55 protein-coding genes, 1 tRNA gene and 1 pseudogene (2 of these 57 cut by a window edge) are annotated in these 57,671 nt (G+C 45.4%); 31 read left to right on the top strand and 26 right to left on the bottom strand.

The features are described 5' to 3' along the window. The 4 genes from SHAL_RS05285 to SHAL_RS05270 form a co-directional block, all read left to right on the top strand. A protein-coding gene (locus SHAL_RS05285) for an alpha/beta hydrolase family protein (RefSeq protein ID WP_012276156.1) crosses the window boundary here: on the top strand, positions 1 to 435 show its end. The gene continues 2,085 nt to the left of window position 1, outside the view; only the last 435 of its 2,520 coding nucleotides appear in the window; its start codon lies off the left edge, out of view; its stop codon occupies positions 433 to 435. A gap of 82 nt (positions 436 to 517) precedes the next feature. After that, the gene (locus tag SHAL_RS05280) at positions 518 to 1,930 is read left to right on the top strand and encodes an alkaline phosphatase (RefSeq protein ID WP_012276155.1); all 1,413 of its coding nucleotides are present in this window, start codon (positions 518 to 520) and stop codon (positions 1,928 to 1,930) included. Positions 1,931 to 2,146: 216 nt separating this feature from the next. Beyond that, positions 2,147 to 2,527: a DUF2750 domain-containing protein gene (locus SHAL_RS05275; RefSeq protein WP_041415856.1), complete on the top strand. Its 381-nt coding sequence runs from the start codon at positions 2,147 to 2,149 to the stop codon at positions 2,525 to 2,527. A gap of 89 nt (positions 2,528 to 2,616) precedes the next feature. Continuing rightward, the gene (locus SHAL_RS05270; protein WP_012276153.1) at positions 2,617 to 3,135 is read left to right on the top strand and encodes a hypothetical protein; all 519 of its coding nucleotides are present in this window, start codon (positions 2,617 to 2,619) and stop codon (positions 3,133 to 3,135) included. Positions 3,136 to 3,217: 82 nt separating this feature from the next. Here SHAL_RS05270 and erpA read toward each other — a convergent pair whose 3' ends face one another. Together erpA and SHAL_RS05260 are read right to left on the bottom strand one after the other, a co-directional pair. After that, the gene (gene erpA, locus SHAL_RS05265; RefSeq protein WP_012276152.1) at positions 3,218 to 3,568 is read right to left on the bottom strand and encodes an iron-sulfur cluster insertion protein ErpA; all 351 of its coding nucleotides are present in this window, start codon (positions 3,566 to 3,568) and stop codon (positions 3,218 to 3,220) included. Continuing rightward, on the bottom strand, positions 3,561 to 4,364 hold the full coding sequence (locus tag SHAL_RS05260) for a DUF6776 family protein (RefSeq protein WP_012276151.1): 804 nt from the start codon (positions 4,362 to 4,364) through the stop codon (positions 3,561 to 3,563). The genes erpA and SHAL_RS05260 overlap by 8 nt, the downstream gene beginning before the upstream one ends. Before the next feature lie 61 nt (positions 4,365 to 4,425). On the opposite strand from SHAL_RS05260, the gene SHAL_RS05255 reads away from it, so the two are divergent. From SHAL_RS05255 to SHAL_RS23400, 7 genes are all read left to right on the top strand, one after another. Then, the gene (locus tag SHAL_RS05255; RefSeq protein WP_012276150.1) at positions 4,426 to 6,147 is read left to right on the top strand and encodes a chloride channel protein; all 1,722 of its coding nucleotides are present in this window, start codon (positions 4,426 to 4,428) and stop codon (positions 6,145 to 6,147) included. A 770-nt stretch (positions 6,148 to 6,917) separates the two neighbouring features. Further along, entirely contained in the window at positions 6,918 to 7,238 is a 321-nt protein-coding gene (locus SHAL_RS05250) for a c-type cytochrome (protein ID WP_012276149.1), read from the top strand. Continuing rightward, a complete protein-coding gene (locus SHAL_RS05245) occupies positions 7,238 to 8,464 on the top strand; it encodes a molybdopterin-dependent oxidoreductase (protein WP_012276148.1) in 1,227 nt (408 codons plus the stop codon). Before SHAL_RS05250 ends, SHAL_RS05245 begins: the two co-directional genes overlap by 1 nt. Next, entirely contained in the window at positions 8,464 to 8,853 is a 390-nt protein-coding gene (locus tag SHAL_RS05240; protein WP_012154240.1) for a hypothetical protein, read from the top strand. Before SHAL_RS05245 ends, SHAL_RS05240 begins: the two co-directional genes overlap by 1 nt. 1 nt (position 8,854) lies before the next feature. Continuing rightward, entirely contained in the window at positions 8,855 to 9,265 is a 411-nt protein-coding gene (locus SHAL_RS05235; protein WP_012276147.1) for a c-type cytochrome, read from the top strand. 239 nt (positions 9,266 to 9,504) lie between these two features. Further along, positions 9,505 to 10,191 (top strand): glucosaminidase domain-containing protein, encoded by a 687-nt coding sequence (locus SHAL_RS05230; protein WP_223296243.1) that lies wholly within the window; start codon positions 9,505 to 9,507, stop codon positions 10,189 to 10,191. Then, positions 10,188 to 10,514, top strand: coding sequence for a glucosaminidase domain-containing protein (locus tag SHAL_RS23400; RefSeq protein ID WP_223296242.1), 327 nt, complete (start codon positions 10,188 to 10,190; stop codon positions 10,512 to 10,514). Before SHAL_RS05230 ends, SHAL_RS23400 begins: the two co-directional genes overlap by 4 nt. Before the next feature lie 66 nt (positions 10,515 to 10,580). Here the strand turns inward: SHAL_RS23400 and lgt are convergent, their stop codons facing one another. Next, positions 10,581 to 11,366, bottom strand: a complete 786-nt coding sequence (gene lgt, locus SHAL_RS05225; RefSeq protein WP_012276146.1) for a prolipoprotein diacylglyceryl transferase — start codon at positions 11,364 to 11,366, stop codon at positions 10,581 to 10,583. A gap of 370 nt (positions 11,367 to 11,736) precedes the next feature. On the opposite strand from lgt, the gene SHAL_RS05220 reads away from it, so the two are divergent. From SHAL_RS05220 to nhaD, 5 genes and pseudogenes are all read left to right on the top strand, one after another. After that, positions 11,737 to 12,756, top strand: a complete 1,020-nt coding sequence (locus SHAL_RS05220; protein WP_150102061.1) for an FAD:protein FMN transferase — start codon at positions 11,737 to 11,739, stop codon at positions 12,754 to 12,756. Positions 12,757 to 12,781: 25 nt separating this feature from the next. Continuing rightward, a complete protein-coding gene (locus tag SHAL_RS05215; RefSeq protein WP_150102060.1) occupies positions 12,782 to 13,951 on the top strand; it encodes a hypothetical protein in 1,170 nt (389 codons plus the stop codon). A 237-nt stretch (positions 13,952 to 14,188) separates the two neighbouring features. Beyond that, positions 14,189 to 14,810, top strand: a pseudogene (locus SHAL_RS05210) (aspartate carbamoyltransferase); the annotation flags it as partial. A gap of 9 nt (positions 14,811 to 14,819) precedes the next feature. Beyond that, positions 14,820 to 16,109 carry a glutamate-1-semialdehyde 2,1-aminomutase gene (gene hemL, locus SHAL_RS05205; RefSeq protein WP_012276143.1) on the top strand — a complete coding sequence of 430 codons (1,290 nt, stop codon included), beginning with the start codon at positions 14,820 to 14,822 and terminating at the stop codon, positions 16,107 to 16,109. 450 nt (positions 16,110 to 16,559) lie between these two features. Then, on the top strand, positions 16,560 to 17,807 hold the full coding sequence (gene nhaD / locus SHAL_RS05200; RefSeq protein WP_012276142.1) for a sodium:proton antiporter NhaD: 1,248 nt from the start codon (positions 16,560 to 16,562) through the stop codon (positions 17,805 to 17,807). 84 nt (positions 17,808 to 17,891) lie between these two features. On the opposite strand, the gene SHAL_RS05195 is transcribed toward nhaD, so the two are convergent. After that, positions 17,892 to 18,962, bottom strand: coding sequence for a general secretion pathway protein GspB (locus SHAL_RS05195; RefSeq protein ID WP_012276141.1), 1,071 nt, complete (start codon positions 18,960 to 18,962; stop codon positions 17,892 to 17,894). Then, on the bottom strand, positions 18,962 to 20,575 hold the full coding sequence (locus SHAL_RS05190; RefSeq protein ID WP_012276140.1) for an ExeA family protein: 1,614 nt from the start codon (positions 20,573 to 20,575) through the stop codon (positions 18,962 to 18,964). Before SHAL_RS05190 ends, SHAL_RS05195 begins: the two co-directional genes overlap by 1 nt. Before the next feature lie 384 nt (positions 20,576 to 20,959). Between SHAL_RS05190 and SHAL_RS05185 the strand changes: the two genes are divergently transcribed. Next, the gene (locus SHAL_RS05185) at positions 20,960 to 22,198 is read left to right on the top strand and encodes a multifunctional CCA addition/repair protein (protein WP_041416264.1); all 1,239 of its coding nucleotides are present in this window, start codon (positions 20,960 to 20,962) and stop codon (positions 22,196 to 22,198) included. A gap of 218 nt (positions 22,199 to 22,416) precedes the next feature. After that, positions 22,417 to 22,683: an Lpp/OprI family alanine-zipper lipoprotein gene (locus SHAL_RS05180; RefSeq protein ID WP_012276138.1), complete on the top strand. Its 267-nt coding sequence runs from the start codon at positions 22,417 to 22,419 to the stop codon at positions 22,681 to 22,683. Positions 22,684 to 22,915: 232 nt separating this feature from the next. Here the strand turns inward: SHAL_RS05180 and SHAL_RS05175 are convergent, their stop codons facing one another. The 5 genes from SHAL_RS05175 to folB are packed head-to-tail and all read right to left on the bottom strand — an operon-like array spanning position 22,916 to position 26,427. Then, on the bottom strand, positions 22,916 to 23,815 hold the full coding sequence (locus SHAL_RS05175) for a L,D-transpeptidase family protein (RefSeq protein ID WP_012276137.1): 900 nt from the start codon (positions 23,813 to 23,815) through the stop codon (positions 22,916 to 22,918). A gap of 53 nt (positions 23,816 to 23,868) precedes the next feature. After that, positions 23,869 to 24,702 carry a putative RNA methyltransferase gene (locus SHAL_RS05170; protein WP_012276136.1) on the bottom strand — a complete coding sequence of 278 codons (834 nt, stop codon included), beginning with the start codon at positions 24,700 to 24,702 and terminating at the stop codon, positions 23,869 to 23,871. A 54-nt stretch (positions 24,703 to 24,756) separates the two neighbouring features. Then, on the bottom strand, positions 24,757 to 25,557 hold the full coding sequence (locus SHAL_RS05165; protein ID WP_012276135.1) for an undecaprenyl-diphosphate phosphatase: 801 nt from the start codon (positions 25,555 to 25,557) through the stop codon (positions 24,757 to 24,759). Positions 25,558 to 25,581: 24 nt separating this feature from the next. After that, complete coding sequence (gene folK, locus SHAL_RS05160) at positions 25,582 to 26,073, bottom strand: 2-amino-4-hydroxy-6-hydroxymethyldihydropteridine diphosphokinase (protein ID WP_012276134.1); 492 nt, start codon at positions 26,071 to 26,073, stop codon at positions 25,582 to 25,584. Further along, the gene (gene folB, locus SHAL_RS05155) at positions 26,074 to 26,427 is read right to left on the bottom strand and encodes a dihydroneopterin aldolase (RefSeq protein WP_012276133.1); all 354 of its coding nucleotides are present in this window, start codon (positions 26,425 to 26,427) and stop codon (positions 26,074 to 26,076) included. A 310-nt stretch (positions 26,428 to 26,737) separates the two neighbouring features. Here folB and plsY point away from each other — a divergent pair, with 310 nt between their 5' ends. Together plsY and SHAL_RS05145 are read left to right on the top strand one after the other, a co-directional pair. Next, entirely contained in the window at positions 26,738 to 27,337 is a 600-nt protein-coding gene (gene plsY, locus SHAL_RS05150) for a glycerol-3-phosphate 1-O-acyltransferase PlsY (RefSeq protein WP_012276132.1), read from the top strand. Between the two features lie 303 nt (positions 27,338 to 27,640). Further along, positions 27,641 to 28,264 (top strand): 2OG-Fe(II) oxygenase, encoded by a 624-nt coding sequence (locus SHAL_RS05145; RefSeq protein ID WP_012276131.1) that lies wholly within the window; start codon positions 27,641 to 27,643, stop codon positions 28,262 to 28,264. A 65-nt stretch (positions 28,265 to 28,329) separates the two neighbouring features. On the opposite strand, the gene tsaD is transcribed toward SHAL_RS05145, so the two are convergent. After that, on the bottom strand, positions 28,330 to 29,346 hold the full coding sequence (tsaD, locus tag SHAL_RS05140) for a tRNA (adenosine(37)-N6)-threonylcarbamoyltransferase complex transferase subunit TsaD (protein ID WP_012276130.1): 1,017 nt from the start codon (positions 29,344 to 29,346) through the stop codon (positions 28,330 to 28,332). A 228-nt stretch (positions 29,347 to 29,574) separates the two neighbouring features. On the opposite strand from tsaD, the gene rpsU reads away from it, so the two are divergent. The 7 genes from rpsU to SHAL_RS05110 all read left to right on the top strand — a co-directional run bounded on the left by rpsU (position 29,575) and on the right by SHAL_RS05110 (position 35,467). After that, a complete protein-coding gene (rpsU, locus tag SHAL_RS05135; protein ID WP_006080725.1) occupies positions 29,575 to 29,790 on the top strand; it encodes a 30S ribosomal protein S21 in 216 nt (71 codons plus the stop codon). A 7-nt stretch (positions 29,791 to 29,797) separates the two neighbouring features. Further along, the gene (locus tag SHAL_RS05130; RefSeq protein WP_012276129.1) at positions 29,798 to 30,241 is read left to right on the top strand and encodes a GatB/YqeY domain-containing protein; all 444 of its coding nucleotides are present in this window, start codon (positions 29,798 to 29,800) and stop codon (positions 30,239 to 30,241) included. Positions 30,242 to 30,377: 136 nt separating this feature from the next. Beyond that, complete coding sequence (dnaG, locus tag SHAL_RS05125) at positions 30,378 to 32,108, top strand: DNA primase (RefSeq protein WP_012276128.1); 1,731 nt, start codon at positions 30,378 to 30,380, stop codon at positions 32,106 to 32,108. 126 nt (positions 32,109 to 32,234) lie between these two features. Continuing rightward, a complete protein-coding gene (gene rpoD / locus SHAL_RS05120; protein WP_190273623.1) occupies positions 32,235 to 34,073 on the top strand; it encodes an RNA polymerase sigma factor RpoD in 1,839 nt (612 codons plus the stop codon). Between the two features lie 220 nt (positions 34,074 to 34,293). Then, positions 34,294 to 34,370 (top strand) — tRNA-Ile (locus SHAL_RS05115). Between the two features lie 365 nt (positions 34,371 to 34,735). Further along, on the top strand, positions 34,736 to 34,861 hold the full coding sequence (locus tag SHAL_RS23560) for a hypothetical protein (RefSeq protein WP_263053412.1): 126 nt from the start codon (positions 34,736 to 34,738) through the stop codon (positions 34,859 to 34,861). A gap of 174 nt (positions 34,862 to 35,035) precedes the next feature. Beyond that, positions 35,036 to 35,467: a universal stress protein gene (locus SHAL_RS05110; RefSeq protein ID WP_012276126.1), complete on the top strand. Its 432-nt coding sequence runs from the start codon at positions 35,036 to 35,038 to the stop codon at positions 35,465 to 35,467. 97 nt (positions 35,468 to 35,564) lie between these two features. On the opposite strand, the gene gabT is transcribed toward SHAL_RS05110, so the two are convergent. From gabT to SHAL_RS05060, 10 genes are all read right to left on the bottom strand, one after another. Then, a complete protein-coding gene (gene gabT / locus SHAL_RS05105) occupies positions 35,565 to 36,842 on the bottom strand; it encodes a 4-aminobutyrate--2-oxoglutarate transaminase (RefSeq protein ID WP_012276125.1) in 1,278 nt (425 codons plus the stop codon). Between the two features lie 47 nt (positions 36,843 to 36,889). Further along, complete coding sequence (gabD, locus tag SHAL_RS05100; protein ID WP_012276124.1) at positions 36,890 to 38,338, bottom strand: NADP-dependent succinate-semialdehyde dehydrogenase; 1,449 nt, start codon at positions 38,336 to 38,338, stop codon at positions 36,890 to 36,892. 141 nt (positions 38,339 to 38,479) lie between these two features. Then, a complete protein-coding gene (locus SHAL_RS05095; RefSeq protein ID WP_041416263.1) occupies positions 38,480 to 39,766 on the bottom strand; it encodes an NAD(P)/FAD-dependent oxidoreductase in 1,287 nt (428 codons plus the stop codon). Between the two features lie 201 nt (positions 39,767 to 39,967). Next, positions 39,968 to 40,783, bottom strand: coding sequence for an ABC transporter permease subunit (locus SHAL_RS05090; RefSeq protein ID WP_012276122.1), 816 nt, complete (start codon positions 40,781 to 40,783; stop codon positions 39,968 to 39,970). Next, complete coding sequence (locus SHAL_RS05085) at positions 40,780 to 41,685, bottom strand: ABC transporter permease subunit (protein ID WP_012154209.1); 906 nt, start codon at positions 41,683 to 41,685, stop codon at positions 40,780 to 40,782. Before SHAL_RS05085 ends, SHAL_RS05090 begins: the two co-directional genes overlap by 4 nt. A gap of 10 nt (positions 41,686 to 41,695) precedes the next feature. Beyond that, positions 41,696 to 42,832: a polyamine ABC transporter ATP-binding protein gene (potA, locus tag SHAL_RS05080; RefSeq protein WP_012276121.1), complete on the bottom strand. Its 1,137-nt coding sequence runs from the start codon at positions 42,830 to 42,832 to the stop codon at positions 41,696 to 41,698. A gap of 118 nt (positions 42,833 to 42,950) precedes the next feature. Beyond that, on the bottom strand, positions 42,951 to 44,051 hold the full coding sequence (locus SHAL_RS05075) for a polyamine ABC transporter substrate-binding protein (RefSeq protein WP_012276120.1): 1,101 nt from the start codon (positions 44,049 to 44,051) through the stop codon (positions 42,951 to 42,953). 277 nt (positions 44,052 to 44,328) lie between these two features. Continuing rightward, positions 44,329 to 45,678 carry a glutamine synthetase family protein gene (locus tag SHAL_RS05070; protein ID WP_012276119.1) on the bottom strand — a complete coding sequence of 450 codons (1,350 nt, stop codon included), beginning with the start codon at positions 45,676 to 45,678 and terminating at the stop codon, positions 44,329 to 44,331. A 2-nt stretch (positions 45,679 to 45,680) separates the two neighbouring features. Beyond that, positions 45,681 to 46,442 carry a gamma-glutamyl-gamma-aminobutyrate hydrolase family protein gene (locus SHAL_RS05065; protein ID WP_012276118.1) on the bottom strand — a complete coding sequence of 254 codons (762 nt, stop codon included), beginning with the start codon at positions 46,440 to 46,442 and terminating at the stop codon, positions 45,681 to 45,683. Between the two features lie 497 nt (positions 46,443 to 46,939). Continuing rightward, complete coding sequence (locus SHAL_RS05060; protein WP_012276117.1) at positions 46,940 to 47,488, bottom strand: cupin domain-containing protein; 549 nt, start codon at positions 47,486 to 47,488, stop codon at positions 46,940 to 46,942. Positions 47,489 to 47,735: 247 nt separating this feature from the next. On the opposite strand from SHAL_RS05060, the gene SHAL_RS05055 reads away from it, so the two are divergent. Further along, on the top strand, positions 47,736 to 49,043 hold the full coding sequence (locus SHAL_RS05055; RefSeq protein ID WP_012276116.1) for an NAD(P)/FAD-dependent oxidoreductase: 1,308 nt from the start codon (positions 47,736 to 47,738) through the stop codon (positions 49,041 to 49,043). 108 nt (positions 49,044 to 49,151) lie between these two features. Here SHAL_RS05055 and SHAL_RS05050 read toward each other — a convergent pair whose 3' ends face one another. From SHAL_RS05050 to SHAL_RS05030, 5 genes are all read right to left on the bottom strand, one after another. Beyond that, positions 49,152 to 49,844, bottom strand: coding sequence for an aspartate/glutamate racemase family protein (locus tag SHAL_RS05050; RefSeq protein WP_012276115.1), 693 nt, complete (start codon positions 49,842 to 49,844; stop codon positions 49,152 to 49,154). Between the two features lie 43 nt (positions 49,845 to 49,887). Continuing rightward, positions 49,888 to 50,433 carry a class IV adenylate cyclase gene (gene cyaB, locus SHAL_RS05045; RefSeq protein ID WP_041415854.1) on the bottom strand — a complete coding sequence of 182 codons (546 nt, stop codon included), beginning with the start codon at positions 50,431 to 50,433 and terminating at the stop codon, positions 49,888 to 49,890. Between the two features lie 137 nt (positions 50,434 to 50,570). After that, positions 50,571 to 51,107 carry a GNAT family N-acetyltransferase gene (locus SHAL_RS05040; protein WP_012276113.1) on the bottom strand — a complete coding sequence of 179 codons (537 nt, stop codon included), beginning with the start codon at positions 51,105 to 51,107 and terminating at the stop codon, positions 50,571 to 50,573. Between the two features lie 113 nt (positions 51,108 to 51,220). Further along, positions 51,221 to 52,447 (bottom strand): MerR family transcriptional regulator, encoded by a 1,227-nt coding sequence (locus tag SHAL_RS05035; protein ID WP_012276112.1) that lies wholly within the window; start codon positions 52,445 to 52,447, stop codon positions 51,221 to 51,223. A 239-nt stretch (positions 52,448 to 52,686) separates the two neighbouring features. Then, positions 52,687 to 54,186 carry an aldehyde dehydrogenase gene (locus tag SHAL_RS05030; protein WP_012276111.1) on the bottom strand — a complete coding sequence of 500 codons (1,500 nt, stop codon included), beginning with the start codon at positions 54,184 to 54,186 and terminating at the stop codon, positions 52,687 to 52,689. Positions 54,187 to 54,472: 286 nt separating this feature from the next. On the opposite strand from SHAL_RS05030, the gene aptA reads away from it, so the two are divergent. The 3 genes from aptA to SHAL_RS05015 all read left to right on the top strand — a co-directional run. Then, complete coding sequence (gene aptA / locus SHAL_RS05025) at positions 54,473 to 55,813, top strand: omega-aminotransferase AptA (RefSeq protein WP_012276110.1); 1,341 nt, start codon at positions 54,473 to 54,475, stop codon at positions 55,811 to 55,813. A 109-nt stretch (positions 55,814 to 55,922) separates the two neighbouring features. Continuing rightward, positions 55,923 to 57,428: a CoA-acylating methylmalonate-semialdehyde dehydrogenase gene (locus SHAL_RS05020; RefSeq protein ID WP_012276109.1), complete on the top strand. Its 1,506-nt coding sequence runs from the start codon at positions 55,923 to 55,925 to the stop codon at positions 57,426 to 57,428. A gap of 80 nt (positions 57,429 to 57,508) precedes the next feature. Continuing rightward, positions 57,509 to 57,671, top strand: partial view of a cupin domain-containing protein gene (locus SHAL_RS05015; protein ID WP_012276108.1) — the 5' end (the start) only. 209 nt of this gene lie beyond the right edge of the window; 163 of the gene's 372 nt are visible here — the first part of the coding sequence; its start codon is at positions 57,509 to 57,511; its stop codon lies beyond the right edge, outside the window.

Raw genomic sequence — 57,671 nt, 5'->3', positions numbered from 1 at the left:
CATTCAGACCTGTTTGCCGCTGGTATTGCCAGAAGCGGCGCCTACAACCGCACGTTAACTCCCTTTGGTTTTCAGCATGAGAAACGTAATTTCTGGGAGGCTCCGAGCCTCTACCAACAGATGTCTCCCTTTACCCATGCCGATAAAATCGATGAACCATTGCTGCTGATGCACGGCGAAATGGACTCAAACTCCGGCACCTATCCGATGCAATCATCGAGACTATTCAAGGCAATTCGAGGGCTCGGAGGGCAAGCACGTTTAGTGACCTTTCCCTATGAGAGCCATAGCTATAAAGCGAAAGAATCGATTATGCACATGCTGTGGGAACAAGAAACTTGGCTTGAGCAGTATCTAAAAAAGCCTGCTCTGGCTCGAGGCAGCGAAGCGCTTAAACAGAGGAGTGAGACTGAAACGCAAATGACTTTTCATTAAACCTTAACCCCGATATAAGGCTGCACGAGCGCAATGAGTTGCAGCCATTTATTTCCCATTTGCGATTTTGGATAGCTGACCCATGACTAATTTAAACTCGATTGTTCGTTTATCGGCAATTTACTCAAGCCTTTTGTGTGCCAGTCTGTGGTGCACTTCGGCTCAAGCACAACCCGATGCCCCCTTTGCTCCAGTAATTGTAGCCGAATACCTTCCTAGAAATATCATCTACTTAATTGGTGACGGTATGGGACCGGCTTATACCTCTGCCTACCGTTTCTATAACGACAACCCGCAAACCCAAAGAGTCGAAAAGACTATCTTCGACCAACTGTTAGTCGGTATGTCGAGCACCTACCCCGACGATGACACCTATGTCACCGACTCGGCGGCCGCAGCTACGGCGCTCGCGACCAGCTACAAAACCTACAACGGTGCGATTTCGGTTGACCATCAAGGCGGGCCCTTCCCCACATTACTGGAAATGGCAAAAGCTCAAGGAAAAACCACCGCAGTGGTCGTTACCTCACAGATTAACCATGCTACCCCCGCCAGCTTTTTAGCCCACAATGAAAGTCGCAGGAACTATGACCAAATAGCCGATAGTTATCTGTCTAACCTTATCGACAAGCGCCCGGTTGCCGACCTCATGCTTGGCGGTGGCACACAATATTTTGCTCGCAACGACCGAGATCTAACATTAGAGTTTCAAGAGTATGGCTATCACTATATTGATAGCCTTAGCGATCTAAGCAGTATCGAAAATCTGCCCGCTCTAGGGCTGTTTGCCCCTAAAGGTTTACCCTATGCGATTGAAAGCCAAGACCCTCTTAGACTGACTACCATGACCCGCAAGGCTCTCTCCTTGCTATCGAATCAAGAAGCCCCCTTTGTGATGATGGTAGAAGCCAGTCATATAGATTGGTGTGGCCACAGCAACGATATCGCGTGCGCGATGAATGAGATGGATGACTTCGCTAATACCTTAAGTCTAGTTAAGCGCTATGTCGATAGTCACCCTGACACCTTACTCGTGGCGACGGCGGACCACTCTACCGGTGGCCTGACATTGGGCAGGGACGGTACTTATCAATGGCAAGGCCAGTTACTACATCAAGTTCACAGCTTGCCAAGCACGATTTCCCAGCTCATCATTGCCAACCCAGAGGTGCTAAATGATTTAGCCGCATTTAGTGCTTTTTTACGCCCCCATATCAGCATTGATATTGAAGACAGAAAAATGGATGGGCTAAGAAAAATGCTCAACTCTCGTTTGTCTCACCACAAGCATCAACAGAAAATAGAGGACGATCTAAAACAAACGATTGATAAGCTGACCTATACAGGATGGACAACGGGTGGCCATGACGCAATCGATGTGCCTGTTTACGCCTATGGCCAAGGCGCGCTGTACTTTAGAGGTCATAAAGACAATAGCGAAATCGCTGCGACGCTTATTCAGATGGTGCAAGATGAGCGCTACAAGGTTAAGTAACCGTTATATGAACCTGACTCAACAATGACTGCCGAGTTTATTGGCATACTTTGGCTTGTCTTGGGTGGCTGTAAGATTAGCTGTCAATATAGAGAAACAGAGGCTAATTAAGCTCTGTTTTCTTTTTCAATAGTCAGCTAGGTGCTATTATCCGTTTAATCGGCGCGTTATCCTTGTTTCAAGGCTCGCCTCATTTAAAATTAAGAGATGTAAACCATGAGCAACAAAAGCAAAAGCCTTAAACAAATTACTGAAATGACACCAGAATCTCGCTACGACTACCTAGTAGAGCAAGTTAAAGAGCACAAAACATTGTGGTCATTACAAGATTTAGATGGCTGCGTGATGCTTACCACAGAAGAGGAAGATTGCATTCCTATGTGGCCAACAGAGGAAGCTGCAGCACTTTGGGCTGTTGATGACTGGCAAGACTGCCAAGCCTTAGCTATCCCTGTTGACGAATGGTTAGAGCGTTGGGTACCAGGCATGCAGGATGACGACCTGTTCGTTGCCGTATTCCCAGTACAAGACGACCTAGGTGTTGTGATCCCTCCACACGAACTTGAAGATCGTCTAACGCCTAAGAAGCGTCACTAATTTACAATTAGTGATCTACGGTGGTAAGCCATTAAGGCTTATCACCTTCAGCCTTTTATCTGCTAATAAAACAATAAAGAGAATAAAAAGTGGATAGCAAAAAACCTGTAAATAATACTGAATCAGTTTCCGCTGCGCCTAATAACGATGCAACGACGGATTCAACTATCGATACAAAAAAATCTCCGAACCCGCCCTCTGCGGCTAAAATCTCCATGCCTAAACGCCTTATCTCCCTGCTTATCTTTTTTGTGGTGATCTCTGTTGGGGGCTTAATCACTCAGCAAGGCGTGCTACTTTGTATCCTGACCTTATTTATGGTGCTTGCCATCATAGGCAAACAGAAAGCAGGGTTAATCATGCTGCGGGTATACACCTCATTGCAACTGTTGATTGTTAGCGCTCTGCCCTTAATCGTTCATAACCCAGAAAACTTTGACCCGTCAGCCCCACAGAGTTTCGCTATCGGCAGCTTTAATAGCTCACTACCAGACTGGCTGATATTTGCTATTCTGATTTTATTGGCGATAGTGCAGGTATGGATAGCGTTTACACGCAAAGTGGGACACTACTTTAACCGCGAGATGAACCTCAATATTATGCGCTGATCTGTTTTGTTGAGTCTGCAGTTATAAAAAAAGCCGTCATTTGACGGCTTTTTTTACTTGCTCAGTTTGCCTTATCGAAAGGTTAAACGGAGAAGCTTGCACCACAACCACATGTGGTGGTCGCGTTGGGATTTTTAACGAAGAAGCGTGAACCTTCAAGGCCTGAAGTATAATCCACTTCGCCACCAACAAGATATTGTAGGCTCATAGGGTCAACAACTAACTGAACACCTTGCTTCTCTACAGTATAGTCTCCTTCGTTTATCTTCTCATCGAAGGTAAAGCCATACTGGAAACCTGAGCATCCGCCACCCGTTACATAGACTCGTAACTTAAGTGCGTCATTTTCTTCCTCTTCGAGCAGGGTTTTTACTTTTGAAGCCGCCGCATCGGTAAAGCGGATTGGCAAAGCATCTTCAGCTTGTTCAGTCATTACTACCTCTTACTTCTGTTTGCTGTGCAGAATTATCTAATACCTGAGTGTTTTGTTCAAGTAATATGCCCTGCTCTTTTTCATCCACAAGTAAATCTTGTGCACTATATTCCTGTTCAGTTTGTGATCCCTTGGTCCAGCGACTGGCTGGCACGATCACTTTGACCTTCACTCTAGACAAGCTAAAGCCTTCAGGCAATGTAAATTCGCCCTCTAACACCTGAAAATATCTAAATTTGAACTTAAACGAGGCATCACTTAAATCTGATAACTTAAGGGTAACCGTTTTACCGTCTTGCAAGCCAACTAAAGTCACTTCACTGCGGCCCAATAACGAACGCTTACGCTTCTCTAACTGTGTCAGTACGAGTTTAATACGGTACTGACGGGGCTGGAGGCTTGGCTCTAGCTCTAATGCATTAATCGCCACACCGTCGGCACTATTTTCTGGTGCCATCACACTACGATAAAACGCTAACTCACGCTCCAGCTCTTTTTGCTTCCCATTTTGCTCAACAAACATAGCTTGCATGTTACTGTTGGCTTCACGCTCTAGTGCTAACTCAATGTTACGAGCGGCCAAGGTCTGCGCTTGTTGCTGCAGCTGGTGGATATACAGTTCTGATTTATCAGCCTTAACCTCCACTTTTGGCAGGTAATGCAACTTTGCAACATCGTAACAAAGTGCACCTAAAGCAAAGAACACTAGCAATAAAAGCAATAAATAAACGCTTGAAGGTCTAATTTGTCGTTCAATCACTTGCAAGCGATCGATCCAACGATGATAATTTGGCATTAAGTAACAGCCCCTTAATAAAAAATCTCACATTTTGATATCAATGTGACAAACATACATTTTGGAAATTTCTGTGCATCAAACAATTGTTAAGAAGCGAGAGCAATTTCAAAAATACCTACATACCGACCTTAAAGATACGCTTTCGCAAGCCAAGATCAGTGTACAGCTATGTTTGCTCGCATTACTGTTTGCACTATTTGCGTCTGGCATCATTGTTCTTTTTAGGTTATTACTGCTCTGGTGCGACACCTTCACCAAAGCCCAAGAGTTGAATTTTACGGATATCATCGATGACTGGCGAGTATTATTACCGCTTTTCGGCTCATTTTTAATCTGGGGTGTCGCAAAAATGGGATCTCAGCGTTATAAACGTATGGGCATCGCCTATGTAATCCACAGAGTTAAGCTGCATTACGGTAAAATTCCACTGCAGTCTGCACCGGGACAGTTTTTCCAAGCCCTATTTGCCCTTGCTACCAACTTCTCTGTAGGCCGAGAAGGCCCAGCGATTCATTTAGGTGCGGTCAGCGCCAGTGTATTAGCCGAAAAATTTAAGCTACCCGACAACAGCGTAAGAGTTATGTGTGCCAGTGGTATTGCCGCCGGTATTGCGGCGATTTTTAACGCACCATTAGCCGCAGTGATATTTGTATTTGAAGTGGTGCTCAGAGAATACAAGATCCATTACTTTTTTCCGATTATGCTGTCTGCGATTTGCGGTGCTGTTAGCAGCCAGCTGGTGTTTGGTGACGTTCATGAGTTAGATCAAATTGGTGTGGCTGCAATCCCACTCACTCAATATCCACTACTGGCAATATTCGGTGTGATCCTTGGCTGCATCGCCGCCTTCTTTAATGCCAGCCTGCTTAAAGTTACCGCTATCGGACAAAACTGGCCACTGATTAATCGCCTATTACTCGCCGGTGCAGTTACTACTTTAGTGGGCCTAGTTTTACCGCAAGCAATTGGTAGCGGTGAGCTCGCCATAGCTGAAACCATTAACCAGCACCCGAGCATTTTATTCTTATGCGCCATTTTAGCCGGTAAGATCATCGCCACCATTGCCGCCATAGGCCTTGGCATACCAGGCGGACTTATTGGTCCACTCTACGGTATTGGCGCGTTATTCGGCACGATTTTAGCGTTAGTTAGCGCGCTCATGTTTCCAAGTATCGCTCCCTATATTGGCCTTTATACCATTATCGGTATGACGGGCATGATGGGCGTGTGTTTAAGCGCCCCACTAGCCGCACTAGTGGCGTTAATTGAGCTAACCAATAACGCTTCCATCATCTTACCCTCTATGTTTGTGGTTATCCCCGCTTTTTTGATTGCCCACCAAGGTTTCAAGACCAAGTCTATCTTCTTCGAGCAGCTAGAGATCATGGGGCTGGGCTATAAAGTTGCCCCAGTAAACCTTGGGCTACAAAAAGTCGGTGTGCGCCAACTCATGGATAAGCGCTTTGTGATTGTGGCTGACAATGACGAACTCTTGCTGGAGGTGCTAAAGCGTGCAGAGGGGCGCTCTGTGCTAATTAGAAATACCCAAGGAAAAGTTGATATGCTGCAGCTTGAGCTGCAAGTTAGAGATGAGGATACAACCTTGACTCGCCACCCTATTCAAGGTCTTCCGGATACTTCAACCCTCAATGAGGTATACGCCATTTTGGCCAAAGAGCGCCGAGGGGAGGTCTATATCTACCAAGATACAAAAGAACAGATTGTTGGTGTGATTAACTGGATTTCCCTACGAAAAGAGATCCGTTCGGGGCAAGTGTAAACAGTCATTGTTATAACCTAATTTGATAACCACAAGTTAATAACAACCACTATCCAGGCTCAGCCCCCTCCTAGACAATCGCTTCATCAGCTGCTAGGAAGTGGTTATTTCTCCCGTTATCTATTTATTTAAGTGCTGTTTGGACGCACTTAATCAAAACAGAAGTTAAATGACGTAAATAATAGCCATTATCAACACAAGCAATCTTGAAACAATTGCCAACCCAGACTCATCATCTTTAACATCTGTTATTTAATCCGACTTGTATCGCGAACCCATAGCGAAAACACGCCTTTAATCGTCTACTTAACACTCAAAACCAACGCCAAGCTGAAGTAGATTAATCACAACGCCGAGCTCATCTCCATAAGGCACTGCCTAAATATCAGCCACTTAACACCAGCAAACTAATCAACATCAAATGCAAAACCATCGAACAACAATAAAGCAATAATCACCACACAATATAACCTACTTGTGTTTCGGCCTGTAAATTGAAACAAAAACAGACAAACAGTCTACTTAAGCATCACTTTCACAACTTTTTAGATTTTTTCACAGGCTTATTGTCACACTTTTAGGTAGTTTTACGACTTCAAACGCTTTCATTTACGAATAACGAAAACAAGTACTCGGGAGCGTCGATGAAAATCAGTTGCATATTCGTAACATGGCATTCGAGCCCAAAACACTATGCAAAAAAGGTAATGCGATTTTCTAGGGGATCGCTTAACCAAGCGTAAACAACATCATCCCGATAAGGGCACACAATGAGTGTAAAAAAAAATAAATTAGCAGCATTTGTGGTGCTATCTGCCTCGATGGCTGGCTTTAACAGCCAAGCGTTTGCAGAGGACGACCAAAAGCTGCTCAACATGTGTATCGCATGTCACGGAGTCGACGGGAGTAACGACTTCGCTTCTATCCCTAATTTAAAGGGACAAAACGTGCAGTACATGGTTGGACAACTAAAAAACTTTAAAACTGACAAACGCCAAGATAAGACGATGAGTAAAGTTGCCAAACTGCTAACCGAAGAGCAGATGCAGGCAATGGCAGTTTATTTCAATACTGGGAAGGAGCAAGACTAATGGCTATCGATAGACGTAATTTTTTAAAGGGCGCAGCAGCGACCTCTGTAACAGCCATGCTGCCACTAAACTGGGCCTTCGCATCAAACCGCCCAGCCGGTATTGAGCCAATGGACGTATCAGCTGTTAAGTGGAAGAATGTTGAAGACTTACCAAGCCACTTTAAAGTGCTTAACTCAAGCCCACTGAACGCCTTCCCACCTGAGCACTTGCTTGCACCAGTAAAAACACCAGCCGACGTTGCCTTTATCCGCTGGAACGGCAAGATGCCAGAGTTCGACAAGATTGATCCCAATACTTGGGAATTTACCGTTGACGGTGAGTCAATCGAAACACCTAAGACCTACACCATCGCCGAGCTTAAAAAGAAGTTCAAAACTCACACTCAGCAGCTGGTTCTAGAATGTGGTGGTAACAGCCGCGAGAACTTCTATCCAAATGCTAAGGGTAACCAGTGGAGTAACACTGCGGTATTCTGCGCAGAGTGGACTGGCGTATTGATTAAAGACGTTCTTGCCGATTGTGGCGTGAAGAGTGATGCTGTTTATACCGCTCACTACGGCGCAGATAAGCACATCAGCGGTAAAGGCGCAGCTATCTCTCGCGGTGTACCTATCGATGCAGCCATGAATGAAAACGGCATGATTGCCTGGGGCATGAACGGCGAAGATATTCCATACATGCACGGCTACCCGCTACGAATTGTATTTGGCGGCCGTCCAGGTTCTGTTTCACAGAAATGTGCAACAGGTATGGGCGTTCGTGATCGCGTGCACGACGGTAAGAAGATGGGCGCACCTGCTTATCAAGTGCCAAAGTTCCCTGTTGCCCCTGGTGAGAAAGTCGATAACAAAGACTTTAAGATCATCGAAGAGATGATTGTTAAGTCGCTTATCACTGCACCTCAAACCGGTAGTGAGCTCACTTTAGGTAAAACGCTTTCTGTCAGCGGCCATGCTTGGGCAGGTATGCGCGATGTCGCTAAAGTCGAAGTCAGCTATGACTACGGTACTACGTGGCAAACAGCCGCTTTAACTAAGCCTGTGAACCCAACAGCGTGGCAGCAGTGGAATATCGACCTAAAGCTTCCTCAGGCTGGCTACTTTGAGATTTGGGCTCGTGCGACTGATACCAAAGGCGACACTCAGCCTATGGTTCAACCACAGTGGAACCCGAAAGGTTACCTATTTAACGGCTGTCACCGAGTGGCAGTAAGGGTCGTATAATGAGAAAGACTCTGTTTACGGCAAGCCTGCTTGCCTTAAGTTGCCTCTCTCCTGCGATGGCTGCCGATGCAGCCAAGAGCTATCCAGTCGACCCTGAGTCAGGCCTTATTATGGCACCAGGTTGGGAGATGGTTAACTATCAGTGTAACGCTTGCCATACCACGTCAATTATCCCGCAGAACAAGGGTAACCGTGAAGTTTGGCGCGATACCATTCAGTGGATGGTTGATACCCAGGGTCTTTGGGACTTATCTGATACTTGGGATCCGGTTCTAGATTACCTATCGACTTATTATGATGAGACAGGTATCGACATGAAGATCTTTAGACGCAAGCCTTTGGACGCAAATCAAATGCCGCCAATGCCTTCTTCGAATGAGGAAAATTAGCATGTTGAATCATTATTCGAAGTCTGTGTTAGCCGCCAGCTTGTCATTATTGGTATCAGCAAGCGTATCGGCTCAAGTTACCGATACCTCGTTTAAAGACACGCTAGCAGTATCAGAGCTCAAGCTTGAAGCCAAGATTCTGAATTACAAAGCGGACTCGAGCAAGGGCGAAACCTTGGCCAACCAACGCTGTATCGCTTGTCATGGTGATGCCATGCTGGGCATGATGAAGACCTACCCAGATCTTAAGGGTCAAAAGGCCGCTTACCTATTCAAGCAGCTAGTTGACTTTAAGCGTGGCGATCGCACCGACCCTTTAATGCAAGGTCAGGCTGGCATGTTGTCTGAAACAGAAATGAAAGACATCGCCTATTACTACTCTACGCAAACTGCGTCAGATTTGAGCCAATAGTCTTAAGCGGTTCTTAGTATTAGCATTAAGCGGTTCTTAGTATTAGGCAGTTTTTAATATATGCCTTAAGCGGTCATAAATATTAGCAAAAGCCCGGATAATGACATTATCTGGGCTTTTTTATTTAAGCTCGATGAGCTCTATACGGTAACAGTATCAAGCATTTACAATTTCATAACAACATCAAATATAGTAAGATGATGTTTTAGCTTATTAGCGCCAGATTTCAAGGACTGCATATGCTCAAGAAACCTCAGACTCTTATCGTTCTTACCCTACTCGCCGCCTTATTAATGCTATATGCCGCCAATACTCAATTTAATCCAGAAAGCGACACGGTAACCATTAAGCAAGCGCCTAAAACTGTCGCCGCGGATCTCGCCCCCACCTCAGACTCAGATGAAACACAAACTAGCTTTATAAAAGTGTCTGACGAGCGTCCAACCAAAGCCCCAGAAGATATTCGTATCAACTCCCTTGATGAGCTGATGACGCTATTTGACTCACTCAATTACAACACCAAGAGCTGGCAAGAGGGCAACAGGGAAGTCCCACGACTCACCTTTGAATCGGTTAGTGAGCGCTGGCAAAAGACATCGAATCAAATACCAGTACAGCAAAAGAAAATGGTATTTTTCCGTTTGCTAGCCCCATTAATCTTGGTTGCGAATGAAAATATTCTTTTAGAACGTAGGCTGATTGAATCGGCGCCATTAGATGATGTTGTTTTACAGAGAATTGCCCAAAAGTACAAAATCACCAAGGATGCTGAGACGCCACTAACCGAGCAGCAGAGGCAAACTTTGTTAGAAGAGGTCGATATCATGCCGCCATCGCTTGTGCTTGCACAGGCTGCCGAAGAGAGTGGCTGGGCAACCTCACGCTTTACCGTTGAGGGCAATGGGACTTTAGCGGCAAGGGCATGATCCCTAAACAGCAGCGTAAAGAGTTAGGCAACTACGGTTTAGCCCGCTTTGATACACCACTCGCTTCTGTAGAAGGTTATATGCTTAACCTCAATACAAACAATGCCTATAAGCAGCTTAGAGAATTAAGAGCAAGTCTGCGCGCTGACAATAAACCCATTACAGGGCTAGAGCTTGCTGGAACCTTAGATAAATACTCCGAACGCGGCCAAGCCTATATTGATGGTATTCGCCAGATGATTAGCTATAACAAGTTAGATCAAGTCGATGAAGCTTATCTAAGTGATGCCGCGCCGCTACACTTAATACCAAGACCAGACTAAGCCCTCTTAACACAAAAAAGCCGTAAGCGATTTGCTTACGGCTTTTGTTTTCTAGCACTAGTTATATCAAGCTTTACTCTTACGTAAATAAGGCATTAACAGCAGCATGATACCAACAAGCAGGAATGGAATACTCAGCAGCTGTCCAGCACTAAAGGTCCAAGTATCGGCGTAAACAGCCTGCTTGACCTTAACCATCTCAATCAAGAAACGAGAGCTAAACACTAGCACTAAGAACAAACCAAAGATCGCGCCGTGTTTTTGCTTCATATCGGTGAGTTTATAGATAGCCCAAAGCAGTATGAAGATAAACAGGTAAGCAATCGCTTCATATAACTGCGCCGGATGTCGCGGCAACATGTCGACACGCTCGAACACAATCGCCCAAGGAACAGTGCTTGGTAAGCCTAAGATCTCTGAGTTGACAAAGTTGGCCATACGCACAAAGAAGCCAAAAATCGCCGTCGCAATCGCCAAGCGGTCTAACAAGAATAGGAAGGGTAATTTAACCTGACGCTGATAATAGTACAGGGCTAAAATCGCACCTAAGCCACCGCCATGACTGGCTAAACCGCCTTCCCAGATAGCAAAAATCTTCAATGGGTGACTAAAGTAATAAGCCGGGTCGTAGAATAGACAATGCGCCAAACGGGCACCGACGATAATTCCCACAACACAGTACATCAAAAGATTGTCTAACGACTCGACTGGCAAGCTCTCTTTAATATAGATACGTTTCATCACCTGAAAGCCTGAGGCTATCGCCAGTGCAAACAAGATGCCATACCAATGTACTTTAAGCCCCATAAAGCTGATCGCAACGGGGTCAATATTCCAAATAAAATGGTCCAAACTAAACCTTCCAAATCGGTTGTTTTAAATCAAAAAGACGATAACTCATGGGCAGTTTTACGCGTCAAAAAGCCATTTGGCAAGCACCACAGCTCATTAAATCTGTATTTTTACCTCTTCTATAAGAGATTCCATATATTAAAAAGCTCAACCGTTATTAACTTTCCCAAGGCGAGACAAACATAAACATCAAGCTTCAAACATTAGAATTCAATTTAAAATCCAACAATCTTATTTAGATAAACCATATAAACAACACTGGTCACATATCAAACAGCACCCATATATACAAAAATCACATTCTTGATATGCATCACATTACATATTTCAAATTAAAGATATGTTTCAAAAAAAACTCAAACAAACATAATTGAAAACAATAAAGCTAATACTTGCATTAACAACATACCTAACTACAAACATTTGCTTTGCAGAGGAAGTTAAAACCATTAAAGGTTTCACAATGGGCAATAGTTATAACATCAAGTGGAAGGAGAAAAAAATATCCGCTAATAGAATGCACCATATAAATACAAAGGTAAAAGCAAAGTTAACAGAATTAAATGAGACCATGTCGAGCTGGGATAACAACTCAGAGTTAAGCTTATTAAACAACTCCAAAGAAAAGCAGTTCAACATAAGCCCAGATCTCGAGTATGTAATAAGCGAGGCTATCAGAATTCATCATGTTACTCATGGAGCATTAGATATAACGGTTGATCCATTAATTAGTTTATGGGGCTTCGGTGCAACTGATCGAGAATATAACGTTCCTAGTCATACAGATATAAGTAAAACATTAAAATTTGTCGGCATGGATAAGATTAACGTTGCAGATGGTGCTCTAACTCGGACTTCTACAAAAGTGACCTTAAACTTATCATCTATAGCAAAAGGCTTTGCGGTGGATGCCGTAACCATCATTTTAGAGAAGAATCATATAAAGGACTATTTGGTAGATATTGGTGGAGAGATTAGATTAAACGGAACAAATTTGAATAATAAAAGTTGGAATGTTGGCATTGATAAACCTTTTGCATATTCAACTGGGCAAATAGAAATTGTAAAACTAAAGAATAGAGCTATTGCTACGTCAGGGAATTATCGAAAATATTTTGAGAGTAATGGAAAACACTACTCACACATAATAAACCCCAAGAATGGACAACCAGTTGAATATAAAATCGTATCTGCAACCGTGATAGCTGAACGCTGTATGACGGCTGATGGTTTTGCAACAGCCTTTATGGTTTTGCCAGTAAAGCAATCGCTAGATATTGCAAATAAGCACAACATACCAGTCATGCTAATAGAAGACAAATTTGGAAAGCTAATAACTCATTACTCTGTTCCATTTAATCGTATACAAGAAAAACAACTAAAAATGTGAAGTAACTAAAATAACTAAGGGTTTTATGATGAAAACAAAATTTAAACTAAGCCTGATATGTGTTTCTCTTTTAGCACTAACAGCGTGTAACGATGACGATTCAGATACATCTGGATTAGAATCTCAAATCGCTACACTTAAAACACAAAATATTGAGCTTACAGCAAACAATACAGCTCTAAAAGAAACAAATGGCAGTTTAGAAAGCGATAATACCAGTCTACAAGAAAAGGCTGTAAGCTATATAAATACTTTTAAAGATCAGTGTGCAGAAGCTGGCGTGAATTTCGACTACGTTGATCCGAATGCGCCAGCTACAGAAATCAGCATGCTTCCTAACTATATGGCTGCAGCAGAAGAAACGGACTGTCTAGCCTGCCACACCTATGAGGAGCCAATTAAGGTTCCCCACCAAGATTTTGGAAGTACATGTGCCAATTGCCACGATAACCCGCACTCTGACGATAAGCCTGTTGTTCCAGGTAACCCAACAGATCCTAGCTTCCCTCAACCACAACCTAACGACAGCTTAGTTGATGGTAAAACAGGTGCATCAGGATCTTTCTATTATACTCCAGGTTCATATTTAAATGCTGACTACCTAGCCACTCGACTAAATGGATCTATATATAACTTTGAATGGGCAGCCCCAACCGAAGATAATCCGGGAGTTAATACTTTAGAAGCTGCTTGTCAGCTAAAAGATCGCCAACATATCAAAGAGATGTTCCCTACTGATGGTAAGAGCTACATTCTAAATGGTTTCAGTAATCAGATGGGGGCGAAGCTTATCTCTACAACCAACAAATTTATTGACGAAACAACTAACAAACTTGTTGAAACGCCAAACATTTCGACTTTTGGTTATGGCATGAAGAAAAACGGTAATGATTATAATGTTTCTATGAACATAGGTAAGAATAATACTTGTTATAACGCAATCATGAACGGTGAAGCGCGCTTCAGTTACTATGAGTACGATCCTATGCTCTCTGGTAAACAAGAGCGTAACAAGGGTGCTCGTATCCTAGCGAAAATTGATTACGCTAAAACGTCCCTGAAAGGCGTTGACTGGGTTACTGAAGTCCCAGGATTAGGTGCGGGTGAGAACTTCACACCAGACCAAGTGAACTGGACACAAGTTGGCGCTTGCTCCCTTGTATTTAAAGTAGAAAGCATCATTCCACTCGGTTAACCTACCACTTAATACTGGAACGAAGATGGCTACTTAGGTAGCCATTTTTTCTTTTGATTTCATAACAGAAGATACTTATCTGCAATTAGATTCTGCGATTGTGCCGTCCCAGCCACCCGATATACATTTTGAATATAGCAATGTAACGCCCCACACACAGAAATTGAAAATAATTACTTATAACTCAGTTTCAAGGGATGAGCATTCTGTCGGTAAACCAACTTGATTTGAAGCAGCTTTTCGAGCCGAGTACACGTACCTGTGATTAACGATGGCGATAGTTCCTATGAGCTCTCAAGCTTGGCACGACTATCTATTTACCATTCAAAATGAACTCGCTGCCAGTGGCAGTGAGATTAGCAGCATGAACATCGCCATGGTGGGCGACCTTAAATTTGGTCACAGCGTGCACTCGCTTTCTCGCTGTTATGCATGTATAAAGATGTCAGCTTCACACTAGTATCACCAAAAGAGTTGGCAATGCCTGACTCTGTGATCATTGAAAATGCTTGGCATAAGATCACAATAACAGAGCAACTTGAAAGCAACTTAGACAGCGCTGATATACTCTATCCCGACGCATAATCAAGAAGAACGCTTCCCTTCTCAAAAAGTAGCGAATAAATACCGCGGTAAGTTCCGATTAAACCAAAGTATTTATACACAGCATTGCAAATCAAACACGGTGATCATGCATCCACCGCCACGAGACTCTCGTGAGCAAGCAGATAATGGTCTGTTGAGCCGCATGGCACTGTTTGCACTGACGTTAGGTGTTGACTCTCAACTCGAGCAATATGAGCGTCCAGTAAATTGGTATTCACAAAAAGCTGAAATTGAATCAGGTACTGAATTTTAAGGATTAAAAATGACCCGTTCCGACGAACTATTTGAACAAGCTAAAAAAACCATTCCTGGCGGCGTAAACTCTCCAGTCCGTGCATTTTCAGGTGTGGGTGGCTCTCCACGCTTTATCGAAAAAGCTGATGGCGCTTATATCTTTGACGCCGATGGTAAAAAATATATCGACTATGTAGGTTCTTGGGGCCCAATGATCTTAGGCCACAACCACCCAAAAATTCGCGAAGCGGTATTAGCTGCTGTTGAAAACGGCCTATCTTTCGGTGCACCAACTGAACTTGAAATCACTATGGCTGAAAAAGTCATCGAGATGGTGCCTTCAATAGAGCAAGTTCGTATGGTGAGTTCAGGGACTGAAGCCACCATGAGTGCGATTCGTTTAGCACGCGGTTTTACTAACCGTGACAAAATCCTTAAGTTTGAAGGTTGCTACCACGGCCACGCAGACTGCTTGTTAGTTAAAGCAGGTTCTGGCGCACTAACATTGGGTCAGCCAAGCTCTCCAGGTATTCCTGAAGACTTTGCAAAGCACACCCTAACTGCTACTTACAACGATCTAGATTCAGTTAAGGCTATCTTCGAGCAATACCCAGAAGAGATCTCTTGTATCATCATCGAGCCAGTTGCTGGCAACATGAACTGTATCCCGCCAATCGACGGTTTCTTACAGGGTCTACGCGCTATCTGTGATCAGTACGGCGCACTGATGATTATCGACGAAGTGATGACGGGGTTCCGCGTATCTAAGAGCGGTGCACAAGGTCACTACGGCGTCACGCCAGATCTTACGACGCTAGGTAAAGTTATCGGCGGCGGCATGCCTGTGGGTGCTTTCGGTGGTCGTAAAGATGTGATGCAGTTTATCGCACCAACAGGCCCAGTTTACCAAGCGGGTACGCTGTCTGGTAACCCAATTGCGATGTCGGCAGGCCTTGCACAGATGGAAGCGCTTTGTGAAGAAGGCGTTTACGAGCAACTAGCGGCTAAGACTCAGTATATTGCAGAAGGTTTTAAAGCTGCGGCAAACAAGCATGGCATTCCAATGGCAATCAACTACGTTGGTGGCATGTTTGGTTTCTTCTTCACAGACGAAGCGACTGTAACCAACTTTGCGCAAGTCACTAAGTGTGACACTGCACTGTTTGCTGAGTTCTACCACCTAATGCTAGATGAGGGTGTTTACCTAGCACCTAGCGCTTATGAAGCAGGTTTCCTATCACTTGCTCACGGTGAAGAAGAGCTTGAAGCGACACTAGCAGCTGCTGATCGCGTTTTTGCTAAGTTAGCAAAACGCTAATCGACTCGAAGTCTTAGCGCTGCTTAATCGCTAATAAAAGGAACACTTAGGTGTTCCTTTTTTGTATCCACCAGTTAGATTCCGACTCTTACCAGCACACTAAGTACTTAACCTAAAAGCGAGTAACGCATCAACTACAAGCATAAATAACCAAGAGAATAGTAAATAGCCAAATTTAGTAAACTACACCACTAAAGTAAGCAAAAGCTAAATCAAGCCCATACAAACTGCTACATCACAACCAAATAGCAGCATATATAACCAACGCACCACCTTAACAGCAGATATGAATCACACTTCTAAGCAATAAGTGATCAAGATAACTATTGCCTTATGGTTTTCACTATGGTCTGATCGCCCCGCTTCAACCTCTAACCTTAAAATAAACTTAAAATTGGTGGCCCGACATAAGTTTAGGTACGCCATAACACTACCTATGTGAGTCGCCCTATGTTGTACACATTTTTAATTTCACTCGCTGTACTTGCTTTGCTCAGTATTGTGTTTGAAGAGGTCACCCACCTCAATAAAGCGAAAACCACCCTCTTCCTGGGCTGTATCTCTTGGGTCGCGCTGTTTATGGCCGCCGGCGATCCTAGCCATGAAAAAATTATTGAGCATCAGCTCAATGAAAACCTGCTAGAAATTGCAACACTGTGGTTATTTCTAATGTCGACCATGACCTTCGTTGCCTATCTTAATGCAAAGGGAATGATTCAAATATTGGTACAAAAACTGTTTCCTCGTAAAGTTTCAGTGCGCATGTTGATGCTGCAAGTTGCGCTATTTTCGCTAGTGTTATCGGCAATATGTGACAACGTCACCGCAACCTTAGTATCCCTAGGTTTGCTGACAACCTTTAAGCTTGAGAAGCAGGTGCGCCGCCGTATGGCTGTACTTATCATCTTCGCCGTGAACTCTGGCGGCGTTGCATTGATAACCGGAGATGTCACCACCTTGATGATCTTCCTAGGCGGCCATGTGCAGATGTCTGAGTTACTCATGCTATTTATCCCGGCAGGAGTCAGCGTGATGCTATTAGCCGTTTTATTCTCGCTCAAGGCTGAGGGCGAAGTCAGTACGACACCAATAACCAAGCAAGTGCGTGCGGTTGATCTCCTTATTGCAGCGATTTTCTTTACTACGATTGTGATGACAATGGCACTTAACATCCTATTTGGTATTCCGCCAGTACTGACCTTCTTAACTGGTCTTTCGGTGATGTTTTTAGTCGGCCATACAACGAGAAGTGATAAAGAGGAACTACAAATCTTGGAGTACATTCGTCAAGTTGAATACGACACCCTACTGTTCTTCTTAGGCATTTTGCTACTGGTCGGCATGCTTAAAGAGATAGGTACTCTAGATCTGCTCACCCAAGTCTACTCACAGTTTGACCCAAATATCTCCAACTTTGTCGCGGGGATCGGCTCTGCACTTTTAGACAATGTGCCGTTAACGGCTGCACTACTTAAAGCTGAACCCATACTCAACACTCCGGAATGGTTAGGGCTCACTTACGCTGTAGGCGTGGGCGGTTCACTGCTGGTGATAGGGTCTGCCGCAGGTATTATTGCTATGAGCAAGGTCAAGGAGCTTACCTTTGTCAGCTACCTTAAATATGTGCCCGCTCTGACCCTTTGCTACACGGTTGGCTACGGTTTGACTCTATTTTTAGGTTACCATTTATATAGTTAGCGGCCTCTACAGTCGATAATTTGATGATAAAAAGCAAAAAGGCCTAGCACTTAGTTAGGCCTTTTTCAAAACGGTGTTATCTGCTTAAATCGCAGGTACTTTAAATTCAGTCCCTTGCACCGCAAGTACTACATCTCTAGGTCTTATCTCAACGATAGTCAGTTTGCCTTGAATGCTATCGCCCTCTTGCAATTCAGCACCATCAACATTTAACCAGCGATTCTCAGGCACGCTCGAGTAAACATGGGCATTGATATTAAACTCAGGGACTTGTAGCTGTAAACCAGCGGGTAGTTGACCATACTTAGGGATGGCGTCAGACTTTGGCGTAGTTGGAATAGGATCCAGTTTTTCCTCCGTCACAGGAGTTGCCACCGAATTTTCACGCTCAACATCTTTAAGCGCTGCTTCAAATACGGCTAACAAATTATTATTGTTAGCCGCCGACTCTGCGCGCTCAAGCCCGACATCATTAGCGGCATATTCAACTTGATACTTGAGTGACTCAAGCAGTTCGTCTCCACGCTGATTACTATTAGCACCTAAAATTATCGGCTCACTCTGATCCGGCGCTTGATCAGTACCTTGATTAATACTTTGATTAGAGACGGATTCACTCGCTTGCTCTACACTCTGTTGCGCCTTTAAAAGTGCAGCCATCAGATCGCCAGACGGCTCCTCTGCTGCAACATTGTTTGTCGGCAACACAGAAGCGGTAACGCCTTTGAGTTGAGTAACCGCTAAAGGCTGAGCGATTGGCAGCGCAACCTTCCCAGCAAGGCGGATCTCGGGCACAGACTCCGGTGTAGACGCAGAGTCGACCTCTTGGTGACCCACTGGTTGAGTCGACTCTTGCTTAGCTAACTCTAGCTTACCCAGCTCTTGTATATTAGAGGTCGAGTGGCTTTTTGAGTTCACGCTCGCCGTTTCCCCCAATCCATTATTAACTGCCGACTCAGGATACAATGCCTGACTCAATAGCCAAGCGGATAAAATCATCAACAGCAATAAAGAGACAAAAATTGCGGCATGTTTAAGCCCTTTACCACGCCCTTGCTTCGCCTTATATTGCGCCCTCGGAGTTAACACCACATCATGGGTAATCGATTGAGATTGTTGCTTATCTCGAGTCACTGCATCGAGTAAAATCGACATTAATACAACCTCTGGCTTTGACCGAGTCGCGGCCCTGCATCACTTAAATACAGATTAAGCTGCACAAGGGTTTGCGTACCAGCGATCCCATCTGCAATCAAACCATGTTGACGCTGAAACGCCTTTAACTTCTGCTCAAGCTGCGGGTCAAAATGGCTAACGAGTCTCGGCGGAGTATCGGTAATGCGCGCCAAACTATTCTCTAACCATTGGATCTGCGCCTGATTGGCCGACTGGCCTATCTCTTTAGGCTGATGTTGAGGCGCTTGCCACAGGAGTTCAAAGGTGCCGGTAAAGTGACGATTAAACCAGTCTCGGCTCACCCATAGTTGCTGCTCATCAAGCTGCAACAAAATTTGTTCGCCCTGACGTGACACCACAGTGCCATAAAATGCTTGATCGTTATCATCGACCATATAGACAACCGCAGGATAATTTAGGCGTACTAAAGAGTGCCAATTCCCCTGTTGCTGGAAACAGTCTAGTCCCTGCTGCTTTGCCGATTGGCACGCCGATAGCCCAATGTAAGGGACCTTACCCCACAACCCCAAAATACTGGCGTAAGCAGTATCAATATCACGGCTTTGCGAGATAGCAGTATTAAGTACGCGTTGGCTATTGCTTAAGTGGTTACTACTCGTCTCCTGCTTAGCGGGGATCACCTGGGCCACTGGCGCAGCTTGTGTCGCCTCGACACTGGGACTCGCTATCATGCCAGATGGACTAAACAGGTAAAAAGCGATACCAAAGGTAGCAAGCAGCGACGCTGCGATCCCGGCAGGTAGCAACAGACTCCTCTTCTGTGGCTCTTCACCTAACACCTCAGCTGAAGCCAAGCGCACCATTTTATTATCGATAGGCACTTTAGATTGAGCATAACTGGCCATTAATGCACGCTCACATAGCAAGTTTATCAGCCTTGGAATGCCATCACTATATTTGTGCAGCGCCTTAATCGCACTCTTGTGGAACAGCGGCTCATGACGCCCGGCGACCTGTAGTCGATGCTGTACATATAGCGCAACTTCTTCAAGGGTTAAAGGTAATAGATGATAGCGGGCGGTAATTCGCTGGGCCAATTGGCGCAGCTCTTGTCTTTTAAGCAGTTGCTGTAACTCAGGCTGACCAATCAAAATAACTTGCAGTAGCTTTTTAGTATCTGTTTCTAGATTAGTGAGTAGCCTCAATTGCTCAAGAACCTCAGCCCTTAAGTGCTGCGCCTCATCGATGATCAATACCGTATTACGGCCTTTACTGTGATTCTCAAGCAGGAACTTACTGATGAGATCAGTAAGCTGTTTAAGGCTCGGATTTTCACCATAAACAATCCCTAACTCATCACACAGTGTTGCCAGTAATTCAGACTCTGTCAGTGAGGGATTTAATATAAATGCCGTATCGGTATTGTCTGGAAGCTGTTTAAGTAGGCAGCGAGAAACAGTAGTTTTCCCAGTCCCGACCTCACCGGTTAACAATACAAAACCACCGGTTTCACCCAGTCCATAAGTAAGATGTGCCAAAGCTTCTCTATGGCGATCACTCAAAAACAGATAATGAGGGTTCGGCGCGATAGAAAATGGATTGTCATTTAAGCCAAAGAAAGCCTTATACATGCGAGCTTTTATCCTTTTAAAACCATGTAGACCCAGTGACTACCACCGGGCTAGACCTATTACGCGCAATAAAAACACACCGACCGAGGGATCACATTACCGTGTTCTACCAGTCGATATGTCATTAATTTTATGTAGCGGATAAACGAAGCCGCATACCGTAAACATTGGCATAAATCTAGAATTATGCCTCACGTTAAAGCCAACAACAGGACTTGTCAAAATTTGCTGTAACTTATTCAGCTAAAGTACGTTCAATGTCAAATTCAGCTCAGTATCTACCAATTTCTAAAGACATATTAGACATCCCCCCCTCAAGAATTAGCCCTAGAGCCCAATGGATCCATGCTACACTCGCCACTAAGTTATCAAGTGAGAATCGATGTGAAAATTTACCTTGTTGGCGGCGCAGTCCGCGATAAACTACTCAACCTTCCAGTAAAAGATCTTGACTATATGGTCGTCGGTGCGACACCTAAGCAGATGCTTGCACTTGGCTATAATCAAGTAGGTAAAGATTTCCCCGTTTTTTTACATCCCAAGACTCAGCAAGAATATGCTCTGGCACGTACCGAGCGCAAAACTGCAGCGGGCTACGGTGGATTTAGTGTCGATGCAGCGCCTAGCGTCACCTTAGAGCAAGATCTTATGCGCCGAGACTTAACGATCAACGCCATCGCACAAGATGAAGAAGGTAACCTCTACGATCCCTACCAAGGCATTCAAGCCATCGAAAAACGCAGCCTAAGACACGTATCCGACGCCTTTGTCGAAGACCCATTAAGGGTATTGCGAGTCGCCCGCTTTGCCGCCCGTTTTCACTCCCTTGGCTTTACCGTGGCACCAGAAACTCTGACGTTAATGGCTGAAATAAGCCAAAGCGGAGAACTGCAAGCCTTAACCGCTGAGCGTGTCTATATTGAGTTAAACAAAGCATTAGCCACCGATAACCCACAAATATTCTTCCAAGTATTAAGAGACTGCGGCGCACTGGCGGTGTTATTTCCGGAAATTGAAGCACTATTTGGTGTACCGCAACCTGAAAAATGGCATCCTGAAATCGATACAGGTGTTCACACTATGATGGTGCTCGAACAAGTTGCCAAGCTAACCGATGATAACTCGGTGCGCTTTGCCGCATTGGTACACGATCTAGGTAAGGCATTAAGCCCTAAAGAGCACCTACCTAAACACCATGGTCACGGCCAAAAAGGACTCCCCTTAATCAAATCTCTGTGTGAGCGCTTTAGGGTACCTAATGAGTATCGTGACTTAGCGCTACTGGTCAGCGACCAACATCAAAACATCCACAAGATCACCGAGCTTAGGGCCGATACCCTAGTGAAATTGTTTGATAAGGCCGATTTTTGGCGCAAACCACAACGTCTTGAGCAGCTGCTAATCGCCTGTGAAGCTGACAGTAAAGGGCGCGCAGGACTTGAATTTAGCCCTTATCCTCAGGCTAGTTACCTTAAGCAATGTTTTGCCGCCGCATCGGCAGTAGAGGTCAAGTCCATCATAGAGCAGGGCTATAAAGGTACAGAGATCCGCGAGCAGTTGAGCATCAAACGAATTGCTGCAGTACAGGAAGTTAAAGGCTTGCAGGCAATACCTGCAGAATAAATAAACATAAAAAGTTTACATTTATAGACTAGTATTAGAGGTGTATTATTTGTGAATAATTTACACTTCACTAGCAATTGCTTAAATTTTCACTAAGTTATTCAGAGCTTAGCGTTAAAATGCATAGCAATAATTTTTGTGTGTGACATAATTAACTGGTTCAGTTGTGAATGTACAGCTGTACTTATTTAATCCAACCTATACAAAGGGAATTCCCGATGAACAAAAAAGTACTTATGATTGCTGGTGTAGCAATGACTGCCCTACTAGGTGGCTGTGCAAACACTACTGCTCTTGAAGAAAGCGTTGCCAACCTAGGTAACAAAGTTGACCAGCTTTCTGCTGAAGTTAGCTCTCTAAAGTCTGACCACGCTAAAATGTCAGCTGACATCAACGATGCCACTGCTGCAGCTCTAGTAGGTGTTGCAGAAGCTGAACGTGCTAACGCTCGTATCGACAACATCGCTACTTCTTACAAGAAGTAATATGTTTAGGAATTTGGCCTAGTTTTCATTCAGGCTAACTCCCAAGGCTTGGTTTCAAGTATTGTACTTAACCAAGCCTTTAATTTATCTGTTGTAGTATTTTCCTCTCGTTCTCCCGACCATCAAATTACCACTATCCCCTGTAGCCACGGATATCATTTATCTCGTGACAATAATTAAAGCAATAAAAAAGCGCCCAATGTGGACGCCTTCAAAATGATAAACAAAGCGATTAGCTTTGGATATTCACCGGGATCCCTGACCGTGTGAGTAAGGCATCATTGGCTTTGGTGTAATCGACATCATCTTTACCAATAAACTCAACCACACCACGTTTCATCTCACTCACAGTATCGGCCTTACCACCTGTGGTTGATAACGGAGAGTGCACCTCAATCAACTGACGTCCATCAGGCTCAGTCGACGTTTTAACCGTTTCATTAATAATAGTGACCCGCTCGCCGTACTTCACCTTATCGAATAACCATTCGATGTCATCTGGGTTTAGACGAATACAGCCCGCACTCACACGCATACCTATACCAAAGTCCTTGTTAGTTCCGTGGATGAGATAGCTACCGTCACCATAAGAGAGCTGAATCGCAAACTTACCTAATGGGTTATCCGGTCCAGCGGGAACCACACGCGGTAATTCTTCGCCGCGCTCCTCTAAGTGATCTTTACGAATGCTTGCTGGCGGTGTCCAACTGGGATTAGGAATCCGCGACTTAATCTTGGTTACCATTTCAGGGGTTTCACGACCAACGCGGCCAATCCCCACGGGGAACACATGCACTTCTTTACCGCCTTTAGGGAAGTAATACAAACGCAGCTCGGCTAAGTTAATCACTATGCCTTTATGCGGTACGTCTGGCAGCAACATCTGAGTTGGGATCAATAAACGGGTGCCTGGCGTTGGTAAAAATGGGTCAACACCAGGGTTTGACTCCATCAATTCCAAAATACCGATATTGTATTGCTTCGAAATCGTCTGGAAGAAATCCCCCTTTTGAACGACGTGCTCTTGCAACTCCCCAACTAGGCGACTGCCATCTTGAGGAATTGAATAAACATTGGCAAATGAAGCCAGTGGCAAAAATGCCAAGATGAACAACAGCAAATTACGCATCATCAGTTTTTCGGTTTCCGTTTAGTTGAATAAGCAAAGATTACCCTGAGCGCAGATTATTTTCTAGTCATCACATTAATAACAAAGTCGATTTCTAGTGCATCGAACTGAGCATGTTGAATTTGATGACGCACCTTATCATTTGCACGCCATGCATAAGGCGTCATCTCAAGTAGCGCAATAGCCTGTTCGCCTGACACGCTTGCAGTCAGAGATAAGCGCTCACTATGCTGTAATTCGAGCTCTTTCGGTAAATTATCACTGACCGCTTTTTCAGATAAGTCAGGGTAGATAAACTCACGTATTTGCCATAAATGCCTTGGACCTGCAGCCACTTGCAGCAACACGCCGTCTTGCTTCAAAATGCGCGTTAACTCTTTGCCTTTGAGTGGCTTGTCAATTAAGGTCACCAAGTCAAAACTGTCATTAGCAAAAGGTAAGTGCTTCAATGTCGAGACGATATAGGTTGGGCTAGGCTCTGCTTTAGCCGCGGCAAATATTGCATTCTCGGCTTCGCAAATACCCGTTTGCGTTAATGCCAGTTCAGGCTTTAATTCAGCTAAAATCCCCTTAACCGTACGCAAGAAGTAACCATCACCACAATCAAAGTCAAGCTGAGATAACGCCTCAGCAGAGGTGACTTGAGGTAATTCAGCAATCACCTTGGCAATCGCTTGTGCCAGCGGGATATAGATCCCCGACTCAAGTACATAGCGTTTAGCACGCATCACTGCGCGTGAGTCTGCTTTAGGTTTTTTGGGTTGGCTAAACACCCAGTAGCCCTGCTCATTAATGTCAAAGTGATGCTTGTTCTCACAGTGCAAGCCTTTCGACTCTTCATGCACCATAAAAGGTGACTGACATACAGGACAAAGATAAATACTATTCATAACACGCTCATCAATTAGCTTGAATGATAAATTATAGGGTGGCTTACCCTACAATTATAAAAAGATAAAACCACATAACACCGCACCTAATGCGAGGCGATAAACCACAAATGGTGTCATTCCCATCTTGCTGATGATCTTTAAGAAGTAATGAATACAGATGTATGCCGCAATAAATGACACCACAATACCCAGACCTAATGCTTGATAATCGATAACTTGACCGCTATCCAATAGATCTTTGGTCACCAGAATCGCGGCACCTAAGCTCACTGGTACCGACATCAAAAATGAAAAACGTGCTGCAGCCTCACGACTTAACCCCAGCATCAGTGCCGCTGTAATCGTCGCACCAGAACGAGAAGTGCCAGGAATAAGCGCCATCGCCTGTGCAATACCAATCACTAACGCTTTTTTCCAGCCAACTTGAAACTCGTTAAAACCTTCACGCTGCATTTTATCCGCCCACCACAGTAGTAGACCGAAAATAATGGTGGTAGCTGCAATGACTTCAATACTGCGAAAATGCGTTTCGATAAAACCTTTAGCGCTAAAACCAACAATCACCGCAGGAATAGTCGCTAAAATAATCCACCAAGATAACTTACTCTCTTGAGTTTGCTTACCCGTAACAATACTGCTTGTCCACGCGGTAAACATAGATAACAGCTCGCGGCGAAAGTACATCACTACGGCTAATAACGAGCCCGTATTGACCGCCACATCAAACGACAAACCTTGATCTTCCCAGCCCAACAGCTGAGCAGGTAAAATAAGGTGAGCGGAACTTGAGATCGGCAAAAACTCGGTGAGGCCCTGAATAAGAGCCAATATAATCACCTGAAAGGTATCCATAACTATCCTAAATCAAAAAAGGTTTTACTTAGACCAGCTAAATTCAACTGGCCATAATGATTGCTGACTCTTGTCGTAGCTATCCCAAAGGGTTTGATACGACTGTTTGACAACAGGGTGGGTTAAAGAGGGGGCGATTTCAGCTAATGGCCATAAAACAAAGGCATTATAAAGGATCTCCGCTCTAGGAAGCTCTATTGGCTGAGTACTAACTGTATCGTCATACAACAACAGATCTAAATCTAAGGTTCTTGGGGCAAACTTCTTGGCACCTTTCACTCGGCCGTGGCTTTGTTCAATCTGTTTAAACCTGTTAACCACGTCAGCTATCGGTAGTTCAGTTTGGGCTGCAACCACCATATTGAGAAAATTAGTGCCTTCAAAACCCACAGCTTCACTTTCAAATACCGATGACAGTTCGAGAGTTTCAAAATAGTAATCAAGATCAGTTAGCGCGGCCTTAAGGTAACGTTCTGGTTCAATATTACTGCCAAGGCTTATAAAAATCTTCGCCATCTATGCATAACCTCTTTCAATCTCAACACCCACTGCAGACGCTGTAGGTACAGCGCCGGGTTTCATCACCTTAACTTTTACCCATGGCACATTGAATTCACTCATCACGCAGGTCGCAATCATTTCAGCCACGGTTTCAATCAGCTCTATCGGCTTTTCAGTGATCAAAGCAGTCAAGCGGTTAGACACGGTCTCATAGCAAAGTGCATGTTGATAATCATCACTTGCCGCCGCTAAGCGGTTATCCCAAGCCATGTCTAGATCGATAAGCAAGCTCTGGTGGATCTGCTTTTCCCACTCATAGATCCCGATGACGGTTTCAATTCTAAGTTCTCTAATCAGTACTTTATCCATGATTTCTCCAAAACTTTAATCCATGACTCTGAGGTCAGATAAGCTAAAACGAACAAAAGGGATATAATCCGCCACAAAGCTGAAATATTACGCTAACGCTCTTTCTAACGAGACTAAACCAAAGTAGGATATCTCTCGCTATATAAAGAATTATTAAAAATTGTTGCTTTGAGAGCAAGGCTGCTATCAAGGCGTTTCAGACAATATTTGATGCACTCGTTATGTGTTTAATTCATCTACAACTAACAAAACACACAAGCACATTTTTTATGTGGCGCGATGATACCCTAAGACGGATAAGGAAACCAATTTGACTCTAACAGTACTCACCATAGTCATAATCGTGGGCGCCTATTTGGCGGGCTCAGTATCGAGTGCAGTTTTAGTATGTAAAATTCGTGGTCTTCCCGACCCTCGAACCCAAGGCTCGGGCAATCCAGGCGCGACTAATGTACTGCGTATCGGCGGAGCCAGTTCAGCGGCTCTAGTGCTATTTTGTGACATGCTAAAAGGCGCGGCGCCAGCTTATCTAGCTTTTAGACTCGGAGTCGATCCGATTGCACTGGGTGTTATTGCCATTGCCGCCTGTCTTGGTCATATATTTCCCATTTTCTTTGGCTTCAAAGGCGGTAAAGGTGTCGCAACAGCATTCGGCGCTATGGCTCCTATCGGTCATGACTTAGCACTTTGCCTCCTGGCATCTTGGATAGTTCTTGTTCTAGTCACCCGTTACTCATCGTTCGCCGCAATTTGTACAGCATTGCTTGCTCCGGTTTACACTTGGTGGCTTGATGACAGGTTTACCATTCCGGTTGCCATGCTTTCAACTTTGATAGTGATTCGCCATAAAGACAACATTAAGCGCCTACTTAAAGGTGAAGAGTCTAAGGTTTCACGAAAAAAAACATAGCGACACTCGCACAAAAAACCGTTAAAGATTAATTAACTAGCAATGTTTAATCTCATTAGCTTATAGCGCTTAAATATCCCCTATTGTTCGTCCCCTTAGCAAGAATGAATATTTCAGAAATGGCTTTTTAACCAAGGCTAGCTATACTTTCTCCGATTGCTTTTTATTAATCGCGTCAATTTTGACTGGGTTGCTTGCTTAACCAAGCCGCTCCCCGTTCTGACACTACCTCGAATACAGCGCTCAGCCTCTTTGAGCCTGTCAGTAAAGCTATTGTGTTCTCTTCTTTTGAGTACCTTTTTTATGGTTCCACAATTAAGTGAAGCTGATATGGATACCATTGCCGATGCATTGGTTGAAACCGGCTATATCGTTCTGCCCGACACACTACCGCCATCTGTATGTGAGCAGTTATTACAGAGTTCCAAAAGTGCCACTTGGGATGACTTTCGCCCGGCGGCGATTGGACGTGGTAGCGAACAACAACGGATTGAAAGTATTCGTAGCGATCAAATTCGCTGGCTTTCGGAGCAACATCCGACAGATAAATTCTACCTTGAGCTCATGACACAACTGCGCCAAGGCATGAACAAGCGACTGTTTTTGGGACTATTTGATTTTGAAAGTCACTACGCCATTTATGAGCCAGGTGCATTTTATCAAAAGCACTCTGATGTGTTGCAGGGAACAAGAAACCGTATTTTAACCTCAGTCTTATTCCTTAACCATGACTGGAGGAGCGAGCATGCGGGTGAATTAGTCATTTATGATGAAAACGATAATAAACTAGAAACTATTGCGCCTGAGTTTGGTAAATGGGTGGTATTTTTAAGCGAGCGCTTCCCCCATGAAGTGCTACGCACCGAAGTGAACCGCTACAGTATCGCTGGCTGGTTCCGTGTCAGTAACGCCAATCACGGATTCTGATAATCGAAACGGTATCAACAAAAACGGCGCTCTATGAGCGCCGTTTTTCTAGTTACCTTTAAATCTTAATCTACAGGCTCTAAGGTATCGAGCGGCCATCTTGGCTGCCCTTTTACCGCCAAATCTTCAACTTGTCCGGCTTTTAAGCGCTGTAAGCCCGCATAGGCGATCATCGCGCCGTTATCGGTACAAAATTCGCCCCGAGGGTAATACACTTTTCCGCCAAGGCCTTGCATCATTTCGCTTAACGATGCGCGTAAGCGGGTATTGGCGCTTACGCCGCCCGCTATCACTAAGTTTTTATAACCTGTTTGCTTCAATGCACGCTTACACTTGATCCCTAAGGTATCGACCACCGCCTCTTCAAAGGCACAGGCGATATTGGCGCGAGTTTGCTCGTCTTTAGGCTCTGCCGCAATGGTGTTCGCCGCAAAGGTTTTAAGGCCTGAGAAACTCATGTTAAGTCCAGGTTTATCAGTCATTGGGCGCGGAAAACGGTAACTGTTTGGCACACCTTTGGCAGCCAACTTAGATAGCCTTGGGCCACCTGGATAATCGAGCCCCATCAGCTTAGCGGTCTTATCGAACGCTTCACCCGCTGCGTCATCAACTGACTCTCCAAGTACGGTATAGCGACCAATCCCTTCAACACCCACAAGCATTGAGTGACCACCAGAAACCAATAGCGCAAGAAACGGAAACTCTGGTACATCATCTTCAAGCATCGGCGCCAATAAATGCCCTTCCATGTGGTGTACACCAATAGCAGGCTTATCCCATGAAAAAGCCAATGCGCGACCGACACAAGCACCGACTAGTAGCGCGCCAATAAGACCAGGTCCTTTGGTATAGGCAATACCATCGAGATCCTCGATAGTCATGTCAGCATCCGCTAACGCTTGGCGTATTAAAGGTACAATTTTGCGGACATGGTCGCGAGAAGCCAACTCTGGCACTACCCCACCATAGTCGGCATGCAATTTAACCTGACTGTAAAGCGCATGCGACAGCAAGCCTTTTTCATCATCATAAACCGCAATCCCTGTTTCATCACAGGATGTTTCAATACCTAGAACCCGCATTATTTCTCGTCTTCGGTTGACATAATTACCGCTAATTCTACCTGCTGTGCTTTAATTACTCCATAGTCCTATCGCGGTCTGCGGATAATATCGCCTAATATGCCCTATTCAGATCACTTTAAGGGGTTTACAAGAGGGTACGAGTCGGTATAGAATTCCGCACCATTTTTAAATAATCTGAGTCAAGTAATTGTCTCAATACAACCTACACCTAAGGGGTGATGGCGTATGCCAATTATTAAAGTACGTGAAAACGAACCATTCGACGTAGCTCTACGTCGTTTCAAGCGCTCTTGTGAAAAAGCTGGTATCTTAGCTGACGTTCGCGCTCGTGAATTCTACGAGAAGCCAACAACTGCACGTAAGCGTGCTAAAGCCGCTGCAGTTAAGCGTCTAGCTAAGAAGCTTTCTCGCGAAAACGCACGTCGCGTACGTTTATATTAATCTCATTATGAGCCTAATTGATCAGCTAAAAGACCAAATGAAAGAAGCCATGCGCGCGAAAGAAAAGCTGCGTTTGGGGACTATTCGTATGGCACTAGCCGCCGTTAAACAGATTGAAGTGGATACCCGCGAAGCTCTGACTAACGACCAAGCTATAGCGGTCTTAACCAAAATGGTAAAGCAGCGTCGTGACTCTATTGCTCAATATACAGCAGCAGGTCGTGACGAGCTAGCGCAGATAGAAGCAGAAGAAATTCTAGTTTTAGAAGAATTTTTGCCTCAACCTCTAACTGAAGAGGAAGTTACTGCGTTGGTTGATGCGAGCATCTCTGAGATGGGAGCATCCACCATGGCGGATATGGGTAAAGTAATGGGAGCATTAAAACCAAAGGTAATGGGTAGAGCTGACATGGCGGCAATTGGCGCTATGATCCGTGCAAAACTCAAGTAACTTTAGTTTTATTGCATGAATGAGCCGTGCTTCTGCGCGGCTTGTTTGTTTTCGAAATTCCCAAATTTATTTCACGTGATTTTTGATTTCACGTAACTTTTGATTTCACGTAAAAAGGCGGCATTTAACAACACTAATGGCGATACCTCGTGATTTTATAAATGAGCTAGTAGCTCGCACTGATATTGTCGATCTCATCGACCCTAAAGTGCCCCTAAAAAAGGCGGGTAAAAACCACTCTGCCTGTTGTCCTTTTCATAGCGAAAAATCTCCCTCTTTTACTGTCAGCAGAGACAAACAGTTTTATCATTGTTTTGGCTGCGGAGCACACGGCAACGCTATCGATTTTGTCATGGAATATGACCGACTCGACTTTGTTGATGCTATTGAAGAACTCGCCGGACAACTTGGACTCGAAGTCCCAAGGGAACAAGGCACTGGCAAACCACGCGATCAAGAGCTGAGTCGCGACTTATATCAGTTGATGGAAGAGGCTAGCCTGTTCTTTCAAAGCCAACTTAGGCAACATACAGACAAACAAAAAGTCCTTGATTATCTTAAACATCGAGGCCTTTCAAAAGAAGTGGTTGAACACTTCAATATCGGCTTTGCACCCGATGGCTGGGATGGTCTACTAAGCCGTTACCGCCAAAACCAAGACTCGCAAGATAAACTGCTTACCGCAGGCATGGTCATCGAGAATGACAGTGGCAAACGCTACGATAGATTCCGCGACCGTTTAATGTTCCCAATCAGGGACCGACGCGGACGAGTGATCGGCTTTGGCGGCCGAGTGTTAGGTGACGGTACACCGAAGTACTTGAATTCGCCAGAAACGCCCATATTTCATAAAGGCAATGAGCTTTATGGTCTATACGAATTAAAACAGCGTCACCGCGAACCGCAAAGAGTCTTGATTGTTGAAGGCTATATGGATGTTGTGGCACTGGCACAGTTTGACGTTGACTACGCTGTCGCCTCACTCGGTACCTCGACAACGGCTGAACAATTTCAGTTATTACTACGTAGTGCAAAAGAGGTCATCTGCTGTTATGACGGTGACAAAGCGGGTAAAGAAGCCGCATGGCGAGCGTTAGAAACAGCATTGCCACTACTCAAACCCGGTAATCAGGTTCGATTTATGTTCCTTCCTGAGGGGGAAGATCCCGACACCTTGGTTAGACAAATTGGCAAACAAGAGTTTGAAGCGCAAATCGACCAAGCTATGGCGCTACCTGAGTTTTTGTTTGAGAACCTTATAAAAACTTACGGCAATGAAGATAAGAGTGTTTTGGCAAAAAATGCCATTAAACTCATAGAAAAAGTACAGGACACCGTATTACAGAGCCTGTTACTCGAAGATTTAGCACATAAGCTAAGAATGAACGGTGCCGATGAACTTAAGCGAAAATTTAACTTTTCGACTAAGGCGGCCGAAAAGCCAAATCAGCACAAAGCGTTGAAAGGACGTGGTACGCCTCTGCGATTAGCCATTGCATTGCTAGTACAACATCCGCATTTGGGTGAAAAACTACCCGAACAACCAGCGCTAAAACATATACAGATGGCTGGCATTGATTTGCTAACCCTTGTATTAGATTTAACTCGCGGGCAAGTGATAACCAGCGCACAACTACTTGAACAGTTCAGGGGCGATAACCAATTCAGCACCCTAAAAAAACTGACCCAATGGGATCATCAAGTGGCGGATGAAAACTTGCTACAAAAGTTAAAAGAAACCCTCGTGTGGTTAAATAACCAGTATCTTGAACAACGTTATCAGGAACTGAGTATGAAGAAGAATCTCACGAAAGAAGAGCGGTTACAGCTTAGTAAGCTAATTTCAGTGATTAAAAACAAGGCTTAATTGAAAATACAGCCTCAAAAGTAAACACTTGGACTAGCACAGAGAAGCACCGAAGGCTATAATTGACGACTTGCGCGGCTGTTTTTTGCCCGTCGTTTTAACTGTTTCCCAACTTGGATGATATCTATGGATCATACTCCGCAGTCGCAACTTAAATTGTTGCTCGCCAAAGGTAAAGAGCAAGGTTACTTAACCTATGCAGAAGTGAACGATCACTTACCTGCAGACATGGTCGATTCTGACCAGATTGAAGATATTATCCAGATGATCAATGACATGGGTATTCGAGTCTATGAACAGGCTCCGGATGCTGATGAAATCATGATGTCTGAAGACAGCACCGATGATGATGCTGCAGAAGAAGCTGCTGCTGCACTTGCAACAGTAGAAGCTGAATTAGGTCGTACCACCGATCCAGTACGTATGTATATGCGTGAAATGGGTACCGTTGAACTTCTAACACGTGAAGGCGAGATTGTTATCGCTAAGCGTATCGAAGAAGGGATCAACACGGTTCAAGCATCTGTTGCGGAATATCCGCAAGCGATTGCGATGATCCTAGAGCAGTTCGACCGTTACGAAGCTGAAGAAGTTAGACTATCTGACATTATCTCAGGTTTCGTCGATCCAAATGCAGAAGATGTCGCTCCAACGGCAACTCACGTTGGTTCAGATTTATCTGATGATGATTTGGATGACGAAGATGATGACGATGATGACGATGATGATGACGAAGAAGAGGAAGGTCCAAAGGGGCCGGATCCTGAAGAAGCTAAAGAGAAATTCACTACGCTTCGCGTCGCTCATGAAAATGCATTAAGAATCATTGCAGACAAAGGCCGTGGTCACCCAGAGTCGACTGTAGCGCTATTTGAAATTGGCGAGATCTTCAAAGAGTTCCGTTTGATGCCTAAGCAGTTTGACCGCTTAGTTAAAAACATGCGCTCTATGATGGACAAAGTCCGTGTTCAAGAACGTTTGATCATGAAGCTTTGTGTTGAACAAGCCAAAATGCCGAAGAAAAACTTCGTCAAAGTTTATACTAGCAACGAAAGCAGCATCGAATGGTTCAACGAAGAACTTGCTTCAGGCAAGCCATACGCTGAAGGATTAAAGGTTGTTTCGTTCGATGTACAGCGTTGTCGTGCAAAGCTTGATGCGATCGAGACTGAAACTGGTCTAGCTATTGGCGCAATCAAAGATATCAACCGTCGTATGTCCATCGGTGAAGCGAAAGCTCGTCGTGCAAAGAAAGAGATGGTTGAAGCGAACTTACGTCTAGTAATTTCTATCGCGAAAAAGTATACCAACCGTGGTCTACAGTTCTTGGATCTTATCCAGGAAGGTAACATCGGTCTGATGAAAGCGGTAGATAAGTTTGAATACCGTCGTGGTTATAAGTTCTCGACTTATGCAACTTGGTGGATCCGTCAGGCGATCACTCGCTCTATTGCTGACCAAGCAAGAACGATCCGTATTCCAGTACATATGATAGAGACTATCAACAAGCTTAACCGTATCTCTCGCCAAATGTTGCAAGAGATGGGTCGTGAACCTTCTCCAGAAGAGTTGGCTGAGCGCATGTTAATGCCTGAAGATAAGATCCGTAAGGTACTTAAGATCGCTAAAGAGCCTATCTCAATGGAAACCCCTATTGGTGACGATGAAGATTCGCACTTAGGTGACTTTATTGAAGATACGACGCTTGAGCTACCTCTGGACTCTGCGACAGGCGAAAGCTTGAAGAACGCAACTCACGAAGTACTAGCCGGTCTAACGGCTCGAGAAGCGAAAGTTCTGCGTATGCGTTTCGGTATCGATATGAATACTGACCACACGCTAGAAGAGGTTGGTAAGCAGTTTGACGTAACACGTGAACGTATTCGTCAGATTGAAGCTAAAGCGCTACGTAAGTTGCGCCACCCTTCTCGCTCAGAGATCTTGAAGTCTTTCCTAGACGAATAGTAAATAGACGAGCAATCGTTATTGAAATACTCGATTTCAAACAGAAAGCTGCCCAAGGGCAGTTTTTTTTTGCTCAAATGAAACAAGCACTAAGCCAGATTGATTAACAGATAAGCAGTCGTGCATTTATAACAGCATTTCTAGTGAAAACGCAGGTGACAAGCGTTTGTAAAACTCGTATACTTCTCACCGCTTTCGATAGTGACGACTATCTTAAGTCGGCCCCTTAGCTCAGTTGGTTAGAGCATACGACTCATAATCGTCAGGTCCACGGTTCAAGTCCGTGAGGGGCCACCAATTTTGATAAGCCGCTTAAAGAAATTTAAGCGGCTTTTTCATGTCTAGAACATATATGCCACATCCCATGGATAGATGTGGTAGTCATGCTTGGAATATATTTTTCCCCTCAGCATCTAGATAACACTCTTCAATTTCATAATCGTCATCAATTCCAGCAGCTCAAGTCTGTGAGTGGCTGCAATTTAAAACGGAAAGCCTACCTCATGTAGACTTTTTTATATCTATAGTCGCTAATAAAACCTCACCATAACTGTTCAGGACTTAGCTCATCTTTTGCGAGCTATATCAAACTTTACAACCTGTTTTTGTGGGATATTTTCTAGAACGTATCAGTTTGTATCAAATATAGAATGAGGTCTTCTATGGATTTTATAAGACATGTACCCGCACTATTTTCAATGTTTGTGGGCATTGCCATTGTTGAGTTTGCAGTGGTGACTTTTGGATTAGTGGTCAATCGAGTCCAAGGCATCTCTAGCAGAAGCTAAATAATATAGGTTGATCAAAAATAATGGTCGCTATGCAGTCTGAGTATTTGCTCCCTCGCATACAGCGCCTATATTTAATGTAGCGAGCATTTAGCGCTACGCTATAAGTGGTTTAATCTATGTTATCAGTGCTATCACCCTCGAATTTCAACCTGTATTCAACAGGAGAATGTTATGCGAACTAAGCAGATCCTTTGTCCCACTGACTTTTCGGAGACTGCATCTCACGCAATAAGCTATGCCATCGAAATGGCAAACTTTTATAACGTTGGGATCTGTCTTTTACATGTTGTCGATAAACCCTTTGGCGATAAATACACTCGCGTCTTAGCAGAGACCCCCGATGAACTAATCGAAAGAATGGAAAAAGAGGCTGCCGAGAAGATGAAGCAATTTATCGCAACACTCGATGAGACTCTGTCTTTTGATACAGCTATTTGCCATGGCCATCCTGTTGAACAAATTTTATCGACCGCAGAAAAGGTGGATGCAGGTATGATCGTTATGGCTAGCCATGGCCGGAAAGGACTTGATCACTTTTTGAATTCCAATACTACCGAAGAGGTGGCCTGCAAAGCCCACTGCCCAGTGCTAGTCGTCAAGTAGTGCAATTAGAAAGTAAAAAATCCGAGACCAAAAACGGCTCTCGGATTTCCGCACGCATTATACTCAGCCCACCTTTTACTGATGATGCCAATTGGTATTAAACAGGCTTCAATACAACATCAAAACAGGCACGAATGATCTCCAGTCCCCTGTCAACCAGCTCATCGGGCGCCGTAAGCGGCACAAGGATACGTAGTACGTTACCGTAGGTACCGCAAGAGAGCAGTATAAGCCCTTTGTCTCGCGCCTCTTTAAGCATTTGCGCGCACAGCTCTGGCGCGGGTTTGCCCTCTTGCATGAGCTCGACCGCTATCATGGCGCCAAGACCGCGCACATCAAAAATTTGCTCATGCTTTGCTGCCATAGCTTTGAGTGACTCTTTAAGCTTAGCGCCAAGCGCATTTGCTCTTTGAAGTAGCTGTTCTTCTTCAAACACCTCAATCACCGCGAGTGCGGCAGCACAAGCTAGTGGGCTACCGCCATAGGTGCCACCTAAGCCACCAGCACCGATGGAATCCATCACTTCGGCTCGGCCGGTGATCCCCGATAACGGAAAACCTCCGGCGATAGACTTAGCAAAGGTGGTGATATCCGCGCTCACGCCCATCTGCTCCATAGCAAAGAAGGTTCCAGTTCGCCCAGCGCCTGTTTGCACCTCATCGGCAATCAGCATAATACCGTGCTTATGGCATAATTGACGTAAACGCTGCATAAACTCGACAGAGGTATGGTAAAAGCCTCCCTCGCCTTGCACTGGCTCGATAATAATTGCTGCGATATCATCGGGCTCGGCATCATTTTTAAAAATACGTTCAATCGATGCGATGGCATCGTCATCTGTCACGCCATGGAGCGCACAGGGGAACTCGGCTCTAAACACATTGGCCGACATCAAACCCATGCCTTTACTGTAAGGCGCGACCTTGCCTGTCAGTGCTAACGCCGCCATGGTGCGGCCATGATAACCGGAGGTAAAGGCGATAACACCGCTGCGCTTGGTATAAGCACGCGCCACTTTGACCGCATTCTCAACCGCCTCTGAGCCACTGGTAAACAATGCCGTTTTCTTGGCGAAGTCGCCTGGCACTAGGTGATTAAGTTTCTCACACACTTGAATGTAATTCTCATAGCCCAGCACCATAAAGCAGGTATGAGAAAATAGCTCGAGTTGCTCCGCCACCGCAGCTTTGACTTTATCGTGAAGATGCCCGGTATTGAGCACCGCGATACCACCAGCAAAGTCGATAAACTCTCGCCCTTCTACATCCCACACCGTAGCGTTTTCGGCGCGCTGGGTATAGATAGGGTGAATTTGTCCAACGCCATTAGCGACCGCCGCTTGGCGGCGCACCATAAGTGACTCATTAGTTGTCATAACGATTTCCTTTTAACTGACATACTGATGAACTTAATCTTCAAGTATTAAACAGACATGCAGATGTATTTCATCTCCAAGTACTCTTCGATACCAAACTTAGAGCCTTCGCGGCCCAATCCCGATGATTTTATGCCGCCAAACGGCGCCACTTCGGTGGAAATAAGCCCAGTGTTAACCCCTACCATGCCATACTCCAGTGCTTCAGAGACTTTCCACACCAGTGAGATGTCACGACCATAGAAATAGGCTGCTAGACCAAACTCGGTATCGTTGGCCTGCTCAATCACATCATCGACATCGGAGAACTTAAATAGCGGCGCTAGCGGCCCAAAGGTTTCCTCTTTAGCGACTAACATGCTTTTATCAACATTTGTAAGAATCGTTGGCTCAAAGAAGTTACCGCCTAAACTCGCTAGCTTGCCACCAGCAAACAAAGTTGCACCTTTTGACAAGGCATCATCCAGATGTCTTTGAACTTTAGCGACTGCGTCACTGTTAATCAGTGGCCCAGTGGTAACACCTGCCTCAGTGCCTACGCCCACCTTTAACTTGGCAACGGCAGCGGCCAGCTTCTCGGCAAACTCATCGTATACACGGTCTTGAACATAAATGCGGTTGGCACAGACGCAGGTCTGGCCAGCATTGCGATATTTGGCAATCATCGCCCCCTCAACCGCTGCATCGATATCGGCATCGTTAAATACGATAAAGGGCGCATTACCGCCAAGCTCCAGTGACATCTTCTTGAGTGTCGGCGCGCACTGCTGCATCAGCTTAATGCCCACGGGGGTGGAGCCAGTGAAGGAGAGCTTGCGAACCACAGGATTACTACAAAGCTCGTTACCGATGGCAATAGCATCGCCGGTGACGACACTAAATACACCTGCAGGAATGCCCGCACGCTCGGCAAGTTCTGCTAACGCCAGTGCGGTAAATGGGGTTTGTGGTGCAGGCTTAACCACCATGGTACAGCCTGCCGCCAGTGCTGGGGCGGCTTTACGGGTGATCATCGCCGCCGGAAAATTCCAAGGCGTAATTGCCGCAGTAACGCCCACGCTTTGCTTAATTACCATCAAACGCTTATCCCCTTGATGGCCCGGTATAGTATCGCCATAAACGCGCTTAGCTTCCTCGGCGAACCATTCGATAAACGACGCCGCATAGGCGACCTCACCCTTAGCTTCAGCTAAGGGTTTGCCCTGCTCCGTGGTCATCATCAGTGCTAAGTCGTCTTGATGTTCAAGCAGTAACTCAAACCAACGATGCAGCTTGGCGCCACGTTCTTTTGCGGTTAACGCACGCCAGGCAGGTAGTGCCTTCTCGGCTGCGGTTATCGCCGCTTTGGTTTCGGTGGTGCCCATCACAGGCACACTACCAATCACTTTATGAGTGGCAGGATCGGCTATCTCAACTTTCTCACCGTTGATGGCTTCAAGCCACTGACCATCTATATAGCATTGCTGGCGTAGTAAGCTCATATCATTTAACTGCACGGGTAACTCCTTAAATTGCTTTAACGCTGTTCAGGCGACAGACTAATATCAATCATATTAAATATCTGATTGGTATAGTCTTCGACCCCCTAAAGCCGAGTTGAGTTCATCATAAAGGTATAAATTTATACCCCCTAATAGTTATACACCTAACTTGTCGCGCATGGTGTAGTACCAAGCACCAATGGCGCTAAAGGGCACCTTAAACATATGCCCACCAGGGAACGGATAGTGCGGCAAGCCTGCGAAGGCATCAAATCTGCTCGCCTGACCGTTAATCGCCTCGGCTAAGATCTTGCCCGCCAAGTGAGTGTAAGTAACACCATGACCACTACAACCTTGTGAATAGTAAATATTGTTACCAATGCGCCCCACCTGTGGCAAACGAGACAGGGTCAGCAGGAAGTTGCCGGTCCAGGTGTAATCGATATTCACACCTTTAAGCTGAGGAAAAGTCTGGAGCATCTTAGGTCCGATGATCGACTTAATATCCGCAGGATCTCTTGCACCATACACCACGCCGCCGCCATAAATAAGACGGTTATCACCCGATAGACGAAAGTAATCGAGTAGGTAGTTACAATCTTCGACGCAGTAGTTCTGTGGCAATAGGCTTTTAGCCAGCTCTTCATCTAAAGGCTCTGTGGTAATCACCTGCGTGCCACAAGGCATAGACTTGGCTTGCAGCTTTGGCATCAAGCCGCCTAGGTAGGCATTACCCGCAACCACGACAAACTTAGACTTCACGCTGCCATGGCTAGTGTGCACCACTGGATTTTCGCCCTCTTCGACCTTAATCACCGCCGAGCCTTCAAATATCTGCCCACCTAATGACTCGACAGCCTGCGCCTCACCTAGCGCCAAGTTGAGCGGGTGAATATGGCCGCCACTCTTATCTAGCAAACCGCCAACATAAGACTCTGTGTCGACAACCTTACGAATGTCATTTTTATCTAACAGCTCGAGATGATTCATATGACCATGCTTTTCCCACAGCGCTTTTTGCGCTTGCAGGTGGCCCATCTGCTTATCGTTTAGCGCGGCAAACACGCCACCATCTTGTAGGTCGCAATCAATATTGTACTTGTTAATTCGTTCTTTAATGATGCGAGCGCCTTCAAAGGCCATCTCACCAAATAGCTTACCCGCCTCGGTGCCTACGGTTTTTTCGATGGAGTCGATATCACGACTAAAGCTGTTAACTATCTGGCCGCCATTACGCCCGGACGCCCCCCAGCCAATACGCGCCGCCTCGAGTACGGTTACCTTGTAGCCCATCTCAAGTAGGTGCAAGGCGGTCGATAATCCGGTGTAGCCGGCGCCAATAATGCAAATATCGGTCTCGATATTATCTTGTAGCATCGGACGCTCGGTCTTATCGTTGGCTGACGCCGCATAGTATGAATCTGCATGGGGTGTAGTAATCATGGTTTCCGCCTGTCTTTCATCGGTTATTATTGACATAACTTCTGTCCTTTTGTTCTTTACCCTTAGCCGCGGATCTCTTTATCACGATAGCTGAGCGCCTATCTTTAACAGATGAGTTTTCAACAAATAAGGGGTATCGATATAACTGACGGGGATAAAGGCAGACAATGCAACCTTTATCCCCGAGTAACACTGATAAGGTTACGCTGAGCTTGAGCGCTGCTTAATATCTGCACGACGTGCAAAGTACCAAGAGATAAATGCGATGAGCGACACAATAAGAATGATCAAGGTCGCCAGTGCATTGATTTTAGGTGAGACGCCCATTCGCACCGATGAGAACACCACCATAGGCAAGGTTGTTGCACCAGGGCCCGATGCAAAACTGGCAATCACTAAGTCGTCGAGGGATAAGCTAAACGACAGTAACCAGCCTGCGACTAACGCAGGTGAGATCATAGGAACGGTAATGGCGAAGAAGGTTTTAAATGGCGTCGCCCCGAGATCCTGAGCCGCCTCCTCAACCGAGCGGTCAATCTCACGTAAGCGAGATGACACCACTACCGCCACATAAGCTGCGCAGAAGGTTGAGTGGGCTATCCACACCGTAAGCATACCGCGCTCTGCAGGCCAACCGAAGAGGTCGGCCATATGCACAAATAGCAGTAGTAAAGACAGACCGGTGATCACCTCAGGCATCACCAGCGGTGCGGTGATCATGTTCGACAGGGTTAGCTTACCCCAGCCTCGTGCAAATCGAGTCATTACAAAGGCGGCCATAGTGCCTAAGATCACCGCCATGGTAGAGGCGTAAAAGGCCACCTGCAAACTGGTCCAAACCGCATCGAGGATCTGCTGATCACGAAACAGCTCACCGTACCATTTAGTCGAAAATCCAGCCCAGACGGTAACCAGCTTAGATTCGTTAAACGAGTAGATCACCAAGATAAACATAGGCGCATATAGGAAAAACATACCCGCCCAAAGCATAACGGTAGAGAAATTTAACTTCTTCATGCTGTCTTCTCCATCTCTTTAGCCTGATAGCGGTGGAACAGGGTTATCGGAATGATCAGCAGCCCTAACATCACAATCGCAAGAGCGGAAGCGACTGGCCAGTCACGGTTATTGAAGAACTCTTGCCAAAGGATCTTACCGATCATCAATGAGTCTGGACCACCAAGTAGCTCAGGGATCACAAACTCACCCACCACAGGAATAAACACCAGCATAGAACCTGCTATTACGCCGCCCTTTGATAAAGGTAGCGTGACTTTCCAGAAGGTATTTAAGCTACGAGAACCTAAATCGGCCGCCGCTTCTAGCAAGCTGCCATCTAGCTGAGATAGGTTGGCGTAGAGCGGTAAAATCATAAACGGCAAATAGCTGTAGATGATGCCGATATAGACCGCGGTATTGGTATTTAAGATCTGCAGCGGCTCTGAAATAATACCCGTCCACATCAGTAGGTTATTAATCACACCATTGTTACTCAATATGCCCATCCAGGCGTAGACCCTAATTAGAAATGAGGTCCAAGAGGGCAGCATCACCAACAGGATTAACATGGTCTGATTGCGCTTAGGCGCCCGTGCAATGGCGTAGGCCATCGGATAACCTATGAGCAAGCAACCTATGGTTGAGATGGTGGCCATCTTAAGGGAGCTAAGGTAGGCGTTGTAGTACAAGGAGTCATCGAGAATGAGCAGATAATTGCCTAAGTTAAGCATGATCTGCAAGGATTCTTCCGCATACTGAAACAATGGCTCGTAAGGCGGTATCGAGATGATTGGGGTTGAAAAACTGATCTTAAGTACAATAGCGAAAGGGAGTGCGAAGAACATCAGTAGCCAAAAGTACGGGACGCCTATGGTCCAGCATTGACCTTTGGGTAATCGAAATTTTAACGGCTTTTTCATGATCGAATCCTTATGATCTAAGGACCACTCCGCTGGTGGCCTCCCAGCTAATGAAAACCGCTTCTTCCCACGTTGGTGGGTCTGAGCGACGCTCTCGGTTAGTCATGATAGTTTGGATAAGCTGCTTATTGGGTAGACGGATGTAGTACACCGAAATCCCGCCAAGATAAGCAATATCTTCAACTACACCGCTAGACCAATTATGCTCGCCCTGTGGTTGCTCACGGGTAATACGCGTCTTCTCCGGGCGAACTGCAACCCATACACGCTTATCCTCAACACTGGTTGATACACCATGATCAATAAACAGTTTTTGCGATAGACCTTGGCTTTCGATAAGCAAATGATCTGCTTTATCTACAACTATCTCGCCTTCAAACAGGTTAACGCTGCCAATAAACTCAGCTACCATACGGCTATTTGGACTCTCATAAATATCGGTAGGAGAGCCAGTTTGAGCAATCCAGCCATCATTCATGATCGAAATTCTCGCCGCCATGGTCATCGCTTCCTCTTGATCATGGGTCACCATCACGCAAGTTACGCCGACGGCTTCTAGAATATCCACCACCTCAAGTTGCATCTGAGTTCGTAGTTTTTTATCCAGCGCTCCCATCGGCTCATCGAGCAACAACAATTTAGGGCGTTTAGCTAACGAACGTGCTAAGGCCACACGTTGACGCTGACCGCCTGATAGCTGGTTTGGTTTACGTTTAGCGTAGCTTTCCATATGCACAAGTTTAAGCATCTCTTGCACTCTAGATTCAATTTCAGCTTTAGGTAACTTGTCTTGCTTCAGACCAAAGGCAATATTCTGCGCCACTGTCATATGAGGAAACAGCGCATAAGACTGGAACATCATATTAATAGGACGTTCGTGAGGCGGCATATCGGTGATATCGACCCCATCGAGAAAAATGCGACCCTCAGATGGTTTTTCAAAACCCGCCAATATACGTAGCAGGGTTGATTTGCCCGAGCCAGAACCGCCTAGTAATGCAAAAATCTCCCCTTTTTTGACATTGAGCGTGACATCATCTACTGCACGCACCTCATCGAATAGCTTACTCACTCTGTCTATCTGAAGTAGCACTTCGCCCTGCGTCTTTTTAATCGAGTTATTGGTGACGTCTAAGGTACTAGCCATATTACTTCTCCAACTAAGGGCGATAATCAATGCCCTTTGTTTCAATTCATTTATTACTTACTGTGCCAAAATTAGCTGTTGATCAAAAAGGGCAAGGCGATGCCTTACCCTTATTTGCTTAGTAGCCTGATTTCACTTTGGTCCACACGCGCGTTAATGAACGTTGTGATTTCATTGGGCGTACATCGCCAACATACAATCGATCAAGCACTTCCTTTGATGGATAAATAGAAGTATTCGTACGCACATCTTCATCCACTAGAGGCAAAGCTGGAACATTAGGATTCGCATAAGCCACATAGTTGGTAATAGGGGCAATCACCTCTGGACGAAGCAGGTAATTGATAAAGGTGTGAGCATTTTTAACGTTAGCCGCATCCGCAGGAATCGCTAACATATCAAACCAAAGATTTGAGCCCTCTTTTGGAATGGAGTATTCAATCGTATTACCGTTTTCGGCCTCATCGGCGCGATCGGCAGCCTGGAAAATATCGCCTGAATAACCAAATGCCACACAGATATCACCATTCGCTAAGTCGGTGATATAACGCGACGAGTGGAAGTAGGTGATGTAAGGACGTACCTTAGCAAGCACTTCACCTGCCTTCTTAAAATCATCGGCTTTAGTACTATTTGGATCCAGCCCTAGGTAGATAAGCGCCATTGGGATCATCTCATCAGCGCTATCTAACAAAGACAAGCCACACTGAGATACCTTCTCGGCATACTTAGGATTAAAGATAAGTTCTAACGAATCGACAGGGGCATCTTCACCGAGTACTGCTGTGACTTTTTCCACGTTATAACCGATACCGTTGGTTCCCCATAGATATGGCACAGAGTACTGATTACCCGGATCAGCGGACTCTAACTGATTCATTAACTCAGGACTTAGATTCTTATGGTTTGGCAGTTGATTTGAGTCTAACTTCTGGAAAGCCCCCGCTTTAATCTGCTTGGCTAAGAAACTATTAGAAGGTACGACGATATCATAGCCAGAGCGACCAGAAAGCAGCTTAGCCTCAACCACTTCATTACTGTCAAACACATCGTAAACAACACGAATACCGGTCTCTTTTTGGAAGTTTTCTAGGGTATCTTCGGCAATATAATCTGACCAGTTGTAAACTCGAACCACTTCTTCAGCGTATACGGTAGTTGAAGCCATTACACTTGCGGTGACGAGGGCAAGTGTGGTCGCTTTTGTTAAAAGTTTCATGCTTTCTCCTATTTAGCGTAGCAGCAGTAAATCCACCTCTGCTGTCCATTCATTGTGTTGCCGATATACCGGCTTTAGTTCTTATTTTTCACCAATGCTACACCCGAAAAACCGCATCGGCAGTGTGGTACTGCTTTACAGCTTTCATATAGATAACACTCTTTAAAATGCTATCTATATGAATAACTCCTTTTCATATTTTCATTTTTTAGGCGGTTAAGATCCGTCCCCAAAACGAACCCTATCGCCTTTTATTTATTCTGAGAGCGTGATGTATTTATACTGTCAGCAGTAAAAACTTACGTTCCCAAGAACTAATCACCTGGCGGTAGTTTTCCAAATCGGCTTGTTTAACCGCTACATAGCCATTGGTAAAGGTTTCACCTAAATATTCTCTACAAGCTGAGCTTTCTGTCATTACCGCCAAGGCTTCCTCTAATGTCAGTGGCAATGCCGTTCCACTGCGAGTTTCATTGGCGCGGCCCTGGACGGGTGTTGATGGCTTAATGTCTTCAACCATGCCCATATAACCACAGAGTAAGCTGGCTGCAATTGACAAATAACTGTTGGCATCGGCGCCAGCGACACGGTTTTCAATACGCAGATTTTGCGGTGACGACTCAGGGATACGCAAACCACAGGTACGGTTCTCTTCACCCCACTCCAAGTTTACAGGTGCAGAAGCGCCCGGTAGGAAGCGGCGGAAAGAGTTAACGTTTGGCGCAAGCAATGGCAACAATTCAGGAATAAACTTTTGCAGCCCACCTATGTAGCTATAAAACAGCGGGCTCTTAGTACCATCCTCATTCGAGAAAATGTTTTTACCTGTTTTAACATCAACAATACTCTGATGCAGGTGCATCGCGCTGCCGGGTTCGTTAGTAATCGGTTTGGCCATAAAGGTGGCGCAAACATTGTGCTTAAGCGCGGCCTCACGCAGGGTACGTTTAAACACAAAGACTTGATCTGCAAGAGATAAGGCATCGCCATGTGAGAAGTTAATCTCCATCTGCGCCGTACCTTCTTCGTGGATCAAAGTATCGATATCCAGCCCCTGAATTTCACACCAATCGTACATATCTTCAAATAGTGGATCGTATTCATTTGCCGCGTCGATAGAGAAAGACTGACGACCCGACTCCTGTCGACCCGAACGCCCTACAGGGGGAATAAGCGGTTGATCGGGATCTTCATTAATGCGAGTTAAGTAGAATTCCATCTCTGGTGCAACCACAGGCTTCCAGCCTTTATCTTCATAAAGTCTAAGCACTTTCTTCAGTAGGTTACGTGGAGATAACTCGATAGGATTGCCCATCTTGTCGTAGGTATCATGGATCACCTGTGCGGTCGCTTCGATGGTCCATGGCAGTTTAAACACCGCGTTTTCATCGGGTACACAAACAAAGTCGATATCGGCCTCATCGAGTAGCGCATCGTAAGATGCGTCATCCACATAATCGCCGGTGACAGTTTGCAGCAACACACTCTCAGGCAAACGCATGCCTTTTTCGTCAATAAACTTACCCACTGGTGCAATCTTGCCACGGGCAATGCCCGTCATATCACAGACGACACACTCTACTTCGGTAATTTTTTGATCTTTTAAATAACTAACTAACTTTTTCATGATTATTTCACTCTGCTTGCTGCACGGTGCTGACATGCTTGACTAAAAGCATTAAAAATCGCGGTATAAAAAGGACTATCGAGTGCCTTCCATTCCGGATGCCACTGCACACCTAGTGCAAAATTCTTTGCGTCTTTGACAGAAAAAGCTTCTATCAAACCATCGTTTGCATATGCTTCTGGCCGCAACCCAACACCAAGACGGTCTACGCCTTGGGTATGGACAGAGTTCACCTCTGCAGAGCTGCGGCCCCATGCATCGTGAAGCAGTCCCCCAGGTTCTATTTGAACCTCATGGGATATGCCATATTGCACCTCTACAGGCTTGGTTTTGTCTTCTCGATGTTCAATAAACCCGTCCAGCTCATGCAACTTTTGATGCAAACTGCCACCAAATACGACATTCATTTCTTGAAAACCGCGACAGATCGCAAGCACTGGCACGCCTGCATCAATTGCCGCTTTTAACAAAGGTAGGGTTGTCGCATCGCGCTTGGGGTCATGATGTGTTCCCGCATCACTTGCGGGGCCGTCAAAATGGTGGGGTTCGATATTAGAGGGGGAGCCGGTGAACAAAATTCCGTCCAAACGAGAGAGTACGACCTCGGCAGGACAATGGCCTAAAGCTGGAATAACCAATGGCCAAGATTGTGTCGCATCTGCGATTGCGAGAAGATACTTTTCCCCCACAATATTAAAGGGGTGCAAGCCCAACTGCATATTACATGCTGTCACGCCAACAACTGCGAGCCCTACTTCTGACATAAAACACCTTCAATCCTTTGCTTCGTAATTTTTAGAATTATTTTTGAATAGTTTTTATCTTGATTTACGAAATCTTTAATAATGAACAGTTATTATCCAAATGTTCATTTTTTCACACACTACACGTAATCAATTAACTAGGCAATAGAGAAGGTGAAAGGATTGTTAAAAAATATAAAGTAAAGAGGTAAGCACTTTAATATCATAAGCTTAACGCAAAGCCTTTTTATAAGTCTTTATACGAAAATTCATATAAATAAGTTTTTTATGCATTATATGCATAACAAATAGATCTGACGGCGATCACACTTACGCATAGCGAATGCTTTATATTATTTACATGAGAGCATAAAAATAGCATCAGGCAGAGTTGCCTAGCGGGTAATGTTATACAAATGGAAAACTGCAGAATAATGATACGGATAGCAAGCTAGTTACCGTAAAGAATTCGATATTCTCTGCGGTAAGCTAGCTTTACAAAAAGAGGAGGGGATCTATTAGAAATTTGCAGGAGTGGTGGCGCTAACGATTCGGCAAGGCTCATCATATGGATTACGAAAACGATGAGGAAGCTCACTATTAAAGTAATAGCTATCACCCTCTGCTAATTCAAATACTTCTTCGCCGACAGTCAACTCTAAACGACCTTCGATAACCATGGCAGCCTCTTGGCCCTCATGTTTTAACATTTCGATACCGGTATCTGAACCTGAAGGATAAGTCTCACTCATCACAGACATCGCACGATTGGGAAAGTCTCGACCAATCAGCTTAAAGTCCAGCATGCCATCACCGATATCTAACAGTTCATCACTGCGATACACCACTTTTTGTTCAGTCTCTTGTGTATCTTCTATAGAAAAGAACTCCACCAAAGACATAGGTAAACCAGAAAGCACTTTTTTAAGTGAACTAACCGAAGGACTAACGCTATTTTTCTCGATCATCGAGATAGTGCTATTGGTCACACCAGCACGCTTAGCCAATTCTCGTTGGGACAAGCCCTTCTCTTTTCTAACCTTTTTAAGATTCTCACCAATATCCAAAATCTTTCCCCTAATTGAAGTAATCGTTCTTTGTCTCCAACAGCATGTAGAGCAATACAACCCATTCTCGGTACAACTTGAGTACCGTCTTGAAAAATACTAGACCATAACCTCTATCGAGCAATTTGTATTCTACAGGAAAGCATGTTAAAAATAACGAACATCTGTAAATAATTTATTCACAACAGTTTGGGTATATTACTGCTACAAGTCCAATTTACAATAAAAACATATATTTGGAGAAACGATGTTAACTAAGAGCCCAGTGCATAGCGACCAACACCCCGCATCTTATTACTTCGCAACAGCTAAAGAGCTGCATCAATCACCACGACTAGAAGAGGTGTTAGATGTCGATGTATGCGTAGTCGGCGGTGGATTTAGTGGTATCAATACGGCAATTGAACTGGCTCAAAAAGGCTTTAGTGTGGCACTTCTTGAGGCTAAGTGCATAGGTTGGGGAGCATCGGGCCGTAACGGCGGTGAGCTCATTCGTGGCATTGGCCATGACGTTAGCCAGTTTCAAAATATCATTGGCAGCGAAGGCGTTAAAGCCATCGAACAGATGGGGTTTGAGGCGGTAGATATCGTCAGACAGCGCGTCGCTGAGCACAAAATCGATTGTAATTTACAGATGGGTTACTGCGACTTGGCTATACGTCCTCGTCATATGACGGAACTTGAAGAAGATTTTGAACACCTCAATAGTATCGGTTACGGCCATAACATGACCTTACTTGATAAGTCTCGCATAGGTGAGGTCATCGGCTCAGATTTTTACCAAGGCGCACTGGTTGATATGGCCAGTGGTCATCTGCACCCACTCAACTTAGCCCTTGGCGAGGCAAGAGTCGCCCGCAACTTAGGGGTTAAAGTGTATGAATATAGCGCCGCACAAAAGATCGTTAAGGGCGATAAACCTAAGGTGATCACCGAACACGGTGAAGTGAATTGTCAGTATCTAGTCTTGGCGGGTAATGCCTATTTGGGTCTGGATTTAGAAGAAAATATTGGCAGCAAGGTCCTTCCTGCGGGTACCTATGTGCTGGCTACAGAGCCACTGACTCAAGAACAGTGTGACGCCATCATCCCACAAAATATGGCGTTTGCCGACTTAAGAGTCGACTTGGATTATTACCATCTATCTGAAGACAATCGCCTGCTATTTGGTGGCTTATGTACCTACTCAGGTAAAGATCCTAAAGATATCGAAGCAGCTCTCAGACCGAATATTGAGAAGGTATTTCCGCAGCTAAAAGGCGTGCGTATCGATTATGAATGGGGTGGTATGATGGGTATCGGCGCCAATCGTCTACCACAAATTGGTCGTCTGCCCGATGCCAAGAATATCTTCTATGCCCAAGCCTATGCGGGCCATGGCGTGAATGCTACCCATATGGCGGCTAAACTAATCGCCGAGGCAATTACCACCCAAGCAGAACGTTTCGATATCTTCGCCAAGGTGCCTCATATGACCTTCCCAGGTGGGCCACACCTACGTTCACCAATGTTAGCAATAGGCATGCTTTATCATCGATTTAAGGATATTTTTTAATACCCATTTTTAATCCCGTATCAATAATAAACGGACTTAATAGTCCGTTTTTTAATACCTGCAATCGGCATAAGTTTGTTCGGTAATAATACCAATCAGTATAAAGTCTTAGCTTAACGCCATATCCACCGCATATTCGCAGTGAATTGCTGTCGTGTCATACAGTGGCACTTGGGTATCTTGTTGGCCAATCAATAACGCTATCTCAGTACAGCCCAAAATAACCGCTTGGGCTCCTTGCGCATGTAGGTCATTAACGATATCTAAATATTGCTGCTTTGACGCGGGGTTAATCACGCCTCGGCATAGTTCATCATAAATAACATGGTGCACAACATTGCGCTCCGCTTCATTTGGAACAATCACGTCTATACCAAACTGGTTTATCAGGCGGCTTTTATAGAAATCTTGCTCCATGGTAAAACGAGTTCCTAACAGGCCCACTTTAGTGACACCGTTAGCCAAGAGCTTTGCTGCTGTTGCATCGGCAATATGTAAGATGGGGATTGAGAGCTGAGCCTGGATCTCATCAGCCACCTTATGCATGGTATTAGTGCAGATTAATAAAAAATCAGCACCACCTGCTGCAACATTTTTAGCGGCAGCAGACAAGATATCGGCAGTCTCTTGCCACTTACCCGCATGCTGTAGCTTTTCAATTTCCGCGAAATCAACACTGTAGAGGCACACTTTTGCAGAATGCAAACCACCGAGCCTTGCCTTTACACCTTCATTAACCGCCTTGTAATAACTGGAGGTTGACTCCCAGCTCATACCGCCTAACATTCCTATCGTTTTCATTGTGTTATGTCTCTACATATACTCTATACAAGGTAAATGGCTTCTATTTTGCTTCTTGCATACTACGGTATGATCTATGTTCAAGCTGCTCTTGTGTCAGTCCAAAGTGAGCCGCTAAGTCCACCAGCTCAGCTCGATAAATCTCTAACGAGTTTTCATCATCGGTCATGATGGCAAACTCGGCAAAATCACCTAGTCCTGCTAAGTGATCAAGCGTGATATGGAACTTACCGACAAAATAGATACTTCGCTGTTTCTGCATCTCTAAACACACCTGATAACCCATGGTTTTGAGCATGCTTTTAGCGCTATTAGTATCGGTGATATTGGTCGCTTCACAGCGATCGGCCTCCGGCCCCTTGACTATCCAGAGCTTAATACCTGACGGTTGGCACTCACGTATGCAGACACTCTTATTTTGAGCTAAAAGCTGCTGGGTTGGCGTATCGAAATAACAATCTGACTCGATATTATCTTCAAACATTATCTCATGTTCTAGCGAATTAAGTACCGCTAAGAATGCATCCCTGCACGCCAAACGGTACTTTAGCTCGACTTCAAACTGACCTTTAAAATGCTCATGACTCATAGGTTGCGGCTCTCGCTTAGACTGACTGACTTTTCTCTTAGTTCTCACTCAGCAGCAATAATATCCTTTTTATATTCAGTAGGTAGCGACGGAGTTAAAGTTTCTTGATTTATTAGCTTCAATAGCCAAAAAAACGATTACCAATACTCAGCTTTATTAAGCGCAGACACACAGCAGCAGCGACCACTTATTGGCTGCAGTGCATCAGCAGTAAGTGATTGGCCAAGCCAGCCTTCTGGGTAAGTTAGAGCAAGCGGCGCCTTAACAACATCTTCACTGAGCTGCTTAAACCCGACTTTTGAGTAGTAGTTGGGATCGCCATAGGTAAAGGCGAGTTCAACGCCCTTTTCCGCTAAGGTCTCTAATCCAAACTTAATCAGCTTCTGGCCAACGCCCTGACGTTGAAACTCGGGGTGAACGGCCACTGGCGACAAAATAAATGCAATGATGCCAGTTTCAAAGGTTAACCGTGAAAACATAATGCTACCAGCCAGCTTATCCCCATCTGTCGCCACAAAGATAAACAGGTCATCACTGCCTGTTGTGCTCATAAGCTCTGTGGTTAATTCACCAATGACTTTACCTTCGTCTGCGCCTTCTGAGTCGGTAAAGGTTTCATTGAAAAGCTGCGAGATCTCTTCGGTGTTATTTGTATCGTACGCTGTAAAATTCATCTCTATTTACCTAACTATCTTCTTAATTTAAAACTATTAATCTAAAATCATTAGTCGAAGCCTAATACTCGAAGGCTAATACTCGAAGGCTATACATATTGAGTCTTTAGACATTACATCTTCTTTAAAACCAACATTTGGTAGTCAAACTCACCTTGGCGCTTATGGAATATTTCTAGCTCCATTTTAACGTCAGCTAGCGCCTTTGAATTTGGCATCATAGCCTCTAACTCATCGACTCGCCCTTGAAGCGGCGCGTAATAATCACTCCACGCTTGTTCACTCAGAGGAAAGCTATCAATCAACTCATATCCCGCCTGTTTAGCTTGCTCGATACGCTGTTTTGCACTGACCATATCGGGATACTCTTGTAGCCAAAACGCACGCAGCTCATCGCAAGGATTATCGCTGCTCCAGACTAAATCACTGAGCACTAAATACCCTTGCGCTTTAATATATGGCTTCCAATCTTTAAGGGCTTGCTCTACCCCCATGATGTAGGCACCACCTTCGCACCAGATAACGTCAAACTGATCCCGCTCAAACGGCAACTCGGTCATGCTTGCACACACAGTGTTCACTCTTTGTTTGAGCGCTTTATCCAAGTTTTTATTCAAACTATTCAGGTTCGACTTATCATTATCCAGCGCCGTGATAGTAAATTCAGAATGCAGAGCCAACACACGAGTCGCCACCCCTTTGCCACAACCAATCTCTAGCAGTTCCCCCGAGTTAAACGGCTCAGCCTTGAGCGATTCAGTGCTCGATAAAACAGCCTTGAGCGGATCAGTGCTCGGCAAAGTAGCCTTAAGTGCTGTTAATGAATCCACCTCCGTACCAGGTCCTAGCCTTTCGAGCCCATCAAAGATCAGCTCAAAATCTGCCATATACAGCTCATGCTCATTCATATCTTTTGATAACCATTTAAGCCTTAACGCTTGTTTTTCATCGAACCCCTGCTTCATCAGCCAATCTAGATGCGCATGGGGGGCCTGTTTCTCTGTCGTTTGGTGCCAATCTCTCATCGAGCTCATGCCAAGCATGGCGCTAAGCAGCTCTCTGGCCTGCTGTTTCTCAGCTATCTCGTCATCCAACACCTTTAGCCGTTGCAGTAGTAACCCCCTGTCGATGCGACTTTCTAAGCAGGACTGACACTCTTTTAGGCTCAATCCCCCCGCCTGTAGCTGCTGCAATAGCTTTAAGCGTTGCAGATCCTGCTCAGAGTAACTTCGGTAGCCATTGGCTTGGCGCTTCGCCGAAATTAACCCCACCTTTTCGTAATACAGCAGAGTCGAGCGGCTTAAGCCGACTTTTTCTGCTAACTCAGAAATACGGTACATAGGTTTTCCTTTGTATATATCGTCACAGCTTAAACTATGAAGCTTTAGACAGGTCAAGGTTAATTCGAGCTAAATGTTGAAATACTCCAAACTCTCAACAACGGCTTCGCAATCAACAAAAAGCCCCCAAGTCTGCACTCGGGGGCTTAGAATATTTCGATAAATAATTATCGACCTTCTGAAAAGTTGCTTCAGGCCTGAAAGCTAAAGCCGTTCTCAGCAATCACTCTGTCACAGGGTTATTCCAACACCAACCAAGTGGCCTTAATTTCAGTGTATTTATCAAACGCATGCAGTGACTTATCCCGGCCATTACCCGACTGCTTATAGCCGCCAAATGGCGCCGTCATATCGCCGCCATCATAGTGATTAATCCACACCATGCCACTGCGAAGTGCCTTAGCCGTCTTGTGGGCCTTATTGATATCAGCAGTCCATACACCCGCCGCGAGGCCGTAGATGGTGTCGTTTGCTATCTCAATCGCCTGCTCCATGCCATCGAAAGTGATCACCGATAACACGGGGCCGAAGATCTCCTCTTTCGCTATGGTCATCTTATTGTCTACATCCGAGAAAATAGTCGGCTCGATATACACCCCGCCCGACTCTTGCATCACCTGAGTGCCACCATGATTTAAGGTCGCGCCTTCATCGATTCCCGACTGTATATAACCCAGCACATTATCTAACTGTTGTTTATCGACAACAGCGCCAGAAGTGGTACTTGGATCCAGCGGATGCCCTGGCGTCCAGCCCTTAAGCTCTTCGGCTATCAAGGCGATAAGCTCATCTTTTACCCCTGATTCCACCAGCAAACGTGAGCCAGCCGTGCAAACTTCGCCTTGATTAAAGGCAATTGCACAAGCTGCGGCCTCTGCAGCCTTTTTAAGATCCGGCGCATCATTAAAGATAATATTTGGGCTCTTACCGCCCGCTTCTAACCAGACCCGCTTCATGTTTGACTCACCCGCGTAGATCATCAACTGCTTAGCAATTTTAGTTGAGCCGGTAAATACCAAGGTATCGACATCCATATGCAGCGCTAGCGCCTTACCCACGGTATGACCAAAACCTGGTAGCACGTTTAGTACGCCTTTTGGCAGTCCCGCTTCGACGGCAATTTGCGCCATACGAATAGCGGTTAACGGAGACTTTTCAGAAGGTTTAAGTACCACGCTATTACCTGTGGCTAAAGCTGGGCCGAGCTTCCAACACGCCATCAGCATCGGGAAGTTCCACGGCACAATCGCCGCAACTACGCCTACGGCTTCGCGGGTGATCATGCCAATTTCATTATGGGCTGTCGGCGCGATCTCATCGTAAATTTTATCAATCGCTTCGCCAGACCAGCGAATGGCTCGAGCCGCACCGGCCACATCCACCGCCTTAGAGTATTGAATGGGTTTGCCCATATCTAAAGTTTCTAGCAGCGCGAGTTCATCGGCATTTTGCTCCAACAATTCGGCAAAACGGATCATCACTTGCTTACGCTTAACTGGCGCAAGGTTTGCCCACACACCAGTTTCAAAGGTCTCTCTGGCATTTTTAACTGCGATATTAGCATCGGCCTCATCGCAACTTGCCACCTTGACTAAGACTTTGCCATCAATCGGGCTGATACAGTCAAAGGTTTGCTTTGACTGCGCGTCAAGGTACTCGCCTGCAATAAAAGCTGAACCGTTTATCGACATAGAATCTGCTAACGCTTGCCACTGACTACGACTTTCTGGTGTGCTCATGATGACCTCTTAACGCTGAATATAATAATTAGAATGAGGGTTAATGCGGTTAAAACGCCCTCTACAGACGAATTCCCACAAAAAGGTGTGGCTAAAGATTACGCTTATTAGCATCTTAATTTCAATATATTTTACAAAAACTTCATTTTTGCTACAAATAAATGCACAAAAAGCTTCCATGTTCATTATTTCTGACATAGCATGGAAAATATCGACCGCTTGAGCAAAAAAGCAACAGATGACAAAACAATAATTAAAATAGTGAAACTGAATCAAGGGAGATGATATGGCAGATCCACAGATGCACAATCAACGCGATACGCAGTCATTAGAACATTACTGGATGCCGTTTACGGCGAATAGGCAGTTTAAGTCGAGCCCTAGAATGCTCGCCCATGCCGAAGGTATGTACTATAAGGACGTTGCTGGTCGCCCCATATTAGACGGTACAGCAGGTTTGTGGTGCTGTAACGCCGGACACGGACGTAAAGAGATCTCTGAAGCGGTCAGTAAACAAATTCATGAGATGGACTATGCGCCATCATTTCAAATGGGCCACCCGCTCGCGTTCGAATTAGCCGGGCGCTTAGCGCAAATCAGCCCTGAAGGGCTAAATAAAGTCTTCTTTACGAACTCTGGTTCTGAGTCTGTAGACAGTGCCTTGAAAATTGCCCTCACCTATCACCGCGCCAATGGTGAAGCCACACGAACGCGCTTTATTGGCCGCGAACTAGGTTATCACGGCGTAGGATTTGGCGGGATCTCGGTTGGCGGTATTGGTAATAACCGGAAGACCTTTAACCAGCAACTGCTGCAAGGGGTAGATCACCTACCTCACACCTTAGACATGAAAGACAATGCGTTTTGCCGTGGCATGCCTAAAACCGGTGCCGAAAAGGCCGAAGTGCTAGAACAACTGGTTGCCCTGCACGGTGCAGAGAATATCGCCGCAGTGATAGTCGAGCCAATGTCGGGCTCAGCCGGCGTTATTTTGCCACCCGAAGGTTACCTGCAAAAGCTGCGCGAGATCACCACAAAGTACGGCATCTTATTGATTTTCGATGAAGTAATCACAGCCTTTGGCCGTGTTGGTGATGCCTTTGCAAGTCAACGTTGGGGCGTGGTGCCAGACATGATCACCACGGCGAAAGCCTTAAATAACGGTGCCATCCCAATGGGGGCCGTACTGGTTGATGACAAGATCTATGATACCTGTATGCAAGGTCCAGAGAATGCCATTGAGCTATTTCACGGCTATACCTATTCGGGTCATCCCGTTGCTGCAGCGGCGGCGCTTGCCACCCTTAATATCTATGAAAATGAAAAGCTGTTTGAGCGCACAAAAGAGCTCGAAGGTTATTTTGAAGATGCAGTGCACAGCTTAAAAGGCCTACCGAATGTGATTGATATTCGTAATACAGGCTTAGTCGGCGGGATTCAATTTGCCCCTAGCGAACAAGGTGTGGGTAAGCGCGGTTTCGGGATCTTTGAGCACTGCTTCGAAGCGGGCACCTTAGTGCGTGCCACTGGCGATATTATTGCTATCTCACCACCGTTAATTGTCGACAAACAGCAGATAGACCAAATCGTTAATACGCTTGGTGATGCAATCAAGGCTGTGGGTTAATCCCTATGCCGAAGCCGTTATTGCGACTCGCAGTAACGGCATCGGCAAGTCATTAACATTTACCGATAAATTAGTCTCCCTTCAGGGAATAGAATTAGGATTTTGCGTTATGCACACCATTAACCATTATATTAACGGCAGCCACTCGGCGCCAAGCCAGCGTACCCAAGCTTTCTTCGAGCCAGCGACAGGCGAGCAGCGCGGCACAGTCTCTCTTGCCAGTGCAGCCGAAGTGGCAGGCGTGATTGAACTGGCTAAGAAAGCTCATGAGTCCTGGTCTAAAGTCACGCCACTTAATCGCTCTCGTGTGCTATTTAAGTTTAAGGCCTTAGTCGAAGCAAATATCGACCAACTAGCAGAGATGATCACCCGCGAACACGGCAAGGTGCTCGACGATGCTAAGGGTGAAATCATTCGCGGTCTCGAAGTAGTTGAATTTGCCTGTGGTATTCCGCACCTACTGAAGGGCGAGCATACCGAGCAGGTCGGTGGTGGTGTCGATGCTTGGACCCTCAATCAGTCGCTAGGCGTGGTTGCAGGTATTGCTCCGTTTAACTTTCCGGTGATGGTACCTATGTGGATGTTCCCAATTGCGATTGCTTGCGGTAACAGCTTTATCATGAAGCCATCAGAGAAAGATCCAAGCTCAGTGATGCGTATGGCCGAGCTACTGACCGAAGCAGGCCTGCCTAATGGTGTGTTTAATGTGGTTAACGGCGACAAAGAAGCCGTTGATACCCTGCTAACTCACAAAGATGTGCAGGCGGTCAGCTTTGTTGGCTCAACCCCTATTGCTGAGTATATCTATTCAACTGCATCCGCCCACGGCAAGCGCGTTCAAGCCTTAGGCGGCGCAAAGAACCATATGCTATTGATGCCAGATGCTGATCTTGACCAAGCCGTTGGCTCCTTGATGGGCGCGGCTTATGGCAGTGCTGGCGAGCGCTGTATGGCAATTTCCGTGGTATTGGCTGTGGGTGATTCTGGCGATGCATTAGTCGAAAAGCTTTTACCACAGATCAAAGCGCTCAAAGTCGGTAATGGCGTGACACCAGAGATGGATATGGGCCCACTTATCTCAGCCCAGCATTTAGAAAAAGTCAGCAACTATGTCGAGACTGGCGTTGCCGAAGGGGCACGATTACTGGCCGATGGCCGACAGCTGTCTGTTGCCGATCACGAGCAGGGCTACTTCTTAGGTGGCTGCCTGTTTGATCACGTCACCCCTGAGATGACTATCTATAAGGAAGAGATCTTTGGCCCAGTGCTGGCCATCGTTCGAGTTAAAGATTACAGCGAGGCGCTGCAGCTGATTAATGACCATGAGTTTGGTAATGGCACCGCTATCTTCACTCAAAGTGGTGAAGCTGCGCGCCACTTCTGCCATAACGTCCAAGTGGGCATGGTCGGAGTTAATGTGCCTATTCCTGTACCTATGGCATTTCATAGCTTTGGTGGCTGGAAGCGCTCACTATTTGGACCACTGCATATGCATGGACCAGACGGCGTACGCTTCTATACCAAACGCAAAGCCATTACCGCTCGCTGGCCGCAATCAGCACAAAAGAGTACTAATGGCACTAAGGCTGAATTTGTGATGCCAACAATGAAGTAACAATAACGAGGCGTGGCTTATGCCGCGCTTTTTTCGTTCAGCTTTATACGCGTCAACTTATCAGTGAAATGGAAGCACTAATGGCTCAGAACATAGATTCAATCCTCAATTTCGCCAAGCTTGATACCGCTATCGAGCGCTATAAACTCGATACTGAAAAAGTACTGATGGGCGACCCTGAGCAAGAACTGCAAAACCACTACTCAAGCGATTGCGAGCAGTTTCACGCAGGCGTTTGGCAAG

The sequence above is a fragment of the Shewanella halifaxensis HAW-EB4 genome (assembly GCF_000019185.1).
Taxonomy (GTDB): Bacteria; Pseudomonadota; Gammaproteobacteria; order Enterobacterales; family Shewanellaceae; genus Shewanella; species Shewanella halifaxensis.
Note: the sequence above shows the minus strand (reverse complement) of the source record. Positions and strands in the feature narration are given on the sequence as shown.

What these genes read in the sequence shown, in the direction of transcription:
- SHAL_RS05070 (WP_012276119.1), bottom strand. Translation starts at nt 45,678, where the DNA reads ATGAAAAAGTTAGTTAGTTATTTAAAAGATCAAAAAATTACCGAAGTA.
- SHAL_RS23560 (WP_263053412.1), top strand. Translation starts at nt 34,736, where the DNA reads ATGGATTTTATAAGACATGTACCCGCACTATTTTCAATGTTTGTGGGC.
- SHAL_RS05250 (WP_012276149.1), top strand. Translation starts at nt 6,918, where the DNA reads ATGAGTGTAAAAAAAAATAAATTAGCAGCATTTGTGGTGCTATCTGCC.
- SHAL_RS05230 (WP_223296243.1), top strand. Translation starts at nt 9,505, where the DNA reads ATGCTCAAGAAACCTCAGACTCTTATCGTTCTTACCCTACTCGCCGCC.
- SHAL_RS05235 (WP_012276147.1), top strand. Translation starts at nt 8,855, where the DNA reads ATGTTGAATCATTATTCGAAGTCTGTGTTAGCCGCCAGCTTGTCATTA.
- SHAL_RS05260 (WP_012276151.1), bottom strand. Translation starts at nt 4,364, where the DNA reads ATGCCAAATTATCATCGTTGGATCGATCGCTTGCAAGTGATTGAACGA.
- SHAL_RS23400 (WP_223296242.1), top strand. Translation starts at nt 10,188, where the DNA reads ATGATCCCTAAACAGCAGCGTAAAGAGTTAGGCAACTACGGTTTAGCC.
- aptA (WP_012276110.1), top strand. Translation starts at nt 54,473, where the DNA reads ATGGCAGATCCACAGATGCACAATCAACGCGATACGCAGTCATTAGAA.
- SHAL_RS05240 (WP_012154240.1), top strand. Translation starts at nt 8,464, where the DNA reads ATGAGAAAGACTCTGTTTACGGCAAGCCTGCTTGCCTTAAGTTGCCTC.
- nhaD (WP_012276142.1), top strand. Translation starts at nt 16,560, where the DNA reads ATGTTGTACACATTTTTAATTTCACTCGCTGTACTTGCTTTGCTCAGT.
- SHAL_RS05280 (WP_012276155.1), top strand. Translation starts at nt 518, where the DNA reads ATGACTAATTTAAACTCGATTGTTCGTTTATCGGCAATTTACTCAAGC.
- SHAL_RS05050 (WP_012276115.1), bottom strand. Translation starts at nt 49,844, where the DNA reads ATGAAAACGATAGGAATGTTAGGCGGTATGAGCTGGGAGTCAACCTCC.
- SHAL_RS05130 (WP_012276129.1), top strand. Translation starts at nt 29,798, where the DNA reads ATGAGCCTAATTGATCAGCTAAAAGACCAAATGAAAGAAGCCATGCGC.
- SHAL_RS05075 (WP_012276120.1), bottom strand. Translation starts at nt 44,051, where the DNA reads ATGAAACTTTTAACAAAAGCGACCACACTTGCCCTCGTCACCGCAAGT.
- dnaG (WP_012276128.1), top strand. Translation starts at nt 30,378, where the DNA reads ATGGCGATACCTCGTGATTTTATAAATGAGCTAGTAGCTCGCACTGAT.
- SHAL_RS05040 (WP_012276113.1), bottom strand. Translation starts at nt 51,107, where the DNA reads ATGAATTTTACAGCGTACGATACAAATAACACCGAAGAGATCTCGCAG.
- potA (WP_012276121.1), bottom strand. Translation starts at nt 42,832, where the DNA reads ATGGCTAGTACCTTAGACGTCACCAATAACTCGATTAAAAAGACGCAG.
- SHAL_RS05095 (WP_041416263.1), bottom strand. Translation starts at nt 39,766, where the DNA reads ATGATTACTACACCCCATGCAGATTCATACTATGCGGCGTCAGCCAAC.
- SHAL_RS05145 (WP_012276131.1), top strand. Translation starts at nt 27,641, where the DNA reads ATGGTTCCACAATTAAGTGAAGCTGATATGGATACCATTGCCGATGCA.
- SHAL_RS05055 (WP_012276116.1), top strand. Translation starts at nt 47,736, where the DNA reads ATGTTAACTAAGAGCCCAGTGCATAGCGACCAACACCCCGCATCTTAT.
- SHAL_RS05195 (WP_012276141.1), bottom strand. Translation starts at nt 18,962, where the DNA reads ATGTCGATTTTACTCGATGCAGTGACTCGAGATAAGCAACAATCTCAA.
- SHAL_RS05035 (WP_012276112.1), bottom strand. Translation starts at nt 52,447, where the DNA reads ATGTACCGTATTTCTGAGTTAGCAGAAAAAGTCGGCTTAAGCCGCTCG.
- SHAL_RS05170 (WP_012276136.1), bottom strand. Translation starts at nt 24,702, where the DNA reads ATGAATAGTATTTATCTTTGTCCTGTATGTCAGTCACCTTTTATGGTG.
- folB (WP_012276133.1), bottom strand. Translation starts at nt 26,427, where the DNA reads ATGGATAAAGTACTGATTAGAGAACTTAGAATTGAAACCGTCATCGGG.
- rpoD (WP_190273623.1), top strand. Translation starts at nt 32,235, where the DNA reads ATGGATCATACTCCGCAGTCGCAACTTAAATTGTTGCTCGCCAAAGGT.
- SHAL_RS05090 (WP_012276122.1), bottom strand. Translation starts at nt 40,783, where the DNA reads ATGAAGAAGTTAAATTTCTCTACCGTTATGCTTTGGGCGGGTATGTTT.
- tsaD (WP_012276130.1), bottom strand. Translation starts at nt 29,346, where the DNA reads ATGCGGGTTCTAGGTATTGAAACATCCTGTGATGAAACAGGGATTGCG.
- gabT (WP_012276125.1), bottom strand. Translation starts at nt 36,842, where the DNA reads ATGACAACTAATGAGTCACTTATGGTGCGCCGCCAAGCGGCGGTCGCT.
- rpsU (WP_006080725.1), top strand. Translation starts at nt 29,575, where the DNA reads ATGCCAATTATTAAAGTACGTGAAAACGAACCATTCGACGTAGCTCTA.
- SHAL_RS05165 (WP_012276135.1), bottom strand. Translation starts at nt 25,557, where the DNA reads ATGGATACCTTTCAGGTGATTATATTGGCTCTTATTCAGGGCCTCACC.
- SHAL_RS05215 (WP_150102060.1), top strand. Translation starts at nt 12,782, where the DNA reads ATGATGAAAACAAAATTTAAACTAAGCCTGATATGTGTTTCTCTTTTA.
- SHAL_RS05275 (WP_041415856.1), top strand. Translation starts at nt 2,147, where the DNA reads ATGAGCAACAAAAGCAAAAGCCTTAAACAAATTACTGAAATGACACCA.
- SHAL_RS05175 (WP_012276137.1), bottom strand. Translation starts at nt 23,815, where the DNA reads ATGATGCGTAATTTGCTGTTGTTCATCTTGGCATTTTTGCCACTGGCT.
- cyaB (WP_041415854.1), bottom strand. Translation starts at nt 50,433, where the DNA reads ATGAGTCATGAGCATTTTAAAGGTCAGTTTGAAGTCGAGCTAAAGTAC.
- hemL (WP_012276143.1), top strand. Translation starts at nt 14,820, where the DNA reads ATGACCCGTTCCGACGAACTATTTGAACAAGCTAAAAAAACCATTCCT.
- SHAL_RS05065 (WP_012276118.1), bottom strand. Translation starts at nt 46,442, where the DNA reads ATGTCAGAAGTAGGGCTCGCAGTTGTTGGCGTGACAGCATGTAATATG.
- SHAL_RS05180 (WP_012276138.1), top strand. Translation starts at nt 22,417, where the DNA reads ATGAACAAAAAAGTACTTATGATTGCTGGTGTAGCAATGACTGCCCTA.
- SHAL_RS05030 (WP_012276111.1), bottom strand. Translation starts at nt 54,186, where the DNA reads ATGAGCACACCAGAAAGTCGTAGTCAGTGGCAAGCGTTAGCAGATTCT.
- SHAL_RS05020 (WP_012276109.1), top strand. Translation starts at nt 55,923, where the DNA reads ATGCACACCATTAACCATTATATTAACGGCAGCCACTCGGCGCCAAGC.
- SHAL_RS05190 (WP_012276140.1), bottom strand. Translation starts at nt 20,575, where the DNA reads ATGTATAAGGCTTTCTTTGGCTTAAATGACAATCCATTTTCTATCGCG.
- SHAL_RS05245 (WP_012276148.1), top strand. Translation starts at nt 7,238, where the DNA reads ATGGCTATCGATAGACGTAATTTTTTAAAGGGCGCAGCAGCGACCTCT.
- SHAL_RS05110 (WP_012276126.1), top strand. Translation starts at nt 35,036, where the DNA reads ATGCGAACTAAGCAGATCCTTTGTCCCACTGACTTTTCGGAGACTGCA.
- folK (WP_012276134.1), bottom strand. Translation starts at nt 26,073, where the DNA reads ATGGCGAAGATTTTTATAAGCCTTGGCAGTAATATTGAACCAGAACGT.
- SHAL_RS05085 (WP_012154209.1), bottom strand. Translation starts at nt 41,685, where the DNA reads ATGAAAAAGCCGTTAAAATTTCGATTACCCAAAGGTCAATGCTGGACC.
- erpA (WP_012276152.1), bottom strand. Translation starts at nt 3,568, where the DNA reads ATGACTGAACAAGCTGAAGATGCTTTGCCAATCCGCTTTACCGATGCG.